Origin of the sequence: Streptomyces sp. NPDC091649 (assembly GCF_044756785.1) — a bacterium.
Lineage (GTDB): Bacteria > Actinomycetota > Actinomycetes > Streptomycetales > Streptomycetaceae > Streptomyces.
Genome location: NZ_JBIVTR010000021.1, coordinates 57,672 through 115,025 on the forward strand (window position 1 = coordinate 57,672; position 57,354 = coordinate 115,025).

At 72.4% G+C, this 57,354-nt stretch carries 48 protein-coding genes, 1 tRNA gene, 1 pseudogene and 1 riboswitch (2 of these 51 running past the window's edge); of the genes and pseudogenes, 16 read left to right on the plus strand and 34 right to left on the minus strand.

Features of this window, described 5'->3' with window-relative positions:
- Positions 1–405 carry the 5' portion of an ATP-binding protein gene (locus ACIQMU_RS27680; RefSeq protein ID WP_352239868.1) on the minus strand. 87 nt of this gene lie to the left of the window's left edge, so only the first 405 of its 492 coding nucleotides appear in the window; its start codon is at positions 403–405; its stop codon lies off the left edge, out of view.
- 202 nt (positions 406–607) lie between these two features.
- On the minus strand, positions 608–976 hold the full coding sequence (locus ACIQMU_RS27685; protein ID WP_352239870.1) for an STAS domain-containing protein: 369 nt from the start codon (positions 974–976) through the stop codon (positions 608–610).
- Positions 977–1,260: 284 nt separating this feature from the next.
- Between ACIQMU_RS27685 and ACIQMU_RS27690 the strand changes: the two genes are divergently transcribed.
- Positions 1,261–2,277, plus strand: coding sequence for an RNA polymerase sigma factor SigF (locus ACIQMU_RS27690; protein WP_352239871.1), 1,017 nt, complete (start codon positions 1,261–1,263; stop codon positions 2,275–2,277).
- A 146-nt stretch (positions 2,278–2,423) separates the two neighbouring features.
- Here ACIQMU_RS27690 and hutI read toward each other — a convergent pair whose 3' ends face one another.
- From hutI to hutU, 4 genes are all read right to left on the minus strand, one after another.
- Positions 2,424–3,596, minus strand: coding sequence for an imidazolonepropionase (gene hutI, locus ACIQMU_RS27695; RefSeq protein WP_352239872.1), 1,173 nt, complete (start codon positions 3,594–3,596; stop codon positions 2,424–2,426).
- A gap of 134 nt (positions 3,597–3,730) precedes the next feature.
- Positions 3,731–5,098: a formimidoylglutamate deiminase gene (locus tag ACIQMU_RS27700; protein WP_352239873.1), complete on the minus strand. Its 1,368-nt coding sequence runs from the start codon at positions 5,096–5,098 to the stop codon at positions 3,731–3,733.
- Positions 5,089–6,414 carry an allantoate amidohydrolase gene (locus tag ACIQMU_RS27705; RefSeq protein WP_352239874.1) on the minus strand — a complete coding sequence of 442 codons (1,326 nt, stop codon included), beginning with the start codon at positions 6,412–6,414 and terminating at the stop codon, positions 5,089–5,091. Before ACIQMU_RS27705 ends, ACIQMU_RS27700 begins: the two co-directional genes overlap by 10 nt.
- Positions 6,414–8,072, minus strand: coding sequence for a urocanate hydratase (gene hutU, locus ACIQMU_RS27710; protein WP_352239875.1), 1,659 nt, complete (start codon positions 8,070–8,072; stop codon positions 6,414–6,416). The genes ACIQMU_RS27705 and hutU overlap by 1 nt, the downstream gene beginning before the upstream one ends.
- 168 nt (positions 8,073–8,240) lie before the next feature.
- Between hutU and ACIQMU_RS27715 the strand changes: the two genes are divergently transcribed.
- The 5 genes from ACIQMU_RS27715 (at position 8,241) to ACIQMU_RS27735 (ending at position 12,070) form a co-directional block, all read left to right on the plus strand.
- Complete coding sequence (locus ACIQMU_RS27715) at positions 8,241–9,641, plus strand: APC family permease (protein ID WP_402689933.1); 1,401 nt, start codon at positions 8,241–8,243, stop codon at positions 9,639–9,641.
- A gap of 161 nt (positions 9,642–9,802) precedes the next feature.
- Positions 9,803–10,210: a hypothetical protein gene (locus ACIQMU_RS27720; RefSeq protein ID WP_402689934.1), complete on the plus strand. Its 408-nt coding sequence runs from the start codon at positions 9,803–9,805 to the stop codon at positions 10,208–10,210.
- On the plus strand, positions 10,207–11,016 hold the full coding sequence (locus ACIQMU_RS27725) for a winged helix-turn-helix domain-containing protein (RefSeq protein ID WP_402689935.1): 810 nt from the start codon (positions 10,207–10,209) through the stop codon (positions 11,014–11,016). Before ACIQMU_RS27720 ends, ACIQMU_RS27725 begins: the two co-directional genes overlap by 4 nt.
- Positions 11,017–11,054: 38 nt before the next feature.
- Positions 11,055–11,528: a roadblock/LC7 domain-containing protein gene (locus ACIQMU_RS27730; RefSeq protein WP_352239934.1), complete on the plus strand. Its 474-nt coding sequence runs from the start codon at positions 11,055–11,057 to the stop codon at positions 11,526–11,528.
- A 167-nt stretch (positions 11,529–11,695) separates the two neighbouring features.
- Positions 11,696–12,070 (plus strand): hypothetical protein, encoded by a 375-nt coding sequence (locus ACIQMU_RS27735; RefSeq protein ID WP_352239935.1) that lies wholly within the window; start codon positions 11,696–11,698, stop codon positions 12,068–12,070.
- Between the two features lie 100 nt (positions 12,071–12,170).
- On the opposite strand, the gene ACIQMU_RS27740 is transcribed toward ACIQMU_RS27735, so the two are convergent.
- A complete protein-coding gene (locus ACIQMU_RS27740) occupies positions 12,171–12,710 on the minus strand; it encodes a hypothetical protein (RefSeq protein ID WP_402689955.1) in 540 nt (179 codons plus the stop codon).
- Positions 12,711–12,929: 219 nt separating this feature from the next.
- Positions 12,930–13,775, minus strand: a complete 846-nt coding sequence (locus ACIQMU_RS27745; protein WP_356727216.1) for a MurR/RpiR family transcriptional regulator — start codon at positions 13,773–13,775, stop codon at positions 12,930–12,932.
- Positions 13,776–14,067: 292 nt separating this feature from the next.
- Between ACIQMU_RS27745 and ACIQMU_RS27750 the strand changes: the two genes are divergently transcribed.
- Entirely contained in the window at positions 14,068–14,484 is a 417-nt protein-coding gene (locus ACIQMU_RS27750) for a hypothetical protein (RefSeq protein WP_352239937.1), read from the plus strand.
- Between the two features lie 571 nt (positions 14,485–15,055).
- Here the strand turns inward: ACIQMU_RS27750 and ACIQMU_RS27755 are convergent.
- On the minus strand, positions 15,056–16,462 hold the full coding sequence (locus ACIQMU_RS27755) for a cystathionine beta-synthase (RefSeq protein WP_352239938.1): 1,407 nt from the start codon (positions 16,460–16,462) through the stop codon (positions 15,056–15,058).
- Positions 16,463–16,621: 159 nt separating this feature from the next.
- Here ACIQMU_RS27755 and ACIQMU_RS27760 point away from each other — a divergent pair, with 159 nt between their 5' ends.
- The 3 genes from ACIQMU_RS27760 to ACIQMU_RS27770 all read left to right on the plus strand — a co-directional run bounded on the left by ACIQMU_RS27760 (position 16,622) and on the right by ACIQMU_RS27770 (position 20,847).
- The gene (locus ACIQMU_RS27760; RefSeq protein ID WP_352240186.1) at positions 16,622–17,623 is read left to right on the plus strand and encodes an SGNH/GDSL hydrolase family protein; all 1,002 of its coding nucleotides are present in this window, start codon (positions 16,622–16,624) and stop codon (positions 17,621–17,623) included.
- A gap of 377 nt (positions 17,624–18,000) precedes the next feature.
- Positions 18,001–19,221, plus strand: a complete 1,221-nt coding sequence (locus ACIQMU_RS27765; RefSeq protein ID WP_352239939.1) for an acetyl-CoA C-acetyltransferase — start codon at positions 18,001–18,003, stop codon at positions 19,219–19,221.
- A 774-nt stretch (positions 19,222–19,995) separates the two neighbouring features.
- Positions 19,996–20,847 (plus strand): hypothetical protein, encoded by an 852-nt coding sequence (locus tag ACIQMU_RS27770; protein WP_352240187.1) that lies wholly within the window; start codon positions 19,996–19,998, stop codon positions 20,845–20,847.
- Positions 20,848–20,866: 19 nt separating this feature from the next.
- Here the strand turns inward: ACIQMU_RS27770 and ACIQMU_RS27775 are convergent, their stop codons facing one another.
- The 3 genes from ACIQMU_RS27775 to ACIQMU_RS27785 form a co-directional block, all read right to left on the minus strand.
- On the minus strand, positions 20,867–21,184 hold the full coding sequence (locus ACIQMU_RS27775) for a hypothetical protein (RefSeq protein WP_352239940.1): 318 nt from the start codon (positions 21,182–21,184) through the stop codon (positions 20,867–20,869).
- A 146-nt stretch (positions 21,185–21,330) separates the two neighbouring features.
- Positions 21,331–22,191 (minus strand): Bax inhibitor-1/YccA family protein, encoded by an 861-nt coding sequence (locus tag ACIQMU_RS27780; protein WP_402689936.1) that lies wholly within the window; start codon positions 22,189–22,191, stop codon positions 21,331–21,333.
- A gap of 207 nt (positions 22,192–22,398) precedes the next feature.
- Positions 22,399–22,484: transfer RNA gene (locus tag ACIQMU_RS27785), tRNA-Leu, on the minus strand.
- 594 nt (positions 22,485–23,078) lie between these two features.
- Between ACIQMU_RS27785 and ACIQMU_RS27790 the strand changes: the two genes are divergently transcribed.
- Both ACIQMU_RS27790 and ACIQMU_RS27795 read left to right on the plus strand, forming a co-directional pair.
- On the plus strand, positions 23,079–23,849 hold the full coding sequence (locus ACIQMU_RS27790) for an ABC transporter ATP-binding protein (RefSeq protein ID WP_352239942.1): 771 nt from the start codon (positions 23,079–23,081) through the stop codon (positions 23,847–23,849).
- Between the two features lie 118 nt (positions 23,850–23,967).
- Complete coding sequence (locus tag ACIQMU_RS27795; protein ID WP_402689937.1) at positions 23,968–26,502, plus strand: ABC transporter permease; 2,535 nt, start codon at positions 23,968–23,970, stop codon at positions 26,500–26,502.
- Positions 26,503–26,604: 102 nt separating this feature from the next.
- Here ACIQMU_RS27795 and ACIQMU_RS27800 read toward each other — a convergent pair whose 3' ends face one another.
- The 15 genes from ACIQMU_RS27800 to ACIQMU_RS27870 all read right to left on the minus strand — a co-directional run bounded on the left by ACIQMU_RS27800 (position 26,605) and on the right by ACIQMU_RS27870 (position 45,282).
- Positions 26,605–27,909, minus strand: a complete 1,305-nt coding sequence (locus tag ACIQMU_RS27800) for a class I SAM-dependent methyltransferase (protein ID WP_402689938.1) — start codon at positions 27,907–27,909, stop codon at positions 26,605–26,607.
- A 330-nt stretch (positions 27,910–28,239) separates the two neighbouring features.
- A complete protein-coding gene (locus ACIQMU_RS27805) occupies positions 28,240–29,625 on the minus strand; it encodes an NAD(P)/FAD-dependent oxidoreductase (protein WP_352239946.1) in 1,386 nt (461 codons plus the stop codon).
- Positions 29,626–30,012: 387 nt separating this feature from the next.
- Positions 30,013–30,975, minus strand: coding sequence for an arsenic resistance protein (locus ACIQMU_RS27810; protein WP_388539874.1), 963 nt, complete (start codon positions 30,973–30,975; stop codon positions 30,013–30,015).
- Between the two features lie 98 nt (positions 30,976–31,073).
- On the minus strand, positions 31,074–32,015 hold the full coding sequence (locus ACIQMU_RS27815; RefSeq protein WP_402689939.1) for an exopolyphosphatase: 942 nt from the start codon (positions 32,013–32,015) through the stop codon (positions 31,074–31,076).
- Positions 32,012–32,623, minus strand: a complete 612-nt coding sequence (locus tag ACIQMU_RS27820) for a DUF501 domain-containing protein (RefSeq protein WP_352239948.1) — start codon at positions 32,621–32,623, stop codon at positions 32,012–32,014. The genes ACIQMU_RS27815 and ACIQMU_RS27820 overlap by 4 nt, the downstream gene beginning before the upstream one ends.
- A gap of 90 nt (positions 32,624–32,713) precedes the next feature.
- Positions 32,714–33,193, minus strand: a complete 480-nt coding sequence (locus ACIQMU_RS27825; RefSeq protein ID WP_352239949.1) for a septum formation initiator family protein — start codon at positions 33,191–33,193, stop codon at positions 32,714–32,716.
- Between the two features lie 279 nt (positions 33,194–33,472).
- On the minus strand, positions 33,473–34,753 hold the full coding sequence (gene eno / locus ACIQMU_RS27830; RefSeq protein ID WP_030086171.1) for a phosphopyruvate hydratase: 1,281 nt from the start codon (positions 34,751–34,753) through the stop codon (positions 33,473–33,475).
- Positions 34,754–35,074: 321 nt separating this feature from the next.
- Complete coding sequence (locus ACIQMU_RS27835) at positions 35,075–35,785, minus strand: transglycosylase family protein (RefSeq protein WP_402689940.1); 711 nt, start codon at positions 35,783–35,785, stop codon at positions 35,075–35,077.
- 4 nt (positions 35,786–35,789) lie between these two features.
- Positions 35,790–35,971: riboswitch (cyclic di-AMP (ydaO/yuaA leader) on the minus strand.
- A 288-nt stretch (positions 35,972–36,259) separates the two neighbouring features.
- Positions 36,260–37,321: a transglycosylase family protein gene (locus ACIQMU_RS27840; protein ID WP_402689941.1), complete on the minus strand. Its 1,062-nt coding sequence runs from the start codon at positions 37,319–37,321 to the stop codon at positions 36,260–36,262.
- Positions 37,322–37,497: 176 nt separating this feature from the next.
- Positions 37,498–38,841: a cytochrome P450 gene (locus tag ACIQMU_RS27845; protein WP_352239953.1), complete on the minus strand. Its 1,344-nt coding sequence runs from the start codon at positions 38,839–38,841 to the stop codon at positions 37,498–37,500.
- Positions 38,842–38,850: 9 nt separating this feature from the next.
- Positions 38,851–39,885: a nucleoside triphosphate pyrophosphohydrolase gene (locus ACIQMU_RS27850; protein WP_352239955.1), complete on the minus strand. Its 1,035-nt coding sequence runs from the start codon at positions 39,883–39,885 to the stop codon at positions 38,851–38,853.
- 42 nt (positions 39,886–39,927) lie between these two features.
- Positions 39,928–40,584, minus strand: coding sequence for a SurA N-terminal domain-containing protein (locus ACIQMU_RS27855; protein WP_352239956.1), 657 nt, complete (start codon positions 40,582–40,584; stop codon positions 39,928–39,930).
- Positions 40,585–40,725: 141 nt separating this feature from the next.
- Positions 40,726–42,408, minus strand: coding sequence for a protein kinase (locus ACIQMU_RS27860; RefSeq protein WP_402689942.1), 1,683 nt, complete (start codon positions 42,406–42,408; stop codon positions 40,726–40,728).
- Positions 42,405–42,965: a hypothetical protein gene (locus ACIQMU_RS27865; protein WP_402689943.1), complete on the minus strand. Its 561-nt coding sequence runs from the start codon at positions 42,963–42,965 to the stop codon at positions 42,405–42,407. The genes ACIQMU_RS27860 and ACIQMU_RS27865 overlap by 4 nt, the downstream gene beginning before the upstream one ends.
- 97 nt (positions 42,966–43,062) lie before the next feature.
- Positions 43,063–45,282 (minus strand): N-6 DNA methylase, encoded by a 2,220-nt coding sequence (locus ACIQMU_RS27870; RefSeq protein WP_402689944.1) that lies wholly within the window; start codon positions 45,280–45,282, stop codon positions 43,063–43,065.
- 229 nt (positions 45,283–45,511) lie between these two features.
- Here ACIQMU_RS27870 and ACIQMU_RS27875 point away from each other — a divergent pair, with 229 nt between their 5' ends.
- Positions 45,512–46,240, plus strand: coding sequence for a hypothetical protein (locus ACIQMU_RS27875; RefSeq protein ID WP_402689945.1), 729 nt, complete (start codon positions 45,512–45,514; stop codon positions 46,238–46,240).
- Positions 46,241–46,245: 5 nt separating this feature from the next.
- Here the strand turns inward: ACIQMU_RS27875 and ACIQMU_RS27880 are convergent.
- Positions 46,246–46,452 (minus strand): annotated as a pseudogene (locus ACIQMU_RS27880) (cysteine hydrolase); the annotation flags it as partial.
- A complete protein-coding gene (locus ACIQMU_RS27885; RefSeq protein WP_352239961.1) occupies positions 46,446–47,192 on the minus strand; it encodes an N-acetyltransferase in 747 nt (248 codons plus the stop codon). The pseudogene ACIQMU_RS27880 and the gene ACIQMU_RS27885, both read right to left, overlap by 7 nt.
- A 204-nt stretch (positions 47,193–47,396) precedes the next feature.
- On the opposite strand from ACIQMU_RS27885, the gene ACIQMU_RS27890 reads away from it, so the two are divergent.
- On the plus strand, positions 47,397–48,056 hold the full coding sequence (locus tag ACIQMU_RS27890; protein WP_402689946.1) for a hypothetical protein: 660 nt from the start codon (positions 47,397–47,399) through the stop codon (positions 48,054–48,056).
- Between the two features lie 123 nt (positions 48,057–48,179).
- Here the strand turns inward: ACIQMU_RS27890 and ACIQMU_RS27895 are convergent, their stop codons facing one another.
- The 3 genes from ACIQMU_RS27895 to ACIQMU_RS27905 form a co-directional block, all read right to left on the minus strand.
- Positions 48,180–48,962 carry an HNH endonuclease family protein gene (locus ACIQMU_RS27895; protein WP_402689947.1) on the minus strand — a complete coding sequence of 261 codons (783 nt, stop codon included), beginning with the start codon at positions 48,960–48,962 and terminating at the stop codon, positions 48,180–48,182.
- A 273-nt stretch (positions 48,963–49,235) separates the two neighbouring features.
- A complete protein-coding gene (locus ACIQMU_RS27900) occupies positions 49,236–50,015 on the minus strand; it encodes a GntR family transcriptional regulator (protein ID WP_402689948.1) in 780 nt (259 codons plus the stop codon).
- Positions 50,012–50,551 carry a GntR family transcriptional regulator gene (locus tag ACIQMU_RS27905; RefSeq protein ID WP_402689949.1) on the minus strand — a complete coding sequence of 180 codons (540 nt, stop codon included), beginning with the start codon at positions 50,549–50,551 and terminating at the stop codon, positions 50,012–50,014. The genes ACIQMU_RS27900 and ACIQMU_RS27905 overlap by 4 nt, the downstream gene beginning before the upstream one ends.
- Before the next feature lie 143 nt (positions 50,552–50,694).
- Between ACIQMU_RS27905 and ACIQMU_RS27910 the strand changes: the two genes are divergently transcribed.
- The gene (locus ACIQMU_RS27910; RefSeq protein WP_402689950.1) at positions 50,695–51,087 is read left to right on the plus strand and encodes an ATP-binding protein; all 393 of its coding nucleotides are present in this window, start codon (positions 50,695–50,697) and stop codon (positions 51,085–51,087) included.
- Between the two features lie 74 nt (positions 51,088–51,161).
- Here ACIQMU_RS27910 and mfd read toward each other — a convergent pair whose 3' ends face one another.
- On the minus strand, positions 51,162–54,695 hold the full coding sequence (gene mfd / locus ACIQMU_RS27915) for a transcription-repair coupling factor (protein ID WP_352239964.1): 3,534 nt from the start codon (positions 54,693–54,695) through the stop codon (positions 51,162–51,164).
- A gap of 758 nt (positions 54,696–55,453) precedes the next feature.
- Between mfd and ACIQMU_RS27920 the strand changes: the two genes are divergently transcribed.
- On the plus strand, positions 55,454–56,467 hold the full coding sequence (locus ACIQMU_RS27920) for a helix-turn-helix transcriptional regulator (protein WP_352239965.1): 1,014 nt from the start codon (positions 55,454–55,456) through the stop codon (positions 56,465–56,467).
- A gap of 192 nt (positions 56,468–56,659) precedes the next feature.
- On the opposite strand, the gene ACIQMU_RS27925 is transcribed toward ACIQMU_RS27920, so the two are convergent.
- Positions 56,660–57,354 carry the end of an ABC transporter permease gene (locus tag ACIQMU_RS27925; protein WP_402689951.1) on the minus strand. 1,891 nt of this gene lie beyond the right edge of the window, so only the last 695 of its 2,586 coding nucleotides appear in the window; the start codon falls outside the window, past its right edge — the gene reads right to left on this strand; its stop codon occupies positions 56,660–56,662.

A 57,354-nucleotide genomic window follows, 5' to 3' on the forward strand; every position in this document is an offset into this window, starting at 1 on the left:
CACGATGAACATGCCGTGCCCTCCGGGCCGGCCGGCGCGGTGCGGCGTACGGGGCGCGGGCTGCCCGGCTCCCCGGTCGACGACCTCCACCCGCAGCGCCTTGGGGGTGGCGCCGATCCGGAGCTCCTCCGGACCCTCCGCGTGCAGGCAGGCGTTGGTCACCAGCTCGGAGACGACCAGCAGGACGTCCTCGGCGGCGGCCCGGCGGTCCGCGCTGGACGCCGGGAGCCAGCCCCAGTCGTGCAACGCCTGCCGGGCGAAGTCGCGGGCCGTCGGCACGATGCCGCTGACCTGCCCGAGTGAGAGCGTGCGCCACTGCCGCTCGGCCGGGACGGGCGAGGCTGCGCCCGCTCCGTCCGGCTCGCGACCGAGGTCGCCCGGCGGATGCTGCCGGGTGGTGCTCATCAGCGCTTCACCTCACCGATTCGCCATGTCGCCATGTCGCCGTAGAACAGATAATGATCAGTTACCGAGTATGCCGGGGCCCTCGCGGGGCACCGCCGGGGTGTCTCCTGCCCTGCCGTGTCGCAACAACACCCACTTGAGGCCCACGATCGCGTGACGCAGCCGACACCGGCGGAGTCCGCGGTCGCCCGCTCGCGCCGGGTCAGGTGTCCAGTGCCTCTTCGAGCGTGGCGTGGACGGTAAAGACCGCCTCCGCGCCGGTGATCTCGAACACCCTCGCCACAACGGGCAGCATTCCGGCCAGATGAACCCCTCCTCCGGCCGCCTCCGCCTTGAGGCGGGCGCCGAGCAGCACGTTCAGCCCGGTGGAATCACAGAAATCCAGCCGGGAGCAGTCGACCACCAGGCGCGACCGCCCCTGCTCGACCGCACTCTCCAAAGGCTCGCGCAGCAGATCGGCGGTGTGGTGGTCAAGCTCACCCACCGGCGTCACTACCTCGCTGAGCCCCTCGGTCCGGGCCTCGACCTGAAGCCGTCCCCGGTTCGCACTGCCGACCGTCCCGCGGTCCATGCCAGTCCTCTTCGCCATTCGTCACTGTGCGCGTCACTGCCTGTGCGGCTGTATGCGTAGCTGCCGCCGACGTGCGTAAAACAGTACGCGTTCCGTTCGCCACGCGGTAGTCGGAGACCTCAATAAACCGGACATATAGCAGCATTTGGCGCTTGTCACTGTTGGCCGGAACCGGGTATGGGTAGAGGGACACCCGAAACACGGCCGGCTTTGGAGGCGCCGCTTCACCGCAGGAACACGTATGGGCATCGGCAGCCATATGCCGAGAACGATGGAGGAGAACCATGTCACCCCGGCTCGACGAAGCGCGTACCCACAAAGCGTCGTCGGCATGTCCTCAGGGACCGACCAATTCCGACTCCCCCGCCGCGAGCGCCATCCCCGGCCCGCGCACCAGCACCACCGGCGACAGCGGCACCACCCACGCCGCCGACGCCGTCAGCACCACCTCAGACTTCTCCGGCTACTCCGGCGCCGCCGGCGAGGGACTCGAAGGGCTCGAAGGGCTCCCCGAGATCCCGCCCTACGCCGAAGTGGGCGCTCTGGACGCCAGGGCCCTGTCCAAGACGCTCTTCGAGCGGCTGGAGTCCCTCGAAGAGGGCACCCACGAGTACAGCTACGTACGCAACACCCTCGTCGAGCTCAACCTCGCGCTCGTGAAGTTCGCCGCCTCCCGGTTCCGCTCCCGCAGCGAGCCGATGGAGGACATCGTCCAGGTCGGCACCATCGGCCTGATCAAGGCGATCGACCGGTTCGAGCTGAGCCGCGGTGTGGAGTTCCCCACGTTCGCGATGCCGACGATCGTCGGCGAGATCAAGCGCTTCTTCCGGGACACCAGCTGGTCCGTGCGCGTGCCGCGCCGACTCCAGGAGCTGCGCCTCGATCTGGCGAAGGCGGGCGACGAACTCTCCCAGCAGCTGGACCGCGCGCCCACGGTGGCGGAGCTGTCCGAGCGCCTCGGCATCACCACGGAGGAAGTCGTCGAGGGCATGTCCGCGAGCAACGCGTACACCGCGAGCTCGCTGGACGCCAAGCCCGAGGAGGACGACCACGAGGGCGCCCTCGCGGACCGCATCGGCTACGAGGACCACGGCCTCGAAGGCATCGAGTACGTCGAGTCGCTGAAGCCGCTGATCGCCGCGCTGCCGTCCCGGGACCGGATGATTCTCTCGCTCCGCTTCGTCAGCAACATGACGCAGTCGGAGATCGGCGAGGAGCTGAACATCTCGCAGATGCACGTGTCACGGCTGCTCTCCCGGACGCTGACCAAGCTCCGTAAGGGTCTGACCGTGGAGGAATGACCCGCCCCCCGGCCCGCTGCCCCGCCACGGGGCCGCCGGCGCCGTCGAGCACCGCGGAAGGACCCGCCCCGGAGACCGGGAGCGGGTCCTTCCGCGTGTACGGGCCCCGAGCCGGCGGCCTGGGCCCGCCGGACGGGTGGGCCCGGTCACACCACCCGCTGTCCGCTCCGCCAGACCGCGCTGACCAGCGGGACGCCCGGGCGGTAGGCGAGGTGGACGTGGCTCGGGGCGTCGAGGAGGACCAGGTCGGCGCGGGCGCCGGGGATGATCCGGCCGACATCGGTACGCCGCAGGGCCGCGGCCCCGCCGGCGGTGGCCGACCAGATCGCCTCGTCCGGGGTCATGCCCATGTCGCGCACGGCCAGCGCGATACAGAACGGCATGGACGAGGTGAACGAGGAGCCGGGGTTGCAGTCCGTGGAGAGCGCGACGGTGGCCCCCGCGTCGAGGAGGCGGCGGGCGTCCGGCCAGGTGGCGCGGGTGGAGAACTCCGCGCCCGGGAGCAGGGTGGCCACCGTGCCGCCCTGGCCGAGCGCGTCCACGTCCGCGTCGGTGAGATGGGTGCAGTGGTCGGCCGAGGCGGCGTCCAGCTCCACGGCCAGCTGGACGCCGGGGCCGTACGTCAGCTGGTTGGCGTGGATACGGGGGTGCAGCCCCTTGGCGCGGCCCGCCGTGAGGATGGCGCGGGCCTGGTCGCCGTCGAAGGCCCCCTGCTCGCAGAACACGTCGATCCAGCGGGCGTGCGGGGCGCACGCCTCCAGCATCGGGCCGGTGACCAGGTCGACGTATCCGGCGGGGTCGTCGGCGTAGTCGGGGGACACGATGTGGGCGCCGAGGTAGGTGACCTCGTCGGTGTGACGGCCGGCCACGCGCAGGGCGCGGGCCTCGTCCTCGACGGTGAGGCCGTAGCCGGACTTGGTCTCGAAGGTGGTGGTCCCCTGGCTCAGGGCCTCGGCGAGGTAGCGGGCGACGTTGGCGGAGAGCTCGTCGTCGGAGGCGGCCCGGGTGGCCGCGACGGTGGTGCGGATGCCGCCCGCGCGGTAGGGCTGCCCGGACATCCGGGCGTTGAACTCCTGGGTGCGGTCGCCCGCGAAGACCAGGTGGGAGTGGGAGTCGACGAACCCCGGGATCACCGCGCGGCCGGCGGCGTCGAGGACGTTGTCAGTGGCGGGTGCTTTGCTGGATTCACCGGTCCAGACGACACGGTCGCCCTCGATGACGACGGCCGCGTCCCGGATCAGGCCCAGGGGGGTCCCGTTGCCGAGGGAGGGGTCGTTGGTGACCAGGCTGGCGATGTTGGTGACGGCGGTGGTCGTCATCGTGAGGCTGTTCTCCTTGCGTTCCGCCAGGGGGTGTCCGATCGGGGGGACACCCCCTGGCACCCGGAGCGTCAGGGGTGTGGTTCGCCGCTCCGGGGGTCGGGAAGGGGCGGGGTGGGCAAGGCGTCGCGCGGTCAGCCGTGCAGGGCGGAGACGGCCTCGGCGAGTGCTCGGGGCACGTCCTCGACCCGTGTGTGACGGCCGTCCCGCACGATGTGACGGCCCGCCACCACCGTGTGCCGCACATCAGCGGCGGAGGCGGCGAATACGACGGTCTCCGCCGCCAGTCGGGGCACCGGTCCCGCCGTCCTGACCGAGTCCAGGGCGACGGTGGTCAGATCGGCGGGGGCGCCCGGCTCCAGCACCCCCGCGTCCGGACGGCCGAGAGCGGCGTGCCCGTCCGCGGAGGCTGCCCGGAGCAGGGCGGCGGCCGTCCAGTGGCCCCTGACGTGCGTGCGCAGCCGCTCGTTGAGCTCCATCGCGCGCGCCTCTTCGAAGAGGTCGATCACGGCATGGCTGTCGCTGCCCAGCGAGAGCGGCGAGCCCGCCTTCTGGAGGGCGGCGGCGGGGCCGATGCCGTCGGCGAGGTCGCGTTCGGTGGTGGGGCACATGCAGGTGCCGGTGGACGAGGAGCCGAGCAGTTCGATGTCCGCCTCGGTCAGGTGCGTGTTGTGGATGCCGGTGGTGCGCGGGCCGAGGACCCCGTGGTCGGCCAGCAGCCGGGTGGGGGTGCGGCCGTGGGCGGCCCGGCAGGCGTCGTTCTCCGCCGGCTGCTCGGAGAGGTGGACGTGGAGCGGGGCGCGCCGCTCCTGCGCCCACTGCGCGACGGTGGCCAGTTGTCCGGCCGGGACGGCCCGGACGGAGTGCACGGCCGCGCCGATCAGGGCGTGGTCGTCGCCCTTGAGGAGGGAGGCGCGCTCCGCCCACGCCTCGGCGGTGGTGTCGGAGAAGCGCAGCTGGTGCCGGTTGGGCTGCTCGCCGAATCCGGCGGCGAGATAGGCGGTGTCCAGCAGGGTGATCCGGATCCCGGCCTCGGCGGCGGCCGCGATCAGCGCCTCGCCCATGGCGTTCGGGTTGGCGTAGGGGGTGCCGCCGGGGGCGTGGTGCAGATAGTGGAATTCGCCGACGGAGGTGATGCCGGCCAGGGCCATTTCGGCGTAGGTGGCGCGGGCCAGGTCGAAGTAGGTGTCCGGGGTGAGCCGGGAGGCCGTCCGGTACATCAGCTCGCGCCAGGTCCAGAAGGTGCCCGAGCCGACCTGGACGGTGGCCCGGAGGGCCCGGTGGAAGGCGTGGGAGTGGGTGTTGGCGAGGCCGGGGAGGGTCAGGCCGCGCAGCGCGGTCGCGCCCGGCGGCGGTGCCTCGACCCCCGTCCTGATCCCGGCGATGCGTCCGTCCGCGACATCCAGGGTGACGCCCGGCTCGACGTGGGCGCCGAGCCAGGCGTGGTCCATCCAGTAGGTCGCGGTGACGGGCGCGCCCGCCGTCGGGTGTGTCAGCTGCACGCGAGACCTTCCAGTACGTCGGCGAGTGCCCCGACCCCGGCCGCGCAGTCGTCCTCGGCGGCGTGCTCGGCGGGTGAGTGCGAGATGCCGGTGGGGTTCCGTACGAAGAGCATGGCGGTGGGCGCCGAGGCGGACAAAATACCCGCATCGTGGCCCGCGCCGGTGCCGAGGACGGGCACGGGCCGCCCCGTGTCGCCGGCGCCGGCCCCTTCCAGGATCCTGCCGAGCTCGTCGCGCAGAGCGTGCTCGAAATCGACGACGGGCGTGAACGATTCGCGTACGACGTCGAGGTCGATCCCGGCCCGCTCGGCGTACTCCCGGGCGGCGCGCTCGACGCCGGTGACGAGGGCGTCCAGGGTGACCTGGTCGGCGGCGCGGGAGTCGAGCCAGCCGCGCACGAGGGAGGGGATGGCGTTGACCCCGTTGGGCTCGACCGCGATCTTGCCGAAGGTGGCGAGCGCGCCGGTCAGTTCGGCCTCGCGGCGGGCGGCGAGGACGGTCTCGGCGTACGTGAGCATCGGGTCGCGGCGGTCGGCGAGGCGGGTGGTGCCGGCGTGGTTGGCCTCGCCCCGGAAGTCGAACCGCCAGCGGCCGTGCGGCCAGATGGCGGAGGCGATGCCGACGGGATCGCCGGTCAGGTCGAGGGCGCGGCCCTGCTCGACGTGGAGTTCGACGAACGCGCCGATCCGGGCGAGCCGTTCCGGGTCGGGGCCGATGGTCCCGGGGTCGTATCCGGCGGCCTCCATGGCGGCGGGCAGGGTGATCCCGTCACCGTCGCGCAGCCGGTGGGCGTCGGCGACGGCGAGTTGTCCGGCGGTGAGCCGGGACCCGACGCAGGCCAGGCCGAAGCGGGCGCCCTCCTCGTCACCGAAATTGGTGATGGCCAGCGGCCTGGTGAACTCCGCTCCCCTGCGGCGGAGTTCGTCGAGCGCGGCGAAGGAGGACACCACGCCGAGCGGGCCGTCGAAGGCCCCGCCGTCCGGGACGGAGTCCAGGTGGGAGCCGGTGACGACGGCGTCCCCGGCCAGGGGGTCGCCGAGCCAGGCCCACTGGTTGCCGTTGCGGTCGGCCTCGTACGAGAGACCGCGCGCCTCGGCCTGCGCGCGGAACCAGGCCCGGCAGTCGAGGTCCGCCGCCGACCAGGCGTAGCGCCGGTAGCCGCCGCTGTCGGGGTGGAGCCCGATGGGGGCCAGCTCCCGCCACATCGAGAGGAAGGAGTCACCCGCTCGCCACTCCTGTGCGCCGGGAGCGGAGCCGGACGTGTCGCCAAAGGCGTCTGCCGGGCCGGACGCGTCGCCGGGTGTGCCGGACGGCATCAGTTGCCCTCCGTCATGGGAACGCGCACGCCCTGGTCGGCGGCGACGGTCTCGGCGATGTCGTATCCGGCGTCCACGTGGCGGATGACGCCCATACCGGGGTCGTTGGTGAGGACGCGGCGGATCTTCTCGCCCGCGAGCTTCGTGCCGTCCGCGACGGAGACCTGGCCCGCGTGGATGGAGCGGCCCATGCCGACGCCGCCGCCGTGGTGGAGGGAGACCCAGGAGGCGCCGGATGCGACGTTGACCATGGCGTTGAGCAGCGGCCAGTCAGCGATGGCGTCGGAGCCGTCGAGCATGGCCTCGGTCTCGCGGTACGGGGAGGCGACCGAGCCGCAGTCCAGGTGGTCGCGGCCGATGGCGAGCGGGGCGGCCAGCTCGCCGCTCGCGACCATGTCGTTGAAGCGCTCGCCGGCCTTGTCGCGCTCGCCGTAGCCGAGCCAGCAGATGCGTGCGGGCAGGCCCTGGAAGTGGACGCGTTCGCCGGCCATCCTGATCCAGCGGTGCAGCGACTCGTTCTCCGGGAACAGCTCCAGCATCGCCTTGTCGGTCTTGTGGATGTCGGACGCCTCGCCGGACAGCGCGGCCCAGCGGAAGGGGCCCTTGCCCTCGCAGAAGAGGGGGCGGATGTAGGCGGGGACGAAGCCGGGGAAGTCGAAGGCGCGGTCGTACCCGGCGAGCTGGGCCTCACCTCGGATGGAGTTGCCGTAGTCGAAGACCTCGGCGCCGGCGTCCATGAAGCCGACCATGGCCTCGACGTGGCGGGCCATCGACTCGCGGGCGCGCAGGGTGAAGTCGGCGGGCTTCTCGGCGGCCAGGTCCGCCATGTCGTCGAAGTCGACGCCGAGCGGCAGGTAGGCCAGCGGGTCGTGGGCGCTGGTCTGGTCGGTGACGATGTCGATCGGCGCGCTCTCGGCGAGCATCCGGGGCAGCAGTTCGGCCGCGTTGCCGAGGAGGCCGATGGAGAGCGGGCGGCGGGCGTCGCGGGCCTCGACGGCGAGCTGGAGGGCGTGCTCCAGGCTGTCGGCCTTCACGTCCAGGAAGCGGTGCTCGATGCGGCGCTCGATGGCGCGCGGGTCGCAGTCGATACAGATGGCGACGCCGTCGTTCATGGTGACGGCGAGCGGCTGGGCGCCGCCCATGCCGCCGAGCCCGGCGGTCAGCGTGATCGTCCCGGCCAGCGTCCCGCCGAACTTCTTCGCGGCTACGGCGGCGAAGGTCTCGTAGGTGCCCTGGAGGATGCCCTGGGTGCCGATGTAGATCCAGGACCCGGCGGTCATCTGGCCGTACATGGTGAGGCCGAGCGCCTCCAGGCGGCGGAACTCCTCCCAGTTGGCCCAGTCGCCGACCAGGTTGGAGTTGGCGATGAGTACGCGCGGCGCCCACTCGTGGGTCTGCATGACGCCGACCGGCCGCCCGGACTGGACGAGCATCGTCTCGTCCTGCTTGAGCGTCTGAAGGGTGCGGACCATCGCGTCGAACGAGCGCCAGTCGCGGGCCGCCTTCCCGGTGCCGCCGTAGACGACGAGCTTGTCGGGGTGCTCGGCGACCTCGGGGTCGAGGTTGTTCTGCAGCATCCGCAGGGCGGCTTCCTGCTGCCATCCCAGGGCGGTCAGCGCGCTGCCGCGTGGTGCCCGTACGGGGCGGGGTCCTGACATGGCGGTGCCTCCTCGCGACGGTGAAAATCTATTCACATCCTGATGTGCTGAATAGTCGTAGTCAACAGGTGCGGTTCGCGCCGCGGCCGGGAACAGGTTCTCCCTACCGGCCCGCAAGCGACCGACGGCCGGCCGGAGGCCGACCCGAAAGCCGACCCGGAGGCATCGATGAGCACTCCCGACCCAGCCGCACCGACGGCTCCCGAGGGCGGCGCGGCCCGAGGGGCGCCCGGAGGGACGCCGCCGCTCAAGCGCGCCCTCGGCCCCAAGCTGCTGATCCTCTTCGTCATCGGCGACATCCTGGGCACCGGCATCTACGCCACCACCGGGGACGTGGCGGGCAAGGTCGGCGGCGCGCTGTGGCTGCCGTTCGCGATCGGCTTCGCCGTCGCGCTGCTGACGGCGGCCTCGTACGTGGAACTCGTCGGCAAGTACCCGAAGGCGGCCGGGGCCGCGCTCTACACCCAGAAGGCGTTCAAGGTCCCCTTTCTGACCTTCGTCGTCGCCTTCATGGTGGTGTGCTCGGGCCTGTCCTCGGCGAGCGCGGCGGCACGGGCGTTCAGCGGCGACTATCTGGGGGAGTTCACCGACGCGGTGCCGCCGACCCTGATCGCGATCCTGTTCGTCCTCGCCCTCGCCGCGATCAACCTGCGCGGGGTCGCCGAGTCGGTCAAGGCGAACGTCGTCCTGACCCTGGTCGAGATCAGCGGACTCGCGGTGATCCTCGCCATCGGCGCGTACGCCGTGTTCAGCGGCGAGGGCGAGCCCTCCCGGCTGACCCAGATCGAGTCCGGCGGCACCGGGTACGCCCTGGTCACCGGGGTGCTCGGCGCCACCGCGCTGGGCTTCTTCGCCTTCGTCGGCTTCGAGGACTCGGTCAACATGGCCGAGGAGACCAAGAACCCCGCCCGCGCCTTCCCCCGCGCGATCTTCATCGGGGTGGGCATCACCGGCACCGTCTACGTCCTGGTCGCCCTGGTCTCCTCGCTCCTGGTCGACTCCCGCACACTGGCCGGCTCCAGCGGCCCGCTGCTGGAGGTGGTGAAAGCGGGGGGCGTCGATTTCCCGCCGAAACTCTTCGCGCTGATCGCCCTGTTCGCCGTCACGAACTCGGCGCTGATCAACATCATGATGGCCTCGCGGCTCTGCTACGGCATGGCCAACGAGCGCATCCTGCCGCCGGCGATGGGCAAGGTGCTGTCCGGCCGCCGCACCCCCTGGGTCGGGATCGTCTTCGTCTCCCTCCTGGCCATCGGCCTGGTCTCCACCGGCGAGATCGAGGGACTGGGCGACACCACCTCGTTCCTGCTGCTCTGTGTCTTCGCCGTGGTCAACGTCGCCGTGCTGGTGCTGCGCAAGGACCGGGTGGACCACCGCCACTTCCGTACGCCCACGGCGCTTCCGGTACTCGGCGCGCTCACCTCGCTGGTGCTGGCGAGCCCGCTCGCCGACCGGGGCTCCGACGTGTACGTGCGGGCCGGAATCCTGCTGCTGATCGGGATCGGGCTGTGGGCGCTCAACAAGGCGGTGATGACGGCCCGTGAGCGGACCGGCGCCCCGAACGCCTGACGCGACGCGCCGCCCCCGAACCCCCACCGTCGTATTCCGGCCGCCCTTCTCCACCGCGGTCCGCATGTACCAAAGGAAAATGCCAGAACTCCCACCCGTCGAAAGTACGTTGCGTAGCCTCTGCGTTACAGCCGTACGCCACGTCGGGAGGGGAGATCCGCGTGCCCGGAATCGACGAGTGCCTGCTTGAGGTCATGAGCCTGCCCGGCGCCCGGGGCGCCGCGGTGGTCGACTGGACGAGCGGTCTCGCCCTCGGCACCATCGGGGACTCCCCCACCGGCGACCACGAGGCGACCGCCGCCGAGACGGCGGAGGTCGCCCGGATGGCCGCCGAACAGCCGGCCTTCGCCCGCCTCGCCGCAGCGGGCGACCGGTCCACGGACCCGCCGAGCACCCCCGTCGAGGACGTCATCGTCACCACCCACGACGGGTACCACCTGCTCCGGTTCGTCGAGACGGCCTTCGACAGCAGCGTCTTCCTGCATCTGTGGCTGGACCGTTCCGAGGGCAACCTCGCGCTCGCCCGGCTGCGGCTCGGTGAGCTGGCCGAGCGCCTGGTGCTGGCATGAGCGCGATAACCGCCGACCCCGACGCCCCCGGAACGGACCGGCTCCCGGTGCTCTCCCCGATGCTCCAGCGCCTCGCCGCCGAGCGGGCCACCGGCGCCCTGATACGCGACCGCGGCACGCTCTACCTCGCCGACGGTCAGGTGGTGCACGCCGAGAGCCCCGCCACCCCCGGCATCGACGTCCTGCTCACCACCGGCGGGACCCTGCGGCACGAGGGCTGGTGGGACGCGGTGGCGCAGGCCGGGGCACACCGCCGGGTCGGCCGCTACCTCGTGGACAGCGGCCATGTACCCGGCGGGGCCCTGGAGTTGTGCCATCTGGGGGCGCTGTACGACGCCGCGTTCTTCGCACTCGCCCCGACCGGGACACCTGCCCGCTTCCGCTACGGGGTGGCGCACTGGATCGGCCCGGTGCGGCCCGTCCCGGTGGCGGCCGTGGAGCGCGAGACGCTGCGCAGACGGGAGTTCCTGGACCGGATCTGGCCCGACCCCGCCTGCGACGGCGCCCCGCTCCTGCGGTCGGAGGCGCACCCGTTCGACGCTCCGGTTCCGGCCCGGCAGCGCCGGCTCCTGGAGCTGGCCGACGGGGTCCGCACGGCCTCGGACATCGCGCAGGTCCTGGGCCGTTCGGCGTTCCACATCCTGGTCGACCTGCGGCGGCTGGCGGCGGCCGGCCTGGTGGAGGCGGTCCGCGCCCAGCCCCTGCCGGCCTCTCCCGCAGCCGGCCGGATCACGCTCCCCGAGGTGACGGCCGACCCCGATGTCGCCCTGCTGCGCCGGCTCCGAGACGCATTGGAGGCCCTGTGATACGCGCGCTCAGACAGCGTGCCGGGAGGAGACAGCTGATGGTGCCCGAGGCCGAAGTGCGTGATGTCCTCGCCGAGCTCCTGCGGTTACGGGCCCGGGTCCCGCTGCTCTCCGGGGCGCTGGCCGCCTCCACGGACGGGCTGGTGCTAGCCCACGACACGCCGGGCGTCGAGGCGGAGGGCGTCGCCGCCCTCACCGCCGCCGCCCTCGGCGTCTCCGTCCGGATGACCGACGCCACCGGCCGGGGCGCCTTCCGCGAACTGCTGGTCCGCGGCGGCAGCGGCTACATCGCCACCTACGCCGCCGGCTCCTCCGCCGTCCTGACCCTGCTGGCCGAGGACCGCATCAACGTCGGCCGGCTCCATCTGGAGGGCCGCCGCGCGGGCGCCCGCATCGGCGAGCTCGTCGACGCCGCGCTCGTACGCGCCGAGCGCCCGGCCCCGGCCGCCCGCGCAGCTCCCCCTCGCCCCACCGCCGCGCCCGACCGCACCCTGCCGCAGCGCCCCACGTGACGCCTCCCGCACGGCGGCCCGACGCCCCCGCCCGCGCCGCCGCGGCCAACGCGGCTCACGCCGTCACGCAGAAGCCCGCACCGCGCCTCGTACAGAAGCCCGCACAGAAGCCCGCACAGAATCGGACCCGGTCACCCCGACCGGCCAGGGAAAGGAAACGAGCCTCCATGGCGAACACCGAAGCGTCACTGAAGGAAGCGATGAGCTCGATCGAGGGCGCCACGGGTGTCGCCCTCGTCGACTACACGAGCGGGATGGCCCTGGGCACGCTCGGCGGCAGCAAGGACTTCAACCTGGAGGTCGCCGCCGCGGGCAACACCGACGTGGTCCGCGCCAAGCTCCGCACCATGGAGCACCTGGGCGTCAAGGACGAGATCGAGGACATCCTGATCACGCTCGGCACCCAGTACCACCTGATCCGGCTGCTCAAGACCCGTGGCAACAACGGCCTCTTCCTCTACCTGGTGCTGGACGCCGGCCGGGCGAACCTGGCGATGGCCCGCCATCAGCTGAAGAAGATCGAGGCGGACCTGGAGGTCTGACCCGCTACCGGGACGGGCTCACACGGGCCAGCCGCACGGCGGCCCCGTTCACCCGCGTCCGACCGGGCGAAGGCCGCCGGTCCGCACGAAAGGTCCGACCTCATCGGCGGCGACGCCGCGCCCCGCCGGGCGCGGCGTCGCCCGCCTCCGGGCCCGTCGTCCGATGGCCCTTCACCCGCTCGCCGACCGGGCTCCGCCGCCCGGCCCAGTCGGTGCGCACCCAGTACAGGACGTCCTCGCGGCGCTCGCACTGTCCGATGCGTACGGCTTTCAGCCAGAGCCCCGCTCCCGCACCGGCGAGCAGCAGACCGCCGGCGCCCGGCAGCGCGAACGAGGACGCCACCGCGACGACGAACGCCCCCAGCAGCCACCATCTGCGGCCGCGCCGCCACACCCGTACGGTCACGGCCCGGTCCTGGAGGAAGTCACCCCGCCCCGCGCGGGAGGCGCTCCGGGCCAGCTCCGCGTACCGCTTCCCACGCGCCAGGGCCACGACGGCGGCGGTGACGATGAGGAGCGCCGCCCCGGCCAGCAGCCCGATCCGACGGCCGGTCAGCCCCGGAACGAACGCCCCCGCCGCCGCGGCCACCAGCCCCGCCCACCACAGCGGCGCCGCCCCCGCCCGTACGGTCACGGCCACTCTCGCCAGCGACTGCCCTCCGCGCCCCACGTCCGTACCCCTCTCTCCGCGGTTCTCTCCACGGTTCTCTCCGCGATGCGGTGCCGCGGCGCTGCCGCGAACCCGCGCCTACTGGTCCCGTGCACCGCCGATGGCCGCGGTGCTTCTGGGCGCGGAGACTAACGGCCGCAGATGAGCGGTGCCTGAGAATCGGGGAAAGAGCCGGGCGGGAGGGCTGTCTCACTCCACGAACAGGCCGCGCGTCGCCGCCCGTACGTCGAACTCCTCCAACCGCGCCTGGGCGTCGGGAAGCCCGTCGCACATCGCCTCCAGGAGCACCCGGCCGAGCAGCATCGGCGCGCAGACGGTGTCGAAGGAGAGCCCGGAGCCGATCGCCGCCGGCAGCAGCAGATCGCTGTGCTTGGCGACGGGCGCGAAGGCGGAGTCGGCGACCGTCACCACGGTCAGCCCCTGGTCCTGGGCGTAGGCGAGCGCGTCCACACCCTCCCTGGGATGGCGCGGCAGTGCGAAGCACATCAGGGCGGTGGCCCCGGCCCGGCGTGCGGAGTCGATCCGGTCGGGCAGCAGGCTGCCGCCCTCGTCGAGCACCCGGACGTCGGGATGCACCTTGGCGGCGAAGTAGCCGAAGCCGCGCGCCTGCGAGGAGGCGGCACGCAGCCCCAGCACCGGCAACGGCCGGGAGCCGGCGAGCAGCCGCCCGGCCCGCTCGACCGGCGCCGGGTCGGCCAGTACGTCGGAGAGGTGCTGGAGGTTCTCGATCTCGGCGCGGACGGCCTGCTGGTACTCGTTGTACGTCTCCCCCGCGTCGTCCTGCTCCGCGTCGGCGGGCGCGACCTCCCGCAGGTGCCTGCGCAGCGCCGGATAGCCGTCGAAGCCGAGGGCGACGGCGAAGCGGGTGACGGAGGGCTGGCTCACCCCGGCCAGTTCGGCCAGTTCGACGCTGGAGAGGAAGGGCGCGTCGGCGGCCCGGCGGACCATGCAGTGCGCGATGCGCCGCTGGGTGGGCGTGAGCCGGTGCCCCTCGAAGAGCCGCTGCAACCGTGCGGCGGGGCTGCTCCCACTCATGCTGTCCCCTTGCTGGATCCGGCGCGCCACGACCGGCGCCGACCGTTCTATTCAGCCAGGAAGGTCGCTGTATGTCCATATGCAGGGGTCGGGGCCCGGGAGGGGCGATCCAGGAGTCGGAGGGAGACCGGGAGGCAGGGGCAAGGTCCGGGCGAAGCAGGGCGGGCTCCGAGGCGTCGGAAGCAGGAGGCAGGGGCGGGAGGAGGCCGGAGCCGCGGAGGGGGGTTAACCCCACAGAACTTGGGGGCTAGCCCCACTGTCACCGGGGGCCCGGCTCCGTACCGTGGTGGGCATGGAAGCCCGTGACCACGAGCTGAAGAAGGAGCTCGCCGCCACCCTCCAGGCCCGCGGCGAGCTGGGCGCGGAGTACGAGACCGCGCTCATCGACTCGTTCCTGGAGAAGGTCGAGCAGCGCCTCGACACCACGCTCGACCGCCGGGTCCGCCGCCAACTCGCCGAGCAGCAGATGGCCGTCGCCCGGGGTGTGCGCCCGGCCGAGCCGGGGAACTTCGCCGACCGGCACGGCCTGGGGATCGTCTCGCTGATCCTGGCTGTCCCGCTGTCCGCGATCGGTGTCGCGAACGCCGGAATCGACGGGCTCGTCGTGGCCTGGCTCGGCATAGTCGGCGTCAACGCGTTCCAGGCGGCGCGGGGCGGCGGTCTGTTCCGTCGCCGGGACGAGCGCTCGTCGTCCGACTGGAAGGACTGAGGCCGCCCCGGCACGGACGCCGTCCAAGCCCGGAGCCGGCCGGTGGCCGGACCACGGGCGAGCTCAGCCACCCGGGCCCTCGCCTTGGCCCTCGCCTTGGCCTTGACCTCGGCGCAAGCGTTGGGGGGCCGGGGCGCGCCGCCCCTCGCGGCGGCTGCGGGACGCCCGGCGGCCGGAAGCCGGCCCTGTGCGCTGGGGCCGGGGCGCTTGACGACGTATGTCGCGGGGACCGCCACACCCCCGGTCGCCCGGGGGGCGGGACGACGGCGGTCCCCGCGAGGGACGCGGTCCGGGCCAGGCCGGATGTTCGCGTCCGGGCGACGGTGGAGGTCCGGGAGCCGCTCCGTAGTCCGGTGTCGCCGTTCTGGGCGCCGGCGGGTTTCCCTGCCGACACCCACCAATGTGCCGGAGCCGTGTTAAGCGGGCGCTGCGCGCGTGTGACGCGCTCGTACCGTTTGTGCGAAGGCCCGCCCTCGGCCCGTGGGAAGGGCCGTCGCCGGCCCGCCGGGGCCCCGGTTCCCGCACCGCCGCCGGGCCGGGAGGCTTGCCCCGGGGCCCGGCGGACGGCGCGTCAGACCTTCGTCGTGCCCGCGTCCCTGGCGAGGAACGCCAGCAGGTCCTGCCTGCTCACGACGCCCTTGGGCTTGCCCTCGACGAGCACGATCGCCGCGTCGGACCCGTCCGTGCCGCTGAGCACGGCCATCAGGTCCTCGACCGGTTCGCCGGAGCCGACCTGCGGCAGCGGGGTCGACATGTGCTTCTCCAGCGGGTCGGTCAGCGAGGCGCGCTGGGTGAACAGCGCGTCCAGCAGCTGCCGCTCCACGACGGAGCCGATGACCTCGGCGGCCATCACGTCCGGGTGGCCGGCACCCGGCTTCACGATCGGCATCTGGGAGACGCCGTACTCTCGGAGCACCTCGATGGCCTCGCCGACCGTCTCCTCCGGGTGCATGTGGACGAGGGAGGGCATCGGGCCCTCCTTGAAGTCCAGCACCGCGCCGACGTTCGCGGAGGCGCCGGTGGCCTCGAGGAAGCCGTAGTCGGCCATCCACTCGTCGTTGAAGATCTTACTGAGATAGCCGCGCCCGCTGTCGGGGAGCAGCACCACCACGACGTCCTCGGGGCCGAGCCGCTTGGCGACCTCCAGGGCCCCCACGACCGCCATGCCGCAGGAGCCGCCGACGAGCAGCCCCTCCTCCTTGGCGAGCCGACGCGTCATCTGGAAGGAGTCCTTGTCGGACACGGCGACGATCTCGTCGGTCACGGTGCGGTCGTACGCGCTCGGCCAGAAGTCCTCGCCGACGCCCTCGACGAGGTACGGCCGCCCGGAGCCGCCGGAGTAGACCGACCCCTCCGGGTCCGCGCCGATGACCTGGACCGCGCCGTCGCTGATCTCCTTGAGGTAGCGCCCGGTGCCGCTGATCGTGCCGCCGGTGCCGACGCCCGCGACGAAGTGGGTGATCTTCCCCTCCGTCTGCTCCCACAGCTCGGGACCGGTGGTCTCGTAGTGCGAGCGCGGGTTGTTCGGGTTGGAGTACTGGTCGGGCTTCCAGGCGCCCGGCGTCTCGGTGACCAGCCGGTCGGAGACGTTGTAGTACGAGTCCGGGTGCTCGGGGTCGACGGCGGTGGGGCAGACGACGACCTCGGCGCCGTACGCGCGCAGCACGTTGATCTTGTCCGTGGACACCTTGTCCGGGCACACGAAGACGCACTTGTAGCCCTTCTGCTGGGCGACGATGGCGAGCCCGACGCCCGTGTTGCCGCTGGTCGGCTCGACGATCGTGCCGCCGGGCTTCAGCTCCCCGCTCTGCTCGGCCGCCTCGATCATGCGCAGCGCGATGCGGTCCTTCACCGACCCGCCGGGGTTGAAGTACTCGACCTTGGCCAGGACGGTCGCCTGGATACCTGCCGTGACGCTGCGCAGCCTCACCAGCGGGGTGTTGCCGACAAGACTGATCATCGAATCGTGGAATTGCACCGTGTACTCCGGGATCTCCGAGATGGTCCGGCCCAGAGTATGCGTACGGGGCGGACTCCGCGTACAGGAAGGAGTACACGGAGCCCCTGACGGGGCAAGTAGGTACGTGTACGGCTGTACGGCGAAGAGGAGGTGGACCGGACTGTGTCGAGAGCAAGGGTGGCACGGCGGATCGCGGCGGGCGCGGCCTACGGCGGTGGCAGCATCGGATTGATCGGTGCGGCGGCCGTGGGCGTGTTCCTGGCGGAGGTCCAGCTCGCGAAGAGGCAGGTGGGCGGGGACACCGCTCCGGTTCCGCCGAGCGCGGACGGGCGGTACGGGGTGGCGTTCGCCGGACCGTCCGACGCGATGCGGCTCGGGATGCTCGGTGACTCGACGGCCGCCGGTCAGGGCGTGCGGCGGGCCGGGCAGACCCCGGGCGCGCTGCTGGCCTCGGGGCTCGCGGCGGTGGCCGAGCGGCCGGTGGACCTGCGGAACGTGGCCCTGCCCGGGGCGCGGTCGGACGATCTGGAGCGGCAGGTGTCACTGCTGCTCACGGATCCGGCGCGGATCCCGGACGTCTGCGTGATCATGATCGGGGCCAACGACGTCACCCACCGGATGCCCGCGACCCAGTCGGTGCGCTGTCTGACGACGGCGGTGCGCAGGCTGCGGACGGCGGGGGCGGAGGTCGTCGTCGGCACCTGCCCGGACCTGGGCACGATCGAACCGGTCTATCAGCCGTTGCGCTGGCTGGCCCGGCGGGTGAGCCGGCAGCTGGCGGCCGCGCAGACGATCGGGGCGGTCGAGCAGGGCGGGCGCACGGTGTCGCTGGGCGACCTGCTGGGCCCCGAGTTCGCGGCGAACCCGCGTGAGCTGTTCGGCCCGGACAACTACCACCCCTCCGCCGAGGGCTACGCCACGGCGGCCATGGCGGTGCTGCCCACCCTGTGCGCGGCGCTGGGCCTGTGGCCGGAGACCGACCGGCTGGACGGCGCCCGGCGCGAGGACATCCTCCCGGTGGCGAAGGCCGCCTCCCAGGCGGCCCGGGAGGCCGGCACGGAGGTCACGGGGGCGCGGGCTCCCTGGGCCCTCCTCAAGCACCGCAGGCGGCGGCGTCTGCCCGCCTCCACGGAGCCCACCCCGCACGCGCACCCGGACGCGGCGCACGGGCACGCATAGAGGCCCCTGACCCTGGCCGCCCGCCGTGCGGGGGCCCGGAGCCGCGCTCGGCGGAGCCGGGCCGCCCGGGCGTGCGTACGGGGCGGGCGGACCGCCGCCGTGCGGGGGCCCGGAGCCGCGCTCGGCGGAGCCGGGCCGCCCGGGCGTGCGTACGGGGCGGGCGGACCCGCGACGACGGGGCCGGGAAGCCGGACCCCGGCCGGCGACGACAGGACGGGACCTGAGCCCGGGCGGTGACGAGCACAGGACCTGAGCAAGCGCTTAGAAAAGAGTCCCGTGTCACACGGCCTGGCGGGTGACCCCGGCGATACGTCCGGGTAACTTCCACAGGAGTTCCGCCTGTCCACACAGCCTTCCAGCCCTCTTGGAGCCGCGTGATGCCCGAAGCCGTGATCGTCTCTGCCGCCCGTTCGCCGATCGGCCGCGCCTTCAAGGGGTCCCTGAAGGACCTGCGCTCGGACGACCTGACCGCCACGATCATCCAGACCGCACTGGCCAAGGTTCCCGAGCTGGACCCGAAGGACATCGACGACCTGATGCTGGGCTGCGGTCTGCCCGGCGGCGAGCAGGGCAACAACCTGGGCCGCATCATCGCCGTGCAGATGGGGATGGACCACCTTCCCGGCTGTACGGTCACCCGCTACTGCTCGTCCTCGCTCCAGACCAGCCGGATGGCGCTGCACGCGATCAAGGCGGGCGAGGGCGACGTCTTCATCTCGGCCGGTGTCGAGATGGTGTCCCGATTCACCAAGGGCAACTCCGACAGCCTCCCGGACACGCACAACCCGCTGTTCGCCGAGGCCGAGGCCCGCACCGCCGCCCGCGCCGAGGAGTCCGGGGCGAGCTGGCACGACCCGCGCGAGGACGGCCTCGTCCCGGACGCGTACATCGCGATGGGGCAGACGGCGGAGAACCTGGCCCGGACCAAGGGCGTCTCCCGTCAGGACATGGACGAGTTCGGCGTACGGTCGCAGAACCTCGCCGAGGAGGCCCTGCGGAACGGCTTCTGGGAGCGGGAGATCACCCCGGTCACCACCCCCGACGGCACCGTGGTCGCCAAGGACGACGGCCCGCGCGCGGGCGTGACGCTGGAGGGCGTGCAGGGGCTGAAGCCGGTCTTCCGCCCGGACGGCCTGGTCACGGCGGCCAACTGCTGCCCGCTCAACGACGGCGCCGCGGCGCTGGTGATCATGTCCGACACCAAGGCGCGCGAGCTGGGCCTGACCCCGCTGGCCCGGATCGTCTCCACCGGCGTCTCCGGCCTCTCTCCCGAGATCATGGGCTACGGCCCGGTCGAGGCGAGCAAGCAGGCGCTGAAGCGGGCCGGCCTGACCATCGACGACATCGACCTCGCCGAGATCAACGAGGCGTTCGCCGCCCAGGTCATCCCCTCCTATCGGGACCTCGGCCTGCCGCTGGACAAGGTCAACGTCAACGGCGGTGCGATCGCGGTCGGCCACCCCTTCGGCATGACGGGCGCCCGCATCACGGGCACGCTGATCAACAGCCTCCAGTTCCACGACAAGCAGTGGGGCCTGGAGACGATGTGCGTGGGCGGCGGCCAGGGCATGGCGATGGTGATCGAGCGGCTGAGCTGAGCCGTAGCGGAGGGTAGGGGTCGCCTGAGGGACGAAGACGGCACCTGCCCGCAGCGCAGGCGAAACTTCAGCGCGACCACCAGCACGAGCGGCTGAGCTGAGCCGTAGCGGAGGGTAGGGGTCGCCTGAGGGACGAAGGCGGCACCTGCCCGCAGCGCAGGCGAAACTTCAGCGCGACCACCAGCACGAGCGGCTGAGCTGAGCCGTAGCGGAGGGTAGGGGCCGCCTGAGGGACGAAGGCGGCACCTGCCCACAGCGCAGGCGAAACTTCAGCGCGACCACCAGCACGAGCGGCTGAGCTGAGCCGTAGCGGAGGGTAGGGGCCGCCTGAGGGACGAAGGCGGCACCTGCCCGCAGCGCAGGCGAAACTTCAGCGCGACCACCAGCACGAGCGGCTGAGCTGAGCCGTAGCGGAGGGTAGGGGTCGCCTGAGGGACGAAGACGGCACCTGCCCGCAGCGCAGGCGAAACTTCAGCGCGACCACCAGCACGAGCGGCTGAGCTGAGCCGCTCGGGCTCCCTCGTCGGGGTGCTTCGAACCCGGCCGAGCTCCGACCGTGACCGAATCTCCCCCAGGATGTGATCTGCGTCCCGGGGGAGATTCGTTTATGCAGGTCACTGCCGTTCTGGGGCCAAACGTCGGACCGAAAGACCTGTCCATTTCGTGACGTAATGCACTGACAGCCCGTACCGGTACAGGTCAAGCTGATGTAGGAAGTCGGGGGTATCGATTGAAACCGGGAGTATGTCAGTGAGCGCCATGTCATTTGCCCTGTTGCTGACCACCGCCGCTGCCACGGCCGTCGGCACCGCCGCGCTGCACGCCGCTCACGGGCTGCGCAAGCAGGTCGCGGCGCTGCGCACGGAGCTGGCCGCCGGCCGTGCTCCCGGCGCCTCAGTGCCACCCCAGAGCCGCAGTACGGCCACCCCCGCCGAGGAGATACGCGCGGCCGTCGCCGAGGCGCTCGCCGAGGAGCGGGAGCGCGAGCTGGCCGAGGCGCGCGCCTTCTGGGCCGCTCAGGAGGACCGTGACGCGGCCGACGCCCCGTCTCTGCTGGGCGGTCTGTCCGGCCTCGGCGACGACGCCCCGTACTACCTGCCCCGGCAGGCCGACTTCGCCGGTCTGGAGTCGATGGACCTCGAAGCGACCGAGGCGATGGAGGAGCTCGCGGAGCTGAGCGAGCGGACCCTGGCGGAGCACGAGATCGGCGAACTGACCGATCTCCCGGAGATCGCGGAGTTCCCGGAGGACTCGCCCGAGCTGGCCGCCGCCCGCCGCCGCCACCCCTCGCACCCGGACTTCGTCCCCGTACAGACTCCGGTGGTCACCGATCACGAGCGGACCGTGGACCGGCTCGAAGAGCTGGCCGACACCGCGACCGAGCTGACCGACGTGCGGCCCGGTCCACTGGGCACGCTCGATGTGTACGTCTTCGCCGACGGCACCACGCTCTGCATGACCCCCGGCCACCGCGAGACCGCCGAGCGGCTCGCCGACGCCCTGCGGGCGGGACGGCAGCCGGTGCTGCTGGGAGGTTCGGGCGTCTCCGGCGCCTATGCGCTGACCTTCTCCTGCGGCGAGGACAACGTCTACATCCTCGCCGACCGCGTCATCGCCTCGTTCTGACCCGCCGGGCGCGGGCCGCTCAGGCGAAAGCCCGCGCCGCCGCTTTCCCGACATACCGCACGGCCTCGTCCAGCTCCTGGGGCGGGGCCGTTTCCAGTGCCACCGCCAGGTCGCGCCCGGCGACGGCGAGTTGGTCGCCCACGGCGAACATCCCGGCGTCCGGCAGTTCACGCGGCTCGGCGTCCGGGTTCTCCAGGCGCTGGGCCCGGGCCGCGAGTTCGCGCGCCGCGGCCAGCGCCTCGGCGGCCGCGCCGCGCTGAAGGCGGCTCTGCGGGGCCGAGCGCAGGCGGTCGGCGAATCGGTCCACGGCCAGGATCAGGGGCGTCGTATCGAGCACCCGGCCGACCCTACGCGGCGCCCGCGCGAGGTGGCCACCGGCGGGCCGTCCCAGAGCGGACGTCCCGGAACCGGAACGGCCCGCAGGCTCGAAGCCTGCGGGCCGTTCCGGTACTGCGGGTCCTGCGGGCGGTGCGGGGCGTGCGGTCAGTCGTCGCCGCTGAGGATCGCGACCAGGCGCAGCATCTCGATGTAGATCCACACCAGGGTCACGGTGAGGCCGAAGGCCGCCAGCCACGCCTCCTCGCGCGGAGCGCCGTAGGCGATGCCGTCCTCGACCTGCTTGAAGTTGAGGGCGAGGATGCACGCGCCGATGACGATGGCCACGATGCCGAAGACGACGCCGAGCGCGCCGCTGCGGAAGCCGAGGCCGTCACCGCCGCCGAACACGGCGAACAGGAGGTTGACCATCATCAGCAGCATGAAGCCGATGGCGGCCGCCATCACGAAGCCGTAGAAGCGGCGCGTGACCCGGATCAGTCCGGTGCGGTAGGCGATCAGCACGCCGGCGAAGACCGCCATGGTGCCGATCACCGCCTGCATCGCGGCGCCGGGGGCGACGTACATGCTGACGATGTTGCTGACGATGCCGAGGAAGACACCCTCGAACGCCGCGTAGGTCAGGATCAGTGGCGGCGAGGGCCGACGCTTGAACGAGTTCACCAGCGACAGGACGAAGCCGATGATCGCGGCGCCGATGGCCACGCCGTAGGCGCTGCCGAGGTTCGCCTCGTCGACCGGCATGACCCACCAGGCGATGGCGGCGGCGACGATCACGGTGCCCAGCGTCATCGCCGTACGCGTCACCACGTCGTCGATGGTCATCGCGTCGGTGCGCGCGGGCGCCTGCGGGGCGCCGAGCTGGGCATCCTGCTGTGCGTAGGGGTTGGTGGCGTACGGGTTGGCTCCCGCCGCGGCGGCCCCGGCCTGCGGCGCCGCGTTGAAGCCCGCGTGGCCGTTGTCGCGGCTGAACCCCCGTCGCGAGAAGACCGGGTTGCTGCTCCTCATCTCACTCCTCCGTGGCCACACTGCGTGGCCTCGCCACAAGAGTAATGGGTAGGCAAAAGAATCACCCCAGTCCCAGGGGAGGATCTTTGCGCCGGTCTGCCGGGAGGCGATGCCGCGGCCCGGGCGGGACCGCCGTACCCGGCCGGGGCCCGGGGTTCGGGCCACGCTCACGGTCTGGGCCGTCCGGGTCACGCAGAGTGCGGCGCGTGGTGCCCGGAGCCGGACTCGAACCGGCACGCCCCCGAGGGGCAGCGAGGTTTAAGCTCGCCGTGTCTGCGTTCCACCATCCGGGCGTGCCGCGCGGCTCCGCGTATGGCTACCGACCCTATCCGGGGACGTCCCCCGATCAGCGGAACAGTGGCGCGATGTTGTCCTATTTTATTGACCGCTTGAGGGTCCGTCAGCATATTCGACCGGGCTGACCACACGCCCGTTGCCGATCACGGGCGCTCGGCGCACCGCGTGGGAATGACGGAAAGTCGCCGCACCCGTACGGCCGAATGCGCCGGGTTCGCGCCAGGCTTCGCCAGGGGGTCCGCCACCCTCGGGTCCGGGTTCGTTCCCGCCCCGGGGCCGGGGGGGGGGGGGGGGGGGGCGCCCCCCCCCCCCCCCCCCCGGCCCTCCCGGCCGGTCCTCGACGCGCCCTCGTGTGCTCACGCGGGGTGACCGCGCCGGAGGCGCCACGACCGCGGTCAGGGTCGATGTCATACCCGAGGAGGACGGATGTACGTCCGCGGTGCGACTCAAGAGGGCCACGGGAACGGGCATCGGGAGTGACGACCGGACGCGATCGGGACGTGACGATGGAGTAAGTCCCCGAGGCATGGCGTCGGCGCCCGCCTCAGCACGGTCCGTGCAACCGCATCACCCGAACCAGGAGCGTCCCTGTGACCACCACCCCCACCGTTCACCGCGCCACCGCGGTGGCTGCCCGCGCCACGGAGCTGTCGAAGGTCTACGGCGAGGGCGAGACACAGGTCGTCGCCCTGGACCGGGTGACCGTGGACTTCCCGCAGGGCGAGTTCACGGCGATCATGGGCCCGTCGGGCTCCGGCAAGTCGACGCTGATGCACTGCGTCGCCGGGCTCGACAGCTTCAGCAGCGGTTCCGTCCGCATCGGTGACACCGAGCTGTCCACGCTGAAGGACAAGCAGCTCACGCAGCTGCGCCGGGACAAGATCGGCTTCATCTTCCAGGCGTTCAACCTGCTGCCGACGCTCACCGCGCTGGAGAACATCACGCTGCCGATGGACATCGCGGGCCGCAAGCCGGATGCCGCGTGGCTCCAGAAGGTGATCGACATGGTGGGGCTCTCCGAGCGGCTGAAGCACCGCCCGACCGAGCTCTCCGGCGGTCAGCAGCAGCGCGTCGCCGTGGCCCGGGCCCTGGCCTCGCAGCCGGAGATCATCTTCGGTGACGAGCCGACCGGGAACCTGGACTCCCGCTCCGGCGCCGAGGTCCTCGGCTTCCTGCGCAACTCGGTGCGCGAGCTGGGCCAGACCGTGGTGATGGTGACGCACGACCCGGTGGCCGCCTCCTACGCGGACCGGGTCATCTTCCTCGCGGACGGCGCGGTCGTCGACCAGATGATGCACCCGACCGCCGACGGGGTCCTCGACCGGATGAAGGCGTTCGACGCGAAGGGCCGCACCAGCTGACACCGCCGGCGGCCCGCCGGTACGACCGCACCGGCTGACGCGGGCGCCCGCCGCCCCGGCCGCGCCGCCCCCGCGCGTCCTCGTCCCCCTTCCGGAACCCATCCCAGGACACACAGACATGTTCCGTACCGCCCTGCGCAATGTGCTCGCGCACAAGGCCAGGCTGCTGATGACCGTGCTCGCCGTCATGCTCGGCGTAGCGTTCGTCTCCGGCACCCTCGTCTTCACCGACACCCTCGGCAACGCCTTCCGCAACCAGTCCGCCAAGAGCTACGACGACGTGGCCGTCGCCGTGGACACGTACGCCGGCACGCACGACGAGAAGACCCCCGGCATCGACGACGCCACCCTGGAGAAGATCCGGGGCCTGGACGGCGTGGCCTCCGCCACCGGGCGGGTCTCCGGCTTCGCCGGGGTCGCCGACCCGGATGGCAAGCTGATCGGCAACGGCTGGTCCAACACCGGCGCGAACTTCGCCCCCGGCAAGGACGGCAAGGACGCGAGCTACGTCTTCACCGACGGCTCGGGCCCGGCGGAGAACGGCTCGGTCGCGCTCGACAAGGACACCGCGAGCAAGGGCGAGTACAAGGTCGGCGACCCGGTGCGCGTCGCGACCAACGGCCCGGTGAAGGAGTACACCCTCTCGGGGATCTTCACCACCGAGGACGGCGCGGTCAACGCGGGCGGCAGCCTCGTGCTGTTCGACACCGCGACCGCCCAGAAGCTCTATCTGAAGCCCGGCGTCTTCCAGGACGCGACCGTCACCGCCACCGGTGGCGTCTCCGACCAGAAGCTGCTGGACGCGATCACGCCCCTGCTGCCCGAGAACGCCACCGCGCAGACCGGCAAGGCGCTGGCGGAAGAGCAGGCGAAGGACATCGAGAGCGGGCTGGCCGGCCTCAACGGCATGCTGCTGGCCTTCGCGGGCATCGCGCTGTTCGTCGGCGTCTTCCTCATCGCCAACACCTTCACCATGCTGATCGCGCAGCGGACCCGTGAGCTGGCCCTGATGCGGGCGATCGGAGCGACCCGCCGCCAGATCAAGCGCTCGGTGCTGCTGGAGGCCGCCGTCGTCGGCACGATCGCGTCCGTCATCGGCTTCGCCCTCGGTCTCGGCCTCGCCACGGGTCTGCGCTCGGCGATGGGCCTCCTGGGCGGCAAGATCCCGGCCGGCCCGCTGATCGTCTCACCGACCGCCGTCCTCTCCGCCTTCGCCGTCGGCATCCTGATCACCGTGCTGGCCGCCTGGCTGCCCGCCCGCCGGGCCGCGAAGATCGCCCCGGTCGCCGCGATGAGCAGCGTGCACGCCACCGCCTCCACCAAGTCCCTGGTCGTACGGAACTCCATCGGCGGCGTGATCGCCCTGCTCGGCGCAGCGGGGATCGTCGGCGGCGCTGCGGCCGGCGGCGCGTCCGGCCGGCAGCTGGTCGCGGGCGGCGCGTTCTTCGCCCTGATCGGCGTCATCATCCTGATCCCGCTGCTCTCGCGCCCGGTCATCGCCCTGGTCCGGCCGCTGCTGAAGAAGCTGTTCGGCGTCTCCGGGAAGCTGGCCTCGCAGAACGCGGTCCGCAACCCGCGCCGTACCGGAGCCACCGCCTCCGCCCTGGCCATCGGGCTGACCCTGGTCACCGGCATCTCGGTGCTCGGTGTCACGCTCGGCCAGGCCATCGACAAGATGACCACGGACAACATCAGGGCCGACTACATGGTCTCGATGGCCAGCGGCGACTCGCTCGACGAGTCCGCGCTCACGGCGCTGGCGAAGGCCGACGGCGTCGCCGCGCTCTCCCCGCAGCAGGCCGCGTACTTCCAGGTCGACGGGGAGCCCCACTCGGCCTCCGGCGTCACCCCGGGCGACGTGGAGAAGGTCTTCTCGCTGACGACCGTCTCCGGTTCGCTCGGCTCGCTGAAGGACGGTCAGGTCGCGGTCGGTTCCAAGACCGCCAAGTCGAACGGCTGGAAGACCGGCGACACCCTCCCGGTGACGTTCGACGACGAGAAGAAGGGCGAGCTGACCATCGGCGCCCTCTACGAGCAGAACGAGTTCCTCTCCCCCTTCCTCATTCCGAAGGACCTCGCCGACCGGCACAGCTCCGCCTCCCGCCCCGAGATCCGGGAGATCTGGATCAAGGCCGACGGCGGCGCGAGCAAGGCCAACGAGCAGGCGATCGTGGACGCGCTCGGGGACAACCCGGCGATGAGCGTCATGGACCGGCAGGACATCCGCGACGTGTTCGGCGGCTTCATCAACACCGCCCTGAACATCATGTACGGGCTGCTCGCCATGGCCCTGCTGATCGCGGTCCTCGGCGTCGTCAACACCCTCGCGATGTCGGTGTTCGAACGCCAGCAGGAGATCGGGATGCTCCGCGCGATCGGTCTCGACCGGGGCCGCGTCAAGCGGATGATCCGTCTGGAGGCCGTCGTCATCTCGGTGTTCGGCGCGGTGATCGGGGTCGGCCTCGGGGTCTTCCTCGGCTGGGCGATCGGCCGGACCCTGTCCGCCGACATCCCCGGCTACGCCCTGGTCGTCCCGTGGGACCGGCTCGGCCTCTTCCTGCTCCTCGCCGCCCTGGTGGGCGTCCTCGCCTCGCTGTGGCCCGCCCGCAGCGCCGCGAAGCTCAACATGCTGACGGCGATCAAGACGGAGTAGCCGCAGGGCCCGGGACGAGGGTCCGCCGGACACCCCAGGGGGCCGGTGCGACCGCTGCGAAGCGGTCGCACCGGCCCCTCGCCCGTGCCGTGCGCGTACGGGTCAGGGGCTCGCGGTCTCCGTCCAGGCGCGGGCGCGCAGCGGCATTCCGGAGCCGCCGCCGTCCGGCGGGCGCACCGCGAGGATCTGGTTGACGCCGATCCTGTTGTGCTCGAAGGAGAGTGCCGAGGCGGCCATGTACAGCCGCCAGACCCTGACCCGGCCCGGGGAGGTGGCGCGGACCGCCCGCTCCCGGTGCCGCTCCAGGTTGGCCACCCACCGGCGCAGGGTCAGGGCGTAGTGCTCGCGCAGCGCCTCGACGTCCCTGGCCTCGAAGCCGGCCTCCTCCAGGGTGGCCAGGGTGCGGCCGAGGGGAGCCAGTTCCCCGTCGGGGAAGACGTACGCGTCGATGAAGGCGTCGATGCGGTAGGCGTCCTCGTCCCCCTCGGGGCGGCGGGCGATCTGGTGGTTCAGCAGGCGGCCGCCGGGCTTCAGGAGGGCGTAGAGGTCGTCGGCGTACTCGCGGTAGCGGACCGAGCCGACGTGCTCGGCCATGCCGATCGAGGAGATCGCGTCGTACGGGCCGACGCATACGTCCCGGTAGTCCTGGACGCGGATCTCGATCCGGTCGGTCAGTCCCTCCTCGGCGATGCGCTTGCGGGCGTGGGCGGCCTGTTCCTGGGAGAGGGTGATGCCGGTGACCTGCGCCCCGTAGGCGCGCGCGGCGTGCATGGCCATGGAGCCCCAGCCGCAGCCGACGTCCAGGAGCCGGTCGCCCTCCTTGAGGCCGAGCTTGCGGCAGGCCAGGTCGAGCTTGTCGCGCTGGGCGTCCTCCAGGGTGCCCCCGTCCTGCCAGTAGGCGCAGGAGTAGACCATGGAGGGGCCGAGTACCAGGGCGTAGAAGTCATTGCCGACGTCGTAGTGGTGGCTGATGGCCTCCTTGTCGCGGCGCCGGGTGTGCAGCGGCCCGGTGCGGCGGCGGACCTCCTCCGCGGGCGGGGCGGGCGGCGGCCAGGGGCCCGCGAGGCGGAGGAGGCCGCGGGCGAAGGCGCGGACCCTGGGGTCGCGGACCGGGTGGACCGAGTCCTTGGCGTCGGCGCCGCGGTCCCAGAGCAGCCCGGCCAGCCGGCTGAGCGCTTCGTACAGGTCGCCCTCGACGTCGATGTCCCCGGCCACCCAGGCGCGGGCCAGGCCCAGTTCGCCCGGCTTCCACAGGAGCCGGCGCAGGGCGCGGCGGTGGCGGATAACGAGGACCGGGGCGCCGGGCGGCCCCGATTCGCTTCCGTCCCAGGCCCGGACACGGACCGGCAGGGGTTCCGAGAGCAACTCCTCGGCAAGAGCGGTCAGCCGCGACGCGGCGTCTGCCATGGCGCACACCTCCGTGGTGTTTCCCCGACATGCACAACAAGCACAGGGCGAACAGACATGCTCGTAGCCCCGCCGCGACACCCCGGGCGCCGTGGCGAGGTACACCTGCGTCAACTCTGCTCGCACACCGCGTCATCCCGCTACCGGGCAACGGAACGGCAAAGCGTGTGCATACGCCATCCATATGGGCGGGAACCGGCCACGGCCCCCCGCCGGGCCCCCGGTCCGCGTCCGGCCCGGATACGCCGAAGGAGACGTCCGCACCACGGATGGCGGACGGCCCCTTCGGGCGTCGTACGGTGCGCTCCTCGCGGAGCGTGTCACCGGGGGTCAGCCGGCCTTGGCCTTCTCGCCCTCCGGCTTGGCGGCGGCCGGCGCCGGGGCCGGCTTGGCGGCCTCGTAGAACTCCTCGCGCGGCGTCTCCATGGCGCCGAGCGAGACGACCTCGCGCTTGAGGAACATCGCGAGCGTCCAGTCGGCGAAGATCCGGATCTTGCGGTTCCAGGTCGGCATGGCCATGCCGTGGTAGCCGCGGTGCATGTACCAGGCGAGACGGCCCTTGAGCTTGATCTTCACCTTGCCCATGACGATCATCGCGACGCCCTTGTGCAGGCCGAGACCGGCGACCGCGCCCTTGTTCGCGTGGCTGTACTCCTTCTGCGGGAAGCCCCGCATGCCGGAGATCACGTTGTCGCCGAGGACCTTCGCCTGGCGCAGTGCGTGCTGGGCGTTGGGCGGGCACCAGGCGTTCGGGTTGCCGGCGCGGCGGCCGACCATGTCCGGCACCTGGGCGTTGTCGCCCGCGGCCCAGATGTAGTCGGTGCCCTGCACCTGGAGCTTCTCGGAGGTGTCCACGTGACCGCGGGGGCCGAGCGGCAGGCCGAAGCGGGCCAGGGCCGGGTTCGGCTTCACACCGGCGGTCCACACGATGGTGCTGGAGTCGACCTCCAGGCCGTTCTTCAGCACCACGTGGCCGTCGACGCAGGAGTCCATCGAGGTGGAGAGGTAGATCTCCACGCCCCGGCTCTCCAGGTGCTCCTTGCCGTAGGCGCCCAGCTTCGGGCCGACCTCGGGAAGGATCTTGTCGGCGGCGTCGACGAGGATGAAGCGCATGTCCTCGCGCTTCACGTTGGTGTAGTACTTGGCCGCGTCGCGGGCCATGTCCTCGACCTCGCCGATGGTCTCCGCGCCGGCGAAGCCGCCGCCCACGAAGACGAACGTCAGCGCCTTGCGGCGGACGTCCTCGTCGGTCGTGGAGTCGGCCTTGTCGAGCTGCTCCAGGACGTGGTTGCGCAGGCCGATGGACTCCTCGATGCCCTTCATGCCGATGCCCTGCTCGGCGAGGCCGGGGATCGGGAAGGTGCGGGAGACCGCGCCCATCGCGATGACCAGGTAGTCGAAGGGCAGCTCGTAGGACTCGCCGACGAGCGGCGCGACCGTGGCGACCTTGCGGTCCTGGTCGATGGTCGTGACACGACCGGTGAGAACCTCAGCCTTGGGCAGCACGCGTCGCAGCGGGACGACGACATGCCGAGGCGAGATGCTGCCGGCAGCAGCTTCGGGGAGGAAGGGCTGGTACGTCATGTACGAGCGCGGGTCGACGACCGTGACGGTCGCCTCTCCGTACCGCATCTTCTTCAGAATGCGACGAGCTGCGTACAGGCCAACGTACCCACCGCCTACAACGAGGATCCTGGGACGCTCCGTGGTGCTCATGCCATCGAGTATCCACCCCGCCCCAGGGGGGTGCTCGTGAGCCCCTTCACAAGGATTGACCGACCCTCTGCTACACTTCGCCGCCCACGTGACCCACCTCATGGCCGCCGCGGGGAACCACGGCACCGCGGGAAACGTTGTGCACCGCCTGTGAGCTGGCCCTTGGCCCTCGCGACCGAGCGGACCGCCCCTCCCCCGCGGTCACGCGCACCGCACTCGGAACGCGTACACGGCCCCTCCGTACGCTCCCTGGCACGACCCGCACGGAGCTGACGGGCCCGAACCGCGCCCCAACGGGCCCCATTCCTTGTGAAGAACTTCACGAAGTTTCCCGCGGCGTGTACCCGAAGAGGGGGCCCGGGCCGTTCCGAGAGACCGGATCGCGGCTCAACGGTGCAGGTGACGACGCGATTGAGCGGGCAGCAGGCGGGGCACCGCCCGGACGTAGAGCACCATGCCGAGGACCTCCACGAGGGTCTGCGCGACCACCACGACGGCCGCGACCGCGTACGCCTCCGGCAGGGCCAGGGCCAGGGGCAGCACGACCAGGGAGTTGCGGGTCGCCCCGCTGAAGACCACGGCCCGCCCGCCGGGCACGTCGAGCCGGAACATCCGGGCGACCGCCTTCCCCGCGAAGGCCATCACCACCAGGAACACCGCGTAGAAGGGGACGACCGCGACGACGTCGGTCGAGTTCCCGCCCAGCTCCGGCACCTGCGAGGCGACGACGGTCAGCAGCGTCGCGGCCATCAGCGGCACCATCGTCGTGCTCGCCGCCCCCGACACCCGGCGTCCGCTCTCCCGCCGCCGCGCCCAGAGCTGGAGCGCCCAGGCGAGCGCGAGCGGAACGACGATCAGGAAGGCGAACGCCTCCAGGAACGGCCCCGCCTCCACGAGGTCGGCGAGCCCGGGGCCGAGGAACGCGTACAGCAGCACCGGCAGCAGCGCCAGCTGCGCGACCAGCAGCAGCGGGGTCGCGGCGAGCAGCCGCCGGGCCGAGCCGCCGGCGAGGCCGCTGAAGACGATCACGTAGTCGACACAGGGGCAGAGCAGCACGAGCAGCACGCCGAGGCGTACCGCCCGGTCGGCGGGCAGGAAGGCGAACATCGCGGCGACGACGAGCGGCACGACGAGGAAGTTCACCGCCAGCGTGGCGGAGAGGAACCGGGCGTCGCGCAGTGAGCGCAGCAGCTCGGCCGCCGGGACCTGGAGGAAGGTCACGAAGAGCAGCGCGCCCAGGACCGGGTTGATGAGGTGTTCGAAACCCGGCCCCGCGGAGGGGGCGGCCAGCCCGAGGAGGGCGCCGAGGGCCATCGCGGCGAGATAGACCGCCACCTGGTGGCGTTCCATCCGCTCGACGGCCCCGCGCTCGGCGGGCGCCGCCCCCTGAGCCACCGTCTCCTCCCCTCCCGGCCCGGCCTCGCGGTACCGGCCGTCCCCGCCCGCGCCTACGCGGCGCTCCAGGCGATCCCGTCCAGGATGTCGTGCTCGCTGACGACGACCTCGTGCGCGCCCGTCCGCTCCATCACGGCGAGCAGGACGAGTGCCCCGGCGCCGATCACGTCGACCCGGCCGGGATGCATCACGGGGATCGCGGCGCGCTCCTCGTGGGTGGAGCGGAGCAGGTGCTCGGTGATGGCGCGGACACGGCCGCGGGAGATCCGGGAGTGGTGGATGGCCGCGGAGTCGTACTCCGGCAGCTCCAGCGCGATTCCGGCGATCGTGGTGACGGTGCCCGCGAGGCCGACGAGGGTGCCGGCCCCGGTGAGCGGCACGGTCCGCTCGGCGAGGTCGAGGGCGGCGTCGACGTCCGCGCGGATGGCCGCGGCCCGCTCGTGGCTGGGCGGGTCCATGACGGTCCCGTCCACGACGAGGTGACGCTCGGTCATCCGTACGCAGCCGATGTCCACGGACCTGGCCGCTTCGACCCCGTCCGAGCCGAGGACGAACTCGGTGGAGCCGCCGCCGATGTCGACGACCAGGTACGGCTTCGCCAGGTGGTCGGAGCCGGCCAGTTCCTTGGTGGCGCCGTCGAAGGAGAGCTGTGCCTCCTGGTCACCGGTGATCACCTCCGGCTCGACGCCGAGGATGCCCCGGACCCCGGCCACGAACTCGGCGCTGTTCTCGGCGTCGCGGGACGCGGACGTGGCGACGAAGCGGACCCGTTCGGCGCCCAGCTCCTCGATGGCCTCCGCGTACACGCGGCAGGCGGCGAACGTCCGCTCCAGCGCCTCGGGGGCGAGCCGGCCGGTGCGGTCGACGTCCTGGCCGAGGCGGACGATCGTCATCCGCCGGTCCAGCTCGGCGAAGGAGCCGGTGGCGGGGTCCACGTCGGCGATGAGCAGCCGGATGGAGTTCGTGCCGCAGTCGACGGCGGCGACCCGGGTCATGCGTCCTGCCCTTCGGGGCCGCCCAGGGGGCGCGAGGCGAAGTGGCCGCCGTCGCCCTCGTCCACCGTCCAGCCGTCCTCCTGGGCGGGCGCCGCGCACGGCGTGACGCAGGGGCCCTTGGCCCACCACTCGGGCAGCATCGCGATGGCCTCGTCGCCCAGCGGGTTCACCCCGGGGCCGGCGGCCAGCGAGTGGCCGACCAGGACGTGCAGGCACTTCACCCGGTCCGGCATGCCGCCCGCGCTCGGGAAGCCCTCCAGGACCTCGATGGCGTCGCGGCGGGTGATGTAGTCCTCGTGCGCGGCCCGGTAGGCGTCGGCCAGCTCCGGGTCGGTCTCCAGACGGGCCGTCATCTCCCTCATGACCCCGTTGGCCTCCAGCGTGCCGATCGCCGAGGCCGCCCGGGGGCAGGTCAGGTAATACGTCGTCGGGAACGGCGTGCCGTCCTCCAGACGTGGCTGGGTCTCCACCACGTCCGGGTTGCCGCACGGGCAGCGGTGGGCGATGGCGCGCAGGCCGCGCGGCGGACGGCCGAGCTGCTGCTCGAACGCGGCGATGTCCGCGTCGGTGGGCCGGGTGGACTCGGTCTGCGGAGGGGGCGTTTCCATGCCTGCCTTGGTTCTGCTCGGAAGCTCGTCGAACGTTCGAAAGCTCTTGGGAGGGAATCGGTCTGAGGGGCGGGGGCTGCGTACGGTCGGTCAGTCGCGGTCGGCACGGTCGGCGCTGTCCACGCCGTCCCAGAGGTTGGAGTGCCACGGCCGGTCGCTCGCGCCCGTCTCACCGCGGCGGTCCCGGGCCGCGTCGGGGTCGGCCACGGTGTAGCCGGTCTCCCCAGGGAGGACGTAATGGAGGTGCTGGCGGGCCAGGCGCATGATGTACGCGTCGTCCTGGAGCCGCGCCTTCTCGTCCCGCAGCTCCTCGGTGCGCTGCTCCGCCTGCCGCGAGAGCCGCTCCTGCTCGGCGATCTCGTCGAGCTGGGAGACGTACTGCCGCATCGGGTAGGCGAGTGCCACCACCAGGGAGCAGAGCACCAGTGCCAGGAAGGCCGCCCGGCCGGTGAGCCGGGAGCGGCGGGCCTGACGGCGGTTCTGGGACCGGTACACACGGGCCGCGGTCTGCTCTCCGAGCAGGCGCAGCCTGGTCGCGGTGGAGAACCGGTCGCGGTTCTTCCCGGCCATGTCTCCCGCCTCCCCGTCAGAGCTTGTCGTCAAACTGCCGCCGTCGCCCGGAGGGCGGCCGGGCGACGTCTGGTGCGTGCGATCGCAAGGCACCGGGATGGCCTCGTAGCGGAGCTACCAGGGCATCTCGGCAACGCCGCGAGCGTGCGTGCCAGACGCCGCCCGGCAGGCGGCAGTTTGACGACAAGCTCTGACGCACGTCCGTCCCCGCACACGGTACGGGACCGAGTGCGGGGACGGACGGAGGCTATGCCTTCGGCCCGGGGCGGGCCACCGGGATCAGCCCTTGAAGCGCGGGAAGGCGGAGCGGCCCGCGTACACCGCGGCGTCGTCGAGGATCTCCTCGATGCGCAGCAGCTGGTTGTACTTGGCGACGCGGTCCGAACGGGCCGGGGCGCCGGTCTTGATCTGGCCGCAGTTCACGGCGACGGCGAGGTCGGCGATGGTGACGTCCTCGGTCTCGCCGGAGCGGTGCGACATCATGCACTTGAAGCCGTTGCGCTGGGCCAGCTCGACGGCGTCCAGGGTCTCGGTCAGCGAACCGATCTGGTTGACCTTCACGAGCAGGGCGTTGGCGGAGCCCTCCTCGATGCCTCGGGCCAGCCGCTCGGGGTTGGTGACGAAGAGGTCGTCGCCGACGATCTGGACCTTGGAGCCGATGCGGTCGGTGATGACCTTCCAGCCGGCCCAGTCGTCCTCGTACAGCGGGTCCTCGATGGAGACCAGCGGGTACGCGGAGACGAGCTCCTCGTAGTACTCGGTCATCTCGGCGGCCGAGCGGGACTTGCCCTCGAACTCGTAGACGCCGTCCTTGTAGAACTCGGACGCGGCGACGTCGAGCGCGAGCGCCACGTCACGGCCCGGTACGTAGCCGGCCTCCTTGATGGCCTCGACGATGAGGTCCAGGGCGGCGCGGTTGGACTCCAGGTTCGGGGCGAAGCCGCCCTCGTCGCCGAGTCCGGTGGACAGGCCCTTGGTCTTGAGGACCTTCTTCAGCGTGTGGTAGATCTCCGCGCCCCAGCGCAGGGCCTCGGAGAACGACTCCGCGCCGATCGGCGCGATCATGAACTCCTGGATGTCCACGTTGGAGTCGGCGTGCGAGCCGCCGTTCAGGATGTTCATCATCGGAACGGGCAGCAGGTGCGCGTTCGGGCCGCCGAGGTAGCGGAAGAGCGGCAGGTCGGACGCCTCGGAGGCGGCGTGCGCGACGGCCAGCGAGACGCCGAGGATGGCGTTCGCGCCGAGCGACGCCTTGTTCTCGGTGGCGTCGAGGTCGAACATCGCCTGGTCGATGAGGCGCTGCTCGGTGGCGTCGTACCCGACGAGCTCCGGGCCGATCTGCTCGATGACGGCGAGGACGGCCTTCTCGACGCCCTTGCCCTGGTAACGGTTGGGGTCACCGTCGCGAAGCTCAACAGCCTCGAACGCACCGGTGGAGGCGCCGGACGGAACAGCAGCACGGCCCGTGCTGCCGTCGTCGAGGCCAACCTCGACCTCGACCGTGGGGTTGCCCCGGGAGTCGAGGATTTCCCTGGCTACGACGACGTCGATGGACGGCACGAGGCATCTCCTTCTGGGATATGACGCTGGTTGTGCAGGATCACTGTGGCCTTGCGACACGAGCCTATCCGGCTCGGCCGCGTCGGCCAGCCGACCGCCCGCCTCCTGGGACGAAAAAGGACCCAAGGGCCTGCATCACCGGACAAAACTCTAGAAATCTACTGAGCGGTAACAACAAGAAGTGAACGGATGCGGGCTCCCGGGCCCCTCTCTCACGAAGAACCCGGCCCGGCGCGCTGGGGTACGAGCGCGCCGGGCCGGGATGCCGTGCGAGGGGAGGCGCCGCCGGACGCTTCCCCTCCGGGGAGGAGAGACCGCGGCTTACTTCAGGTGGAGCTGCTGACCCGGGAAGATCAGGTCCGCGTCCTTGACGATGTCGTCGTTGAGCTGGAAGAGCTTGCTCCAGCCGCCCTTGACGCCCTCTTCCTGAGCGATGCTGCTCAGGGTGTCGCCGGCCTCGACCTTGTACTCGCCGTCGCCCTTCTGGACCTTCTCACCGGTCGGGGTGGTGACGGTCTTCTTGCTCTCGGCCTTCTTCTCGGCCCGCGGAGCGGTGCGCTGCTCGCTGCGCGTGGTGGGCCGCTCGGCCTGGCGCTCGGGCTGTGCCTGCCCGGGCTTGCTCTGGCCGGAGCCGGTGCTCACGCCCGGGTCCACACCGTCGTTGGTGAGGCCGCCGGCGCCGGCGCAGGCCCAGGCGCCCGGGCCCTGCATGTCGAGGAGCTTCTCGGCGGTGGCGATCTGCTGGTCCTTGGAGGCCAGGTCGGCACGGGAGGCGTACTGCGTACCGCCGGCGGCGGCCCAGCTGGACTGCGAGAACTGCAGTCCGCCGTAGTAGCCGTTTCCGGTGTTGATGGACCAGTTGCCGCCGGACTCGCACTGGGCGACGGCGTCCCAGGTCTCGACGGAGGCGGCGGACGCGCTGGTCGCGCCCATCAGCGGGACGGCGACGGCGGCACCGGTGACACCCGCGAGGGTGACGAGACGGGTGGCCTTGGACGGGCGGCGGTGCTTGCCCTTGCTGTTCAGCAGCATGGAACGATCTCCTCACCGACGCCTACGAGGTGAGCTGTCGGGTTCGGGCTGATGAGTGCCCGGTCGCACGGTGCTGCACGCGACTTCACCCCTAGCCGGTCCCGTTCGCCCCCGTCTGTTCGACGAGGCGTCCGGACCCGGCGGCTTACCTGGGTCCCCCGCTCCTGCCTACGGCGCTTACGCGTCTGTTCCCTTCGACCGACGGCAGGATTCGGCGTGACGGTCGACGGGGCCCGCGGTGCGAGCGGTTCCGACCGTAAACACAGGCAAGCCCGACATTCAAAGGTGGACATAGGGGGCAATCAGCCCGAACTCACCTTGACCGAAGGGTCGTTTCCGCAGGTCGGAGGCGATGCGCGCGGACGGGCCGGAGGAAAAGCGCCAGTTGAAGCAAAGAGACCCATGTCTCACTTACTCAAAAGTGGACATAGGTCTCCGAACTACCCGCGATTCCGGGGGCTTTTCCCGCCGGGATCAGGGGGTCGCGGTCTCCTTGGCACTCTCCGGCGCCGCCTCACCGGCACCCGGCTCCAGGCCCGGGCCCAGGTCCAGATTCTGGCCGGGCAGGATCAGGTCCGGGTCGGAGCCCAGGACGTCCTTGTTCGTCTCGTACAGACCCGTCCAGCCGCCGGGAAGTTCCTGTGCGTCAGCGATCGCCCAGAGGTTGTCCCCGGGCCGCACCGTGTACGCGCCGTCGGCCGCCGCGCCGCCCTTCCGCGCGTCGCCCTCGCCGCGCGAGGCGTGCCGGCCGGACTCCCGGGGCCCGTCACCCCGGCCCGCCTCGGCCTCCTCGGGCGCGGGGGCGCCCCGGTGCTTGCCTCCCGTGCCGTCCTCGCCTGTCGAGGCGTCAGGGGCGCCCGACGGAGCCGTGGGGGTCGTGGAGCCCTTGGGGTCCGTGGCGTCGGGGGCCGGCGGGGCGGAGGGCGTCACCGAGGACTCCGGAGCCTTGCTCTCCTTCTCCGCGCCTCCACCGTCCGGCGTGTCCGCCGTGCCGCTCCCATCGTCCGAGCCCGATCCGTCACGTTCACCGGAGGCGCCGGAATCGTTCGTTCCGTCGGCAGCGTCGGCTTCATCGGCCGGCGAGGCCGTCCCGTCCGCCGAGGGGTCCGCCGAAGGTTCGGCGGACGGTGAGGCGCCCGGGTCGACGCCCGGCAGCCCGCCGTCCACCGCGAGGCCGGAGATCACGGCGCAACTGGGCCACGCGTTCGGCCCCTGGTCGTCCAGGACCTTCTCCGCGACGGAGATCTGCTGCGAGCGGCTGGCGAGGTCGGCGCGGGACGCGTACGCCGTACCGCCGTACGCCGACCACATCTCCTGCGAGAACTGGAGCCCGCCGTAGTAGCCGTTGCCGAGATCGGCGCTCCACATGCCGCCGCTCTCGCACTCCGCGACCCGGTCCCAGGTGGCGGCCTCGGCCGCGTGTGCGCCGCTCGCGCCGAGGAGCGGGATGGCGATGGCCGATCCCGTCACCCCCGCGGCGACGACGATGGCGGGTGCCTGGCGAGGGCGGCGGTGTCTGCCGTTCGCGGAGCCCATGGGTATGCCTTCCGTGCGACTGACAAGCGAGTGGCCTGAGCGCCCGCGCAGCTGGTTTCCCACGCCGCGGGGCGCGCAAGTGACGGGTGGGCAAGGTGCGGCCCACGCGTCGAACCGTGAACCTAGCGGGACTCGAACGTGTGTCACAAGTCGATGCAGCGCAGATCACGTGAAAGTCACGGAGTTGACGTTGTGTCACTTTTTTCGGTGCGGCGGCCCGGTTCGAACGCGACCGGAAGGGTGCGCAGTCCCCGCATGATGAGCCCGCCGCGCCAGCGCAGATCGGCGGGTTCCGCCGCGAGACGCAGGTCGGGGAGGCGCCTCAGCAAGGTGGCCAGCGCGGTCTGTCCCTCCAGCCGGGCCAGCGGGGCGCCCAGGCAGTAATGGACGCCGTGCCCGTATCCGAGGTGCTGATTGTCACGCCGCGCGAGGTCGAGCGTGTCCGGGTCCGTGAACCGCTCCGGGTCCCGGTCGGCCGCCGCCAGCACCACCAGTACGGGGTCGCCCGCGGCGATCTCCTCGCCGCCCAGGGTCAGCGGCTCGGTGGCGTACCGCCAGGTCGCCATCTCCACCGGCCCGTCGAAGCGGAGCAGTTCCTCTATTCCGGTGGCCAGCAGCCCGCTCTCCCCCGCCTCCAGCGAGTCCGCCAGCCGGGCGCGCTGCTCGGGGTGGCGCAGGAGGGCGTACGTTCCGTTCCCGATGAGGTTGACCGTCGTCTCGAACCCGGCGAACAACAGGATGAACGCCATCGCGGCCGCCTCGTTCTCCGTGAGGTGCTCGCCGTGGTCGCTGGCCCGGATCAGCCCCGAGATGAGGTCGTCGCCCGGATTCTCCCGCTTGCGGTGGATGAGTTCGGCGAGATAGCCGCGCATCTTCTTCACCGACCGGGCGACGCCGCCGCGCGGGCCGCCCCCGTGCCGGATCATCATGCCAGCCCAGTCCCGGAAGTCGCCCTGGTCCTCCCGCGGGACGCCGAGCAGGTCGCAGATGGCGTAGATGGGGAGCGGGAAGGCGAGGTCGTGGATCAGGTCGGCCTCGCCCTTCTCGATGAAGTCGTCGATGAGCCGGTCCGTCAGCTCCTGCACGCGGGGCGCGAACTCCGCGACCCGGCGCGGGGTGAACGCCTTGGACACGAGCCGGCGCAGTCGCGTGTGGTCCGGCGGGTCGATGTTGAGCAGATGCGTCATCAGCTCCGCCTTGCGCTCCCCCGGGATCCCCGTCTTCCCCCTGGCGTGCGGCGACTCGGCGTGGTTGGCCGGGTTCTTGGAGAGCCGTGCGTCGGCGAGCGCCTGCTTGGCGTCCCCGTACCGGGTCACGAGCCATGCCTCGACCCCGCTGGGCAGCGCGGTGCGGTGCACGGGGCGGTGCTCGCGGAGCCAGGCGTAGGCGGGATAGGGGTCGGTGGCGAACTCCCAGGTGAAGAGTTCGGGGGCGGGGGCCTCGGCCGGGGCGGCGGCGCCGGGGGCGCTGTGGGGGCAGGCGGAGGGCCCGGGGGTGCTCGGGGCGGGGCTGTCGTTCACGCCCCGACGTTATCGGTCGGGGTGCCCGTGGCCGTCCGCGGTGCGGGGGGCGTCCGCGTCGCCCTCCGCCGCCAGGATCGCGTCGCGGTAGGCGCGGGCCGCCGCGCGCAGGGCGGCCTCCGGGTCGGCGCCGTCCGCCTCCGCGGAGACGGCGAGGGCCAGCAGCTCGTGGCCGATGGTGTCGCCGGCCGGGAGCGGAACGGTGAGGCCCGCGGTACGGACGCGGCTCGCGAGCTTCGCGGCGAGGGCCAGTCCGGGCTGTCCGAGGGGGACGCCTTCGGTGACCGAGGTGCGCTGCTTCTCGATCGCCTTGGTGCGCAGCCAGTGCGCGTGGACGTCCTCCGCCGTCTCGGCGGTCTCGTCTCCGAAGACGTGCGGGTGGCGGTGGATCAGCTTCTCGACGAGGCCGCCCGCGACGTCGTCGATGGCGAAGGGCTCCGCCCCGTCCTCCGGGCGGCCCTCCTCGGCGATCCGTGCGTGGAAGACGACCTGGAGCAGCACGTCGCCGAGTTCCTCGCGCAGTTCGTCCCGGTCGCCGTCCTCGATCGCCTCGACCAGTTCGTACGCCTCCTCGATGGCGTACTTGGCGAGGCCCCGGTGGGTCTTCCGCGAGGTCCAGGGGCACTCCCGGCGGATTCGGTCCATGACCTGGACCAGGTCCAGGAAGCGGGCCCCGGGCAGGTCGTAGGAGCCCGGGAGCAGTTCCAGGTCCGGCATGGCCACCCGGCCCGAGCCGCCGAGCCGGGCGAGGCCGTCGGTCAGACGGCTGTCGCCCTCGCCGCCGACCAGGACGACGACGGTCCGGCCGCCCCCGCAGTCGGCGACCAGTTCGTCCGCGGACGGCGCGGCGTGCTCGACGCGTACGCCCGCCTCACGGAGGTGGGGCAGCTGCGGGTGGTCCGGGTCGGCGGTGAGGACCCGGTCGGCCGCGTGCAGCGTCTGCCAGGCCGGCCAGGACAGCAGGCCGGGCGCGACCCGGTGGCTGGCGGTGAGCAGCACGATGCGGCCGGGGTTCTCGGGGGCCTCGGGGGCTTCAGCTTTCACCCTGTGAACCTACCTCCGGCCCGTCGCCTCCGGACCGGCGGTTCAGGCGCCCGCCGGGGAGTCCTTCGGCGGGAACTCCGTGACCTGGGTGATCCACGGCGCGCTGTAGGCGCCGAGCTGCATCTTCTGGTCGTCCCAGCTGCCGAAGCGCGGGTTGACGTCGATGTCGAGGGCCTTAGACGCCTTGGTCAGGGCCTCGCCGACCACCTGCTGCCCGGCGGGGGTGCCCAGGTCCGCGCCGAGTGCCTCGGCCAGCTTCGGGAGCTGGACCTCCTGGCGCATGTCGGCGTCGATCTGGTCCGGCGCGACCCAGCGCTGCTGGAGCATCATCGCCTGGAACTGCTTCTCGCCGCCCTGCTGGGCGCGGCTGGCCCGCCGCATCTCCTGGATCTCGTTGCGGGTGACCGTGACCCCCGCGTCCGCTGCGGCGCGGTCGAGGATCCGGGCGAAGATCAGTCCGTGCAGCTTGGCGCGGTTGAGCTGGCCGGACTTGTTCACCAGCTGTTCGGCCTGCGGGGAGCTCTCCTGGGCGGCGCGGACGTCCGCGGCACGGCCCTGGACCGCCGACACCTCGATCCGCTCGCCGCCCACGACGGCCGCGGCGCCGGGGTGGGCCTGGTTGCCGCAGGCCGAGAGGAGCGGCGCGGCGAGGAGCGTTGCGGCGAGGACGGCGAGCGCGGTGCGACGACGGCGGTGCAAAGGAGCCTCCCGGGGAGAGTTTGTGCATCGGTGCACAAAGCCTTGCGGTGATCGATGTTAGGCAGTGGATGTGGCGGGTGCCACTGATTCGACCAACGATTCGGGAGGAGTTGGGGATGTGGCCCGGTATGGGGGCCGCTGTCAGCCCCCGCGGACGTCCCGCTGGTGGCTGAGCAGGCGGCGCAGGTCCACCGGCAGCGGGTGGTGCGGCCCGTAGGTGCGCTCGGCGTCGTACAGCAGGGCCTGGAGCTGGGCCCGGCCCGCGGCGTGGTCTCCGACCGCCAGGAGCAGCTGTCCGATGCGGTGCCGGATGTCGAGTGCGCGGCCGGGGTCGGCGGTGATCGGCCCGTAGGCGTTCTCGTAGTACGGGAGGACCGCGCGGTACTCGCCCAGGGCGGCCCCGGCCTCGCCCAGCTGTTCGAGGCACTGGGCCGCGTCGTAGCGGAACTGGAGGGCCTGTGCGTCGGCCGGGCCGGCCTCGGCGGCGCGGTCCTCGGCGAGGCGGCGCAGTTCGGGCAGGGCGCGGCGGTACTGCCCGTCGTCCATCAGGGTCGCGGCGTACTGCTTGCGCAGGATGCGGACGACCGGGGAGTGCTCGCCGTGCTCGGCGGCGGCGGCCGGGAGGGTGGCGCCGAGGACGTCCACGGCCTGGGTGATCCGGCCCTCGCCCAGCAGCTTCTTCACCTCGTCCACGGCCCGCGCGACGTCCGGCCGGGCGGGCGGCGGGGTGGCGTGGGGCGGGGCGCCGGGTGGTGCGGGGGCGGGCCGCGCGAAGGACGCCGCGACGGCCGGGGGCGGAGCGAAGGACGGCGGAGCGAAGGACGGAGGAGCGAAGGACGGCGGGGGGCCGGGCGTGGGCGGCGTCGCGGCGAAGGCGGCGGGCGCGGGTACGGAGGCCGGGGTCGCGGCCCGGTCAGGCCAGGGGGCGTGCGGCCGCAGGAACGGGCGGGTGGGGTCGAGCGGCCCGGCGGGCGCCCCGTGCTTCGGCAGCAGCGGGGCGAGGTCCTCGTACACCTCCTGGGCGGAGACGGGCCGGTCCCCCGGGTCCTTGGCGAGGAGCCGCAGCACGAGTGCCTCCAGGGCCGCGGGGACCTCGGGGCGGTTCCGCCGGACCGGGAGCGGGGGCTCGTAGAGGTGGCGGTGCAGGACGCCGAGCGCGGTGGAGCCGGCGAACGGCACGTCGCCGCTGAGGAGTTCGTGCAGGACGACCCCGAGGGCGTACAGGTCGGTGTACGGGCCGACCGCGCCGCCCATCGCCTGCTCGGGCGCCATGTAGGCCGGGGAGCCGATGGGCGACCCGGTGTGCGTGAGACGGGTGGTGTCGCTGTCGAGCACCGAGGCGACGCCGAGGTCGAGGACGGTGACGGTGCCGTCGGGGCGGACCATGACGTTGCGGGGCTTGAGGTCGCGGTGGACGATCGGCACCGCGTGCACCGCGCACAGGACCGCGCAGAGCTGGGCGGCGACCGCGACGGCCCAGGGCCAGGGGTAGGGGTCCTGCTCGGTCAGGTGGTCGGCGAGGTCGGCGCCCTCGACGTACTGCATGACGAGATAGAGGTCGTCGTCGTCGCTGCCCGCGTCGTGGACGGTGACCAGGCCGGGGTGGTCGACCTGTGCGGTGACCCGGCACTCGCGGACGAAGCGGCGGCGCAGTTCGTCGGCCGCGTCGCTGCCGGTGGGTCCGGCGACCCGGTCGGGGCGCAGCAGCTTCACGGCGACACGGCGGTCCAGCCGCCGGTCGTACGCCGTCCACACCTGGCCCATGCCGCCTTGGCCGAGGATGGTCGCCAGCTCGTACCGGTCGGCGATGATCCGGCCGCTCACCGGCCCTCGCCCTCCTTGCGGAGGTAGTCGCTCAGCTCGTCCAGCTCGGCGCGGACCTGGTCGAGGCGCCGGGGCGCGGGCATGGGCGTGGGCGGCGGGACCTGCACGGTGTACGGATTGGGCTGCTGCTGCGGGGGGAGCCGCTGGTACGGGAGCGGGGCGGGGGCCGCTGGGGCGGGGGCGGCGTACGGGGGCGGGGAGCCGAGGGCGCTGTAGTGGCGTATCTCCGCGTACAGGTAGTAGGTGAGCACCCCGGTCAGCACGGCGACGAGCCAGAACATCAGGAGCAGCGCCTGCGCGTCCGACATGTCGTCGGGGTCCTCCGGCGACTCCGTGAAGAAGACGAAAAGCCCGATGTTGAGGACGGCCACGACCGCCATGACGGCCCAGTCGCGCCGCCTGCGGGTGACGACCGCGAGCCGCAGCATCGCCACCCAGCCCAACAGGCCGCAGCTCAGCACGGTCACCGTCACGAGGATCACGCGCACCGCGGTGAGCGTCGCCGAGGTGGGCCGGGGTGGCGTCGGCTGCTGCGGCGTAGGGCCGTAGCCGTGCATGTGCTCTCCTGGAGGCGTATGCGGAACGTGTGGGGTGAGCGTATACACCCGCGCCGACCGGCTGACCCTCGTCGCGCCCCCACCGTCGTGGTTCACCTCACGCGGGCGGGACCGTGCCGTCCGTCAGACCGTCGTACATGCCCTGGACCAGCAGCCCGCCGAGCCGCCCGGCGGTCCGCAGCGCGTCCTCGAACGCGGCCAGTTCGCGGAACCGCTCCCCGTAGCGGCGCTGTTCGTCGAGCGGCATCCGGGGCAGCTGGAGGCGGCGGGCGTCCAGCCGGGCCGCGGTGGAGGCGTAGCTGCTGGCCTGCCGGTGGTTCGCGGTGCCGCGCAGGAACCCGGCGAGGAACCACGGGTCGACGGCGGCGGGGTCGGGCCGCAGCAGCTGGAGGTTGCGGCCGAGCGCGGCTCCCGCTTCCCCGGCGTCGACGACCCGGACGACGGTCCCGCCGCCGAGTACGGGCACGACGACGTCGCCGGGTTCGAGCAGGACCGGGTCCTCGGGGGCCGTGCCCGGGGCCCGGGGGCCGGTGTGGGGGGAGCCGGCCGGGGCCCCGCCGGTGAGGACGTCGTGCTCGGTCAGGACGGGGGCCGGGCCGCCCGGTACGGCGTGGCCGGTGCGCAGCGACAGGGCTCCGGCGCGGGCGAGTTCACCGACGGTGGTCAGGGGGCGGTGCGCGGGGGCGGCGAGGTGTGCGGGCGGCGGCGGGGCGAGCCGGGCGGTCAGCCGCAGGGTCTCGGCCAGCCGCTCCCGTACCTCGCCGAGGCCGGACGCGCCGCCTCCGGGCGCGGGGCGCGGCAGGTGCCGGGCGGGGGTCAGGTCCACGTCGTCGTCGAGGAGTTCGACCACGGGCACGACGCGGCTGACGCCGGGGTGGTCCGCCCGGTCGCGCCAGGCGCCGAGCACGGCGGCGCGCACGGCGGACCAGTCGAGCCGGTCACGCCCGCCGACCGCCGTCTTGCCGCCGCCGGCCGCTTCGCCGGTGGGCCCCGCGAGGTCGGCGGTGTCGGACAGGAGGAGGTCGGGGACGGGGTGGGCTCCGGGCTCCGGCCTCCGCAGGACCCAGAGGTGCAGCGGGATGCCGTACGGGGGCGCGGCGCCGGCCGGCAGGGCGATGACGGCGCGGAGGGCGCCCCGGCGCAGGAGGCCGGCGCGGATGCGGCGGCCGGAGCGCCGGGAGGCGGCGGCGGGGGGCATCAGCAGCACGGCGGTGCCGCCGTCGCGCAGCCGGGCCAGGGCGTGCTGGACCCAGGCCAGTTCGGACTCGGTGCGGGCGGGGAAGCCGTACTCCCAGCGCGGGTCGTAGGCCAGTTCGTCGTGGCCCCAGTTGCGGTCGTTGAAGGGCGGGTGGCAGAGCACCGTGTCGGCGGCGAGCCGGGGAAAGGCGTCGGCCCGCAGGGTGTCCCCGGTCCGCACGGCGAGGGCGGGGGCGGAGCCTGCCGGGCCGTCGGCGCCCAGGGCGAGGCGCAGGGCGGTGAGCGCGGCGAGCGCGGCGTCGGCCTCCTGGGCGTACAGCGCCGCGGGGCCGGCGACCGCGCGGAGCAGGGCGCCGGTCCCGGCGGCCGGGTCGAGGACGCTGCGGACGTGCTGATCACGGGCCGGGCGGCCGGCGTCCTTCGACGGTTCGGCGAGGTCCGCCATCAGCTCGGCGAGGGGAGGGGGAGTCAGCGTGTACTGACGGGGGTTGGCGTCGAGCTGCCGGCCGAGCAGGAATTCGAAGGTCTGCCCCGCCCCGATGCCGGCGGCCAGTTCCGCGGCGGCCCGCAGGAGCGGCACGGAGGGCAGCAGGGCCTGTGCGCCGGGGGTGGGGACGGCGCGCGCTCTGTGAACATTCGGCGGCGCGGGCGACTCCGTCGTGTGAACACTCTGCGGTCCCGGCCCGGCGGTACCGGCGACGGGGGCAGCCGGCACCACACTGTCGGGGCCGAGCCGGTCGGTGAGCACAAGGTCCACGGCGTGCGGCAGCATGTCGGCCATCCGCTCGTCGGAGGCGGCGGTCAGCTCCAGCCAGGCGGTGGGCCGGTCACGGACGAGCAGCAGGGCGCAGCCGGTGTGGACGAGCGCCGCCACGGCTCCCGCCGGGTGGCCGGCCACCTCCTGCCAGATCCGCTCACGGAGCGGGACCTCGGCCAGTTTCCCCTGGTCACGCAGCCATTCCTCGACCTCGGACAGGGCGAAGGAGGGACTGGTCCCGGTACCGCCGACGGGCTGCGGGAAGTCGGGGTGCCGACGGCGCCAGTTACTGACGGCGGCGCGCCCCACTCCCGCCATCCGGGCGATCCCGGCCGCGGTGACCTCCGTCGCGTTCTCCGGCATGGGCTCTCCCTCGGTCCGACGGCGCTGCCTGCCCGCGAGCATAGCGACTCTCCCGCGCCACACCCTCATGGCGGGTTACCCAACCCCTCACCGATTCACCGTGTTGACTCGGTTCACAAGCTCTGTTGTTATTGACCGGTCCCTACTGGGGCTGCACCGGTCCCTGCCGGGGCTGTTCTCCCCTCCCGCTGACCGGCGCCCCCGCGCCCCTCCACCCGGAGCCTCACCCATGCGTCTCATCACCCGTATCTCCGTCAACACCCTCTGCGCGATGTCCCTTCTCGGCCTCGCCGCCTGCGGCGGCAACTCCCCGGAGGAGACCGGCCCGTTCGCCGGAGTGTCGGGTCCGGAGGTGGTCAACAAGGCCCTCACGAGGACGAACGGCGTGAATTCCCTGCGGATCGGCCTCGACATGACCACGTCCGACGGCCGGGTCGAGGCGGACTTCGCCACCAGCCTGGGCGGCGACTGCACGGGAACGATGACCATGGGCGGCACGGGCACGATGGAGGTCCGCAAGACCGGCGGCACGGTCTACACCAAGCTCGACGAGGCGCTGCTGCGCGAGCAGTCGGAGGGCGAGCCGAAGGCGGACGTGGACGCGGCGGTCGAGCTGATCGCGGGCCGCTGGATGGAGTCGAAGGCGTCCGACCCGGACACCGCGGACAGCATCGAGTTCTGCGACCTGAAGGTGCTCCTCAAGGAGTTCGAGGCGATGGACAACGCCGCCCGCAAGGAGGGCCCCACGACGGTGGCGGGCAAGCCCGCCCTGCGCCTCACCGAGAAGGACGGCAAGGAGACGTTCACCATCGACGTCTCCGCCGAGGACGAGCCGTACATCCTGCGCCTCACCGCCCGGGGCGGCGAGGAGCCGATGACGATGGACCTGTCCGACTTCGACGTGCCCGTCGTGGTGGAGAAGCCCGCCGCGAAGGACATCGTCGACCTGGAGCAGTAGGGGGCTCAGCCGGCCGCCGGGGCACCGCCGCCGAAGTCCGCCTCGGCCGCCCGCGGCACGCGCACCCGGCGGCCCGGGAAGCGGAGGTTGCGGTAGCTCTCGTCGGGGTGCGCGACGGACGCCTCCGGCACGGCGTACGGGCCGGGGCCGGGCAGGACGGACGTGGTGCGGCCGTCCGCGACGAGCACCGCGTCGTACCCGCGGCTCACAGCCGGTGGCGTACCCAGACGTTGGGCTCGACGTAGACCGCGTAACCGTGCGCGAGCGCGCAGTGCACCGGGACGAGCGCCCCCGGCACCTCCACCGGGCCGTCCGTGTCGAACGGCAGCCCGGTCCACTCGCGCCACTGGGCGAGCGAACCGCTCACGGTCATCGACACGGCGGCGACCGAGTCGATCGTCCCGCCGGCCCGGGCGTGGACCCGCAGCCAGGGGTCCTCGGGCAGCCCGTCCTCCGGCCGGGTCAGCCGGGCGTACTCCTCCATCGCCAGGCCGGGCCGCAGGTGCTTGCCGCTCGGCCGGACCGGCGCGACGACCTCGCGGAAGCCGAGCCGGGCGGCGTTGTCCCGCATCGCGGCGAGCATCCGGCCCGATATCCCCTCGCCCTGGCGGCCGGTGGCCACGGTGATCTCGATCGCGCCGACCGTGTCGGGCGTGCGCCCGCGCCGCAGGTCCGCGAGCGCCCACAGCAGCATCCGGTCCCAGCCGCCGACGGGCAGTTCGCCGCGCCCGGGGGCGTCCAGCACGAAGGGCACGCTGTAGGCGCGGGCCACCACGGTGCCCTCGGAGTCGGTGGCGACCAGGACGTACTGCGGGAAATCGACGGCGATCCGGGTGAAGTTCGCCCAGCCGACGATGTCCTCCAGGACGAACTCCGGCCAGGTGTCCGGCATCCGGTCCAGGGCGTCGGCCAGCTCCGGACGTTCGGCGAGGGTCGTGATGGTCAGCTCCATACGCGCGACCCTAGGCAATCCTCACTGCTTCGACCAGCGGTTTTCCCCGGGCCCCGCCTGCCGGGGACGCGGCCGGCCCTCCGGCGGAGCGGCCTGCGCGCCGCGTCCCGCCCTGGCGCGTTCCGGCCGGAACCGTGAGGTGTGCATGCCGCGTCCCCACCCGTGACTTCGCACCCTGTGCGCCGCACGTCGAGGAGCAGAACCATGTCCCAGCCAGGCAGTACGCCGACCCGCCCGAGGAGAGGCGCCGGGTGCCTGCAGAGCCTGTTGGTGCTCGCGGTGATCCTCGGCCTCGGCTACGGAGCGTCCAAGATCTTCGGCGACGAGTCCTCGAAGTCGTCGCCGCCGTCCTCTTCCTCGTCCGCCTCGGACGGCAAGGGCGGGTCGTGGGAGATCGGTGACTGCGGAGGGCCGGACCCGGACGACAAGCCGGACGGCTACCGCGCCTTCGACTGCGACGAGTCGGGAGCGACCTTCGAGGCACTGGAGGTCAAGAGCGCGAGCATCCTGCCCAACGCGATCCAGTGCCCGGCCGGGACGGACCTGATCATCCAGGTCTCCCGGGTCTTCGGCTCCGGCGACGGCAAGAAGGGCAGCGGCATCCCCACCAACACGGTCTGCGGCCGCAACCTGTCCGGGGAGCACCCCGGCGACGCGGGCGCCGGGGGCGGCCAGCTCGTCGAGGGCGACTGCGTGTCGGCGTCGGCCCGGGAGATCGCCTGCGCCTCGGCCGGACCGGGCGCCTTCAAGGTGCTCGGACTCGTCAAGGAGAAGACGGACTGCCCCGGGGCGACCACGGAACCCATGCAGCTGATGATGGCTCTCGGCCGCCCGTACAGCGTCATCTGCGGCGGCAAGGTCTAGGGGAGGACGTGTCCGGTGGATCTTGACCGGGCAGCACTCCGGGGCCGCCTTCCCGGGGCGGGCTTTCCGGGGCGCCTCCCGGTCCGCTCGCCCGGGCCGCTCGCCCGGGCGACCGCGGCTGGGTCAGCCTTCGCACTGCTTCCGCATCATCGCCTTGTCCGCCGCCGTCACGGGAAGTTCGTACTTGGCGGCGACCTGCGCGAACCGCACCGCGTAGGAGCACCGGATCCGCTTGTTCGGCGGCAGCCAGGAAGCGGGTCCCGAGTCCCGCTTCGCCGAGTTGGCGCGTCCTTCGACAGGAAGCAGGTTGAGCACGTCGTTGGCCAGTTGCCTGCGCTTGCTCTCCGGCCACTGGGCGGCACCCATCTGCCAGCTGTAGGACAGCGGGATCACGTGGTCTATCTGCACCTCGGACGGCTTCGCCTTCTTCCAGGCGATGTCCTTGCCGGTGTACGGGTCGTACAGGTCCATCGAGACGACGACGCAGCTCGAACCCGAACGGAACCGCACATCCCGCCCGTGGAGCTTCAGCAAGTCGTTCCTCGTGTCACAACCGTTCCTCACCAGCGGCACTCCGTCCGCCGTGTCCATCCACGCATAGCCGAACTCACCGCGCTCGTAGCCCGTCTTCGGACCACGCCCCTTCGTGGCCACGCCCTCGATGATCTTCCGGGCCGCGGCCCGGTCCGCCTCGGCCGTGAGGGGGGCCAGCCCCGGCTTCGTGCCGTCGGGATTGTCCAGCGGACTCGCCCCGAAACCTCCGGCGGACCGCGCGCCGCCGTTGTCTCCGCCGCTCGTACCGCCTCCGTCGGCGGAGAGCCCGTCGGGACCGCAGCCCGCCAGGGCGAGCGCGACGAGAGCGCTGAGGGCGGGCAGGGCCGCTCGGTGCGTACGGGGAGCTATCACGTGAAGCCGTCCTGACGGGGAGGAAACCGGACGCCGAGCATCCTAGGGCGCGTCCGGCGGATCAGGGCCGGGGCCGCGACGCTTGGCACGGCAACTCCCTCGAACCGTCGATCGGTTCGTAAGCCGTCGCCGTGGCTACAAGCCGCCACCGCGTGGAGAACGGACGAACCAGGACTCCTTGCGGATGGGCACGCAGCTCGTCCAGCCTTCCGTTCGGACCCAGGGGCCTCGTCGCGCTCCTCGCGTGCGGAGAAGAGGAAGAGGACCCGAGCGTCACTCAGGCGTGAACTCGTACTGGACTTCGTACAGATGACCCGCCTTGACCATCACCGTGGCCTCGATAGGCCGGTCGTCGCCGCCGAACACCACCCGCAGCGTGCGCAGGACCGGCAGATCCCCGGGGAGCCGGAGCAGTCGGTACTGCTCCTGCGTCGCGACGCGGGCCGAGACGCGGTCGACGCTGAGCCGGGGCGGGTGGCCGAGCGAGGCCAGGAGGGTGGGCGTTCCTCCCGGGATGCGGCGGCGTTCGGTGATGGCGGTGCCTTCGGCGATGTCCAGCGGGTAGTAGGAGGCGACGAGTTCCGCGGGCTCGTCATCGATCGACAGCAGTTGGTGACGGAGGATCGCCGTGCCGCCCGGTGGGAGCGCCAGCGCGTCCGCGACATCCGCCGGAGGTTCGGCCTCCGTGACGTCTAGGAGGGTGCTGCGGGCGGGCGTACCGGAGTTCGCCACCTCGGCCAGCCAGCGGTACGGCTCTCCCGATGGGGACGGCGCCATGTACGCGGCAGGCCGTATCGTGCGCTGCCGATGTTCGCGTACGGTCACCGACGCGCCGGCCCTGCCGACCACGAGACGCTCTCCCTTGAGGAGCTGCAATGCCTTCTGAACGGTGGCGTTCGCCGCGCCGAACCGCTCCTTCAACTGTGCGGTGGAGGGCAGGCTGTGTCCCGGAGCCAAGTCTCCGGACATGATGTCGTCCCGCAGATCGGCAGCGATCCGCTCGTGCAGCGGACGGCCGTCCGCCTCTTCCGTCTCCGGTTCGCGCACCGTCATCCGATCCTGATCTCGTACCGCAGCTTCTGATCTCGGGGAGGCATGACCATCACATCGACCTGGATGGGCCGGTCGTGCGCGTCGAGCGTGAGCCGGGTCAGTTCGAGGACCGGCTCGTCGGCGTTCAGGGCCAGCTCCGCCCGTTCGCTCTCGGAGGGCAGGCGAGCGGCCACGTCTTCCCTGGCACGGACCCCTACGTGCCCGAGTTCGGCGAGCAGCCGGAGGGCCCCTCCTCGGATCTTCGCGGTGCCGGCCAGCCCTGTGCCCCGCGCGATCTCCACGGGGTAGTAGGTGTCGGTCAACTCGCACGGTTCGCCGTCGAGATACATGATCCGCCGCCTTCCGACGACCGGTTCCCCCTGTTCCACCGCAAGCAGGTCGGCCACGCGCTCCGGGGCGGCGACTTCACCGGCACTCACGATCTTCTGCGCACCCCGTCGCCCGGCCGACGCCGCCTCGGCACTCCAGACGTCGCCCCCGCCCTCCGCCGGCGTCAGGTAGTGAGTGGACACGCTGATCACTTCACCCTCGCCCATGGCCTCCTCCTTCACCGACGACCCACCTTGCCGGTGCACACGGTAGGCGACTGCGTCGAACACCCCAAAGAATACCTTGCCAGCTTTCGCGAATAGCAGTACGGTCGGCTCGTCACGACCCACGAGCAAGGCGGTGAACCACCGTGTCCCAGTCGCAGTTACGGCGCTTCCCCCGACGGCGCACATCCGTCGGCGCCTCACGCGATTTCGTCGTCCACGTCCTCAAGGAATGGCAGCTCACGGATCTGATCGACGACATGGAGCTCTGCACCTCGGAGCTGGCGACCAACGCCCTGCTCCACGGCGCCCCACCGGGACGGGAATTCGCCGTCCGGCTCGAACTGGCGGATGACCTCGTACGACTGGAGGTCCGGGACAGCGGCGACGGACGACCGGAGGTTCAGCACCCCGACGAGAGCAGTTGCTCAGGTCGCGGCCTGTTCCTCGTCGGCGGACTCGCCGCAGACTTCGGCATCGACCACCACGTCGTGGGCAAGACGGTGTGGGCCGCGTTCAAGCGGCCTCCAGCGCCGTAGTCCCCCGGGCCCAACTCGTCGTAGCCCCGCCGGGTAAGCCCGGCGGGGCCCGATCGTGCGTGGTGGCCCGGGAGCTACGACCCCAGGATCGTCGTCAGGAACTCCCCCGTCCACGCCAGCAGTTCGCGGCCGATGACCGGTTTGCCGCCGATCTTCCCGGCCGTCGGGCGCGGGACCAGGATCTGGTGGGCGGCCGGCTTGATGACCGTCTTGGGGTGCAGGCGCTTCAGACGCAGCTCCTGGGACTCGCGCAGCTCCACCGGGGCGAAGCGGATGTTGGACCCCTGGAGGACGATCTCACCGACTCCGCAGGCGCGGGCCAGCATCCGCAGGCCGGCGACCAGGAGGAGGTTCTCGACCGGTTCGGGCAGCGGGCCGTAGCGGTCGGTCAGTTCCTCGCGGACCGCGCGGATGTCGTCCTCCGAGGAGGCCGAGGCGATCGCGCGGTACGCCTGGAGGCGCAGCCGCTCGCCGGGGGCGTAGTCGTGCGGGACGTGCGCGTCGACCGGGAGCTCGATCTTGACCTCCAGCGGCGGCTCCTCCTGTTCGCCGCCCTCCAGCTGGGCCCGGTAGTCGGCGACGGCCTCGCCGACCATGCGGACGTACAGGTCGAAGCCGACGCCCGCGATGTGGCCGGACTGCTCGCCGCCCAGGAGGTTGCCCGCGCCGCGGATCTCCAGGTCCTTCATCGCCACGTACATGCCCGCGCCCATCTCGGTGTGCTGGGCGATCGTGGCCAGGCGTTCGTGGGCGGTCTCGGTGAGCGGCTTCTCCGGCGGGTACAGGAAGTAGGCGTAGCCCCGGTCGCGGCCCCGGCCCACGCGCCCGCGGAGCTGGTGGAGCTGGGAGAGGCCGAAGTTGTCGCCGCGCTCCACGATCAGGGTGTTCGCGTTGGAGATGTCGATGCCGGACTCGACGATCGTCGTGGAGACCAGGACGTCGAACTTCTTCTCCCAGAAGTCCACCACCACCTGTTCCAGAGCCGCTTCGGACATCTGGCCGTGGGCGGTGGCGATCCTGGCCTCCGGGACGATCTCACGGAGGCGGGCGGCGGCCCGGTCGATGGACTCGACCCGGTTGTGAATGTAGAAGACCTGTCCCTCGCGCAGCAGTTCACGCCGTACGGCCGCGCCGATCTGCTTCTCCTCGTACGGGCCGACGAAGGTGAGGACCGGGTGGCGCTCCTCCGGCGGGGTCGTGATCGTGGACATCTCGCGGATGCCGGTGACGGCCATTTCGAGCGTACGGGGGATGGGGGTCGCGGACATCGTGAGCACGTCGACGTTGGCGCGGAGCTTCTTCAGCTGCTCCTTGTGCTCGACGCCGAACCGCTGCTCCTCGTCCACGATGACCAGGCCGAGGTCCTTGAACTGCGTCTCGGAGGAGAAGAGGCGGTGGGTGCCGATGACCAGGTCGACGGACCCGTCCTTCAGACCTTCGAGGGTGGCCTTCGACTCCGTGTCCGACTGGAAGCGGCTCAGCGCCCTCACGTTGACGGGGAACTGGGAGTAGCGCTCGGTGAAGGTGCCGTGGTGCTGCTGGACCAGGAGGGTCGTGGGCACGAGGACCGCCACCTGCTTGCCGTCCTGGACCGCCTTGAAGGCGGCCCGGACAGCGATCTCCGTCTTGCCGTAGCCGACGTCGCCGCAGACCAGCCGGTCCATCGGGACCGTCTTCTCCATGTCCTCCTTGACCTCGGCGATGGTGGACAGCTGGTCGGGCGTCTCCGCGTACGGGAAGGCGTCCTCCAGCTCGCGCTGCCAGGGGGTGTCCGCGCCGAAGGCGTGGCCGGGGGCGGCCATGCGGGCGGAGTAGAGCTTGATCAGGTCGGCGGCGATCTCCTTGACCGCCTTCTTCGCCCGCTGCTTCGTCTTCGTCCAGTCCGCGCCGCCGAGCCGGTGCAGCGTCGGGGCCTCGCCGCCGACGTACTTGGTGACCTGTTCCAGCTGGTCGGTCGGGATGTAGAGGCGGTCGCCGGGCTGGCCGCGCTTGGCGGGGGCGTACTCGACGAGCAGATACTCCCGCGTCGCGCCCTGGACCGTGCGCTGCACCATCTCCACGTACCGGCCGACACCGTGCTGCTCGTGGACGATGTAGTCGCCGACCTCCAGCGTCAGCGGGTCGATCGTCTTGCGCCGGCGGGCCGGCATCCGGCCGAGGTCCTTGGTGGCGGTGCGCTGGCCGGTCAGGTCCGTCTCGGTGAGGACCGCCAGCTTCAGCGCCGGGTCGACGAATCCCTGGTCGATGGCCCCGCAGGAGACGTGGACCAGCGACGGGGTGATCTCGGTCAGGTCCGGGTCGAGGCGGGCCGCGATGCCCTCGCCGCTCAGCACCTCGACGGTACGGGAGGCGAGGCCCTGGCCCTCCGTCACGTACACCGTGCGCCAGCCGTCGGCCAGCCAGCCCTTGGTGTCGGCGAGAGCGCGGGCGGTGTCGCCCCGGTACGCCTCCGGGGCGTGCATGGAGAGCGGGAGCGTGTCGTCGTCGTGATCGGCGGCCTCCGCCGCGAACGGCGAGATCGACCACCACATCATGCCCAGCTCACGGGCCCGGTCCCGGACGTCCGCGATGCCCCACAGCGAGGCCGCGCCCACGTCGATGGGGGCCTCGCCGCCGCCCGCGCTCGCCGCCCACGACGCCTGGAGGAACTCCTGGCTCGTGGCGACCAGGTCGGCCGCCCGGGTACGGACCCGCTCCGGGTCGCAGACCAGCGCCATGGCGCCCTCGGGAAGGACGTCGAGCAGCAGTTCCATGTCGTCGACCAGCACCGGGGCCAGGGATTCCATGCCTTCGACCGCGATGCCCTCCGCGATCTTGCCGAGCAGTTCTCCCAGCTCCGGGTGCGCCTGGGCCAGCGCGGCGGCCCGCTCGCGCACCTGGTCGGTCAGCAGCAGCTCACGGCAGGGCGGGGCCCACAGCCCGTGCGCGGCGACCTCCAGGGACCGCTGGTCGGCGATCTTGAAGTAGCGGATCTCCTCGACGTCGTCGCCCCAGAACTCCACCCGGAGGGGGTGTTCCTCGGTCGGCGGGAAGACGTCCAGGATGCCGCCGCGTACGGCGAACTCGCCGCGCTTCTCGACCAGCTCGACCCGGGAGTACGCGGCGGCCGCCAGCGCGTCCACCACCTCGCCCAGGTCCGCGTTCTGCCCGCTGCTCAGCGCCACCGGCTCCAGCTCGCCGAGCCCCTTGACCTGCGGCTGGAGCACGGAGCGGATCGGCGCGACGACCACCGAGACGGGGCCGGTCTCCGGGTCGTCCGCGCGCGGGTGGGCCAGTCGCCGCAACACGGCGAGCCGGCGGCCCACGGTGTCCGAGCGGGGCGAGAGGCGCTCGTGCGGCAGGGTCTCCCAGGAGGGGAACTCCGCCACCGTGTCCGGCGGCAGCAGTGTGCGCAGTGCGGCGGCCAGGTCCTCGGCCTCCCGGCCGGTCGCGGTGACGGCCAGCACGGTCCGGCCGGTCTGCCGGGCCAGCGCGGCCACGGCGAACGGGCGCGCGCCGGGCGGGCCCACCAGGTCGACATGTGCCCGGTGCCCGTCTCCGGCGGCCTTCACCGCCTCGGCGAGCGCCGGGTCCGTAACGACGACATCCAGCAGACCGTGCAGGCTCATGAAGTTCCGTCCGGGGAATCAGATCAGGGGTGGCTCAGGGGGGCTGGCAGCCGGCTGCTGCCAGGGGGCAACGCGAAGGGCCCGACACGTGGGACGGGCCGGGGGTTTCCAGAGTACGACCCGGGGGTGACAGCCGCGCCCGCAACGGGTGAGCCGGCGGCCCGTACCGCCCCCGCCGGCCCCGTCGCGTCCGGCGGGCCCGTGCCGTCCCCGCCGGTCCGTCGCGGCGCTCCCGCCGGTCCTGTGGCCTCACCCCTTCCGGCCTTTTCGCGCCACCCCCACCGGTCCCTCGGGGTTCCACGGGCCAGGCCGCGCGCGGCCTGGCCGCGTCGCCGCGGGTCCCCTCGCGCCGCCTTTCGCGCAGGCACCGCCGCCCGGGTTCCCGGACGCGGCCGGCGACTCGGATCATGCCCGCACCGCGCCCGGGGCGCAGCCCCGCCCTGCCGCCCGTCGCGTCGAGAGTGCCGCTCGTCGACGGTCGCGAACCGTTCATCTCCGTCTCGCGCACAGTTGCGCCGGAGCCCCTCACAGGAGTGATCCCAGCGTCTAGTCTTTGCCCGACCCTTGCACGGACAGGCGGAACGCGGGCCGGCGGACAGGCGGAAAGCAGACACGCGGGCACGCGCGTCGAGCCGCGCGTCACACCTGCGGTGCGGGCACGGTCGAACGGCACGGGCGAAGCGGTCAGCGGCCGGGACGGGCGGCGCGGGGCGACCCCCTCGGCGCGCGCCCCACCGCATCAGGCATCGGGGGCGTACGTGGGCGAGAACGAGATGTCCGTCTTCGGGATTCCGGAGGCCGAGGAAGAGGTCTACCGGCACTTCCTGCGCCACCCCGGCACCCGCGCCGACGACCTCCACCTCCTGCTGCACTCGGGGCCCGTGGAGGCCCGCGCACGGATCTCCCGGCTCCAGGAGCTGGGACTGCTGCACACCGAGGACGCCGAACGGCGGATCTTCCCGGCGGATCCGGAGGTCGCCCTCGCCCGGCTGGCGGGCATCCGGCTGCGGGAACTCCACCAGGAGCTGCGTCGCGTCAATCGGTCGCAGCACGTCATTGACGGTCTACGCGCGGAGCGTGGGGCCCGTACGCCTCCTCCCCGGGGCGTCGAGCGGCTGGAGGGGCCGGCGGAGATCCGTAACCGGATCGAGGACCTCACGTTCTTCGCCCGGGAGGAGATCCTGTCCGTGGAGCCGTACACCCGGCTGTCGGCGGAGAACATCGCCCGCGCCCGCCTGCTGGGCCTGCGTTGTCTGCGGCGTGGAGTGCGGATCCGCAAGGTCGTCTCCGGTCCGGCCCTCCAGGACCCGCCGACCGCCGCCTGTCTGCGCGAGCTGGCCGAGCGCGGGGCGGCGATCCGGGTGTCGGCGGAGACCACGGAGCGGGTCCTCGTCTACGACCGCCGGACAGCGGTCGTCCCGGTGGACCCGGGCGACGCCTCGCGGGGCGCGCTCCTCGCCCACCGCGACGGCCTGGTCTCCAACGCCGTCTCCCTGTTCGAACGGATCTGGGAGCAGTCCGGCGACCTGTCCCGCCCGGACAGCGCGGGCGGCGTGGAGGACGGTGAGGACGCGGCTGTCCCCGGCCCCTCCGGCGTCGAGCGGCGGGTGCTCGTGTCGATGTGCACGGTGGGCAAGGACGAGGCGGGCGCGCGTGGGCTGGGGGTGTCGGTGCGGACCTACCGCCGGCACGTCGCCGACCTGATGCAGACGCTCGGCGCCGCCAGCCGGGTGCAGGCCGCGCTGCTGGCCCGCGAGCGCGGCTGGATCTGAGCGAGGGGGCCCCGGCCGCGCGGCGGGCCCGGAGGGGTGGTCGGGCGGTTTCGTCTCCGGTGCGGGCGGGCCGCCCGGCCGCCCGGGGCCGGGGACGGCTTCGGCCCCGGGACGTTCGGAGGAACGTCCCGGGGCCCGCCGGTCATCCTACGGCGACACCCGCAGGGTCACCGTCGCTGATTTGTTCCGCGCTCACCCGTCCGTCGCGATGGCGTTCAGGACGTTCATCCGGCCCGCCCGGAAGGCCGGGACGAGGGCGGCGAACAGCCCGACGAGGGCGGAGCAGGCGAAGACCGTGAGGATCGTCGGCCACGGGATCTCCAGAACCTCAAGTCCCTCCAGGGCCAGCAGCTTCTGGGCCGCTGTGCCCCAGCCCATCCCGAGTCCCAGTCCGAGCAGGGCCCCGAAGAGGGCGATGACCACGGACTCCAGCCGGATCATGCGGCGCAGTTGCCGGCGGGAGAGCCCGATGGCGCGCATCAGGCCGATCTCACGGGTCCGCTCGACCACGGACAGGGCGAGGGTGTTCACCACACCGAGCACCGCGACGATGATGGCCAGGGCCAGCAGGCCGTACACGATGTTCAGCAACTGGCCTATCTGGTCCTTCAGTTGCTCCTTGAAGTCGGCCTGGTTCTGCACCTTGTAGACCGGGTATTCGGCGATGGCGCTCTTGAGGGCCGCGTACGCCTCCTTCTCCTTGCCCTCCTCCGCCTGGGCGAACATCGCCACGTTCTGCGGCATCCGGTCGGCCGGGACGTAGGCCGCGGCCGTGGTGAGGTTGGTGTACATCGCGCCGCGGTCGATGTTGGTGTCGTCGGAGGTGATGGCCGCGACCGTGAGCTTCGCGGTCCTGCCCGCCGTGAAGGCGACGGTCATCGTGTCGC

Coding starts and splice junctions, on each gene's coding strand:
- hutI (WP_352239872.1), bottom strand. CDS start 3,596: ATGACGACCACCGCCGTCACCAACATCGCCAGCCTGGTCACCAACGAC.
- ACIQMU_RS27810 (WP_388539874.1), bottom strand. CDS start 30,975: ATGGAACGCCACCAGGTGGCGGTCTATCTCGCCGCGATGGCCCTCGGC.
- ACIQMU_RS27725 (WP_402689935.1), top strand. CDS start 10,207: ATGAGCGCGATAACCGCCGACCCCGACGCCCCCGGAACGGACCGGCTC.
- ACIQMU_RS27730 (WP_352239934.1), top strand. CDS start 11,055: ATGGTGCCCGAGGCCGAAGTGCGTGATGTCCTCGCCGAGCTCCTGCGG.
- ACIQMU_RS27685 (WP_352239870.1), bottom strand. CDS start 976: ATGGACCGCGGGACGGTCGGCAGTGCGAACCGGGGACGGCTTCAGGTC.
- ACIQMU_RS27690 (WP_352239871.1), top strand. CDS start 1,261: ATGTCACCCCGGCTCGACGAAGCGCGTACCCACAAAGCGTCGTCGGCA.
- ACIQMU_RS27885 (WP_352239961.1), bottom strand. CDS start 47,192: ATGGAGCTGACCATCACGACCCTCGCCGAACGTCCGGAGCTGGCCGAC.
- ACIQMU_RS27815 (WP_402689939.1), bottom strand. CDS start 32,015: ATGACCCGGGTCGCCGCCGTCGACTGCGGCACGAACTCCATCCGGCTG.
- ACIQMU_RS27800 (WP_402689938.1), bottom strand. CDS start 27,909: ATGGCAGACGCCGCGTCGCGGCTGACCGCTCTTGCCGAGGAGTTGCTC.
- ACIQMU_RS27835 (WP_402689940.1), bottom strand. CDS start 35,785: ATGCTGCTGAACAGCAAGGGCAAGCACCGCCGCCCGTCCAAGGCCACC.
- ACIQMU_RS27705 (WP_352239874.1), bottom strand. CDS start 6,414: ATGCCGTCCGGCACACCCGGCGACGCGTCCGGCCCGGCAGACGCCTTT.
- ACIQMU_RS27900 (WP_402689948.1), bottom strand. CDS start 50,015: ATGACGGTGCGCGAACCGGAGACGGAAGAGGCGGACGGCCGTCCGCTG.
- ACIQMU_RS27780 (WP_402689936.1), bottom strand. CDS start 22,191: ATGAGGAGCAGCAACCCGGTCTTCTCGCGACGGGGGTTCAGCCGCGAC.
- ACIQMU_RS27745 (WP_356727216.1), bottom strand. CDS start 13,775: ATGAGTGGGAGCAGCCCCGCCGCACGGTTGCAGCGGCTCTTCGAGGGG.
- ACIQMU_RS27870 (WP_402689944.1), bottom strand. CDS start 45,282: ATGCCGGAGAACGCGACGGAGGTCACCGCGGCCGGGATCGCCCGGATG.
- hutU (WP_352239875.1), bottom strand. CDS start 8,072: ATGTCAGGACCCCGCCCCGTACGGGCACCACGCGGCAGCGCGCTGACC.
- ACIQMU_RS27715 (WP_402689933.1), top strand. CDS start 8,241: ATGAGCACTCCCGACCCAGCCGCACCGACGGCTCCCGAGGGCGGCGCG.
- ACIQMU_RS27805 (WP_352239946.1), bottom strand. CDS start 29,625: ATGAGCACCACGGAGCGTCCCAGGATCCTCGTTGTAGGCGGTGGGTAC.
- ACIQMU_RS27865 (WP_402689943.1), bottom strand. CDS start 42,965: ATGCACGGCTACGGCCCTACGCCGCAGCAGCCGACGCCACCCCGGCCC.
- ACIQMU_RS27890 (WP_402689946.1), top strand. CDS start 47,397: ATGTCCCAGCCAGGCAGTACGCCGACCCGCCCGAGGAGAGGCGCCGGG.
- mfd (WP_352239964.1), bottom strand. CDS start 54,695: ATGAGCCTGCACGGTCTGCTGGATGTCGTCGTTACGGACCCGGCGCTC.
- ACIQMU_RS27750 (WP_352239937.1), top strand. CDS start 14,068: ATGGAAGCCCGTGACCACGAGCTGAAGAAGGAGCTCGCCGCCACCCTC.
- ACIQMU_RS27795 (WP_402689937.1), top strand. CDS start 23,968: ATGTTCCGTACCGCCCTGCGCAATGTGCTCGCGCACAAGGCCAGGCTG.
- ACIQMU_RS27875 (WP_402689945.1), top strand. CDS start 45,512: ATGCGTCTCATCACCCGTATCTCCGTCAACACCCTCTGCGCGATGTCC.
- ACIQMU_RS27825 (WP_352239949.1), bottom strand. CDS start 33,193: ATGGCCGGGAAGAACCGCGACCGGTTCTCCACCGCGACCAGGCTGCGC.
- ACIQMU_RS27765 (WP_352239939.1), top strand. CDS start 18,001: ATGCCCGAAGCCGTGATCGTCTCTGCCGCCCGTTCGCCGATCGGCCGC.
- ACIQMU_RS27735 (WP_352239935.1), top strand. CDS start 11,696: ATGGCGAACACCGAAGCGTCACTGAAGGAAGCGATGAGCTCGATCGAG.
- ACIQMU_RS27905 (WP_402689949.1), bottom strand. CDS start 50,551: ATGGGCGAGGGTGAAGTGATCAGCGTGTCCACTCACTACCTGACGCCG.
- ACIQMU_RS27820 (WP_352239948.1), bottom strand. CDS start 32,623: ATGGAAACGCCCCCTCCGCAGACCGAGTCCACCCGGCCCACCGACGCG.
- ACIQMU_RS27840 (WP_402689941.1), bottom strand. CDS start 37,321: ATGGGCTCCGCGAACGGCAGACACCGCCGCCCTCGCCAGGCACCCGCC.